54 protein-coding genes (1 of these 54 only partly in view) are annotated in these 57671 nt (G+C 33.5%); 26 read left to right on the forward strand and 28 right to left on the reverse strand.

Features of this window, described 5'->3' with window-relative positions:
• From guaA to ACGLWY_RS14610, 3 genes are all read left to right on the forward strand, one after another.
• Positions 1-982: the 3' portion of a glutamine-hydrolyzing GMP synthase gene (gene guaA / locus ACGLWY_RS14600; protein ID WP_396620409.1), read on the forward strand. It extends 554 nt beyond the left edge of the window; the window shows 982 of its 1536 coding nt (coding positions 555-1536); its start codon lies beyond the left edge, outside the window; the stop codon is at positions 980-982.
• 224 nt (positions 983-1206) lie between these two features.
• Positions 1207-3129: a LysM peptidoglycan-binding domain-containing protein gene (locus ACGLWY_RS14605; RefSeq protein ID WP_396620410.1), complete on the forward strand. Its 1923-nt coding sequence runs from the start codon at positions 1207-1209 to the stop codon at positions 3127-3129.
• A gap of 6 nt (positions 3130-3135) precedes the next feature.
• Complete coding sequence (locus ACGLWY_RS14610) at positions 3136-3363, forward strand: DUF3820 family protein (protein ID WP_396620411.1); 228 nt, start codon at positions 3136-3138, stop codon at positions 3361-3363.
• Between the two features lie 69 nt (positions 3364-3432).
• Here the strand turns inward: ACGLWY_RS14610 and ACGLWY_RS14615 are convergent, their stop codons facing one another.
• Both ACGLWY_RS14615 and ACGLWY_RS14620 read right to left on the reverse strand, forming a co-directional pair.
• Entirely contained in the window at positions 3433-3831 is a 399-nt protein-coding gene (locus tag ACGLWY_RS14615; RefSeq protein WP_396620412.1) for a response regulator, read from the reverse strand.
• Positions 3828-5315, reverse strand: a complete 1488-nt coding sequence (locus ACGLWY_RS14620) for a PAS domain S-box protein (protein WP_396620413.1) — start codon at positions 5313-5315, stop codon at positions 3828-3830. Before ACGLWY_RS14620 ends, ACGLWY_RS14615 begins: the two co-directional genes overlap by 4 nt.
• Positions 5316-5615: 300 nt before the next feature.
• On the opposite strand from ACGLWY_RS14620, the gene ACGLWY_RS14625 reads away from it, so the two are divergent.
• The 9 genes from ACGLWY_RS14625 to ACGLWY_RS14665 all read left to right on the forward strand — a co-directional run bounded on the left by ACGLWY_RS14625 (position 5616) and on the right by ACGLWY_RS14665 (position 16991).
• A complete protein-coding gene (locus tag ACGLWY_RS14625; protein ID WP_396620414.1) occupies positions 5616-7256 on the forward strand; it encodes a CTP synthase in 1641 nt (546 codons plus the stop codon).
• Positions 7257-7334: 78 nt separating this feature from the next.
• The gene (yidC, locus tag ACGLWY_RS14630; protein ID WP_396620415.1) at positions 7335-9230 is read left to right on the forward strand and encodes a membrane protein insertase YidC; all 1896 of its coding nucleotides are present in this window, start codon (positions 7335-7337) and stop codon (positions 9228-9230) included.
• Between the two features lie 254 nt (positions 9231-9484).
• On the forward strand, positions 9485-10189 hold the full coding sequence (locus tag ACGLWY_RS14635; protein ID WP_396620416.1) for a toxin-antitoxin system YwqK family antitoxin: 705 nt from the start codon (positions 9485-9487) through the stop codon (positions 10187-10189).
• A 243-nt stretch (positions 10190-10432) separates the two neighbouring features.
• The gene (mnmA, locus tag ACGLWY_RS14640) at positions 10433-11620 is read left to right on the forward strand and encodes a tRNA 2-thiouridine(34) synthase MnmA (protein ID WP_396620417.1); all 1188 of its coding nucleotides are present in this window, start codon (positions 10433-10435) and stop codon (positions 11618-11620) included.
• 26 nt (positions 11621-11646) lie between these two features.
• Positions 11647-13257 carry a S8 family serine peptidase gene (locus ACGLWY_RS14645; protein ID WP_396620418.1) on the forward strand — a complete coding sequence of 537 codons (1611 nt, stop codon included), beginning with the start codon at positions 11647-11649 and terminating at the stop codon, positions 13255-13257.
• Positions 13258-14199: an NAD(P)H-dependent flavin oxidoreductase gene (locus ACGLWY_RS14650; RefSeq protein WP_396620419.1), complete on the forward strand. Its 942-nt coding sequence runs from the start codon at positions 13258-13260 to the stop codon at positions 14197-14199.
• A gap of 475 nt (positions 14200-14674) precedes the next feature.
• On the forward strand, positions 14675-16051 hold the full coding sequence (locus tag ACGLWY_RS14655) for an MATE family efflux transporter (protein ID WP_396620420.1): 1377 nt from the start codon (positions 14675-14677) through the stop codon (positions 16049-16051).
• 108 nt (positions 16052-16159) lie between these two features.
• Positions 16160-16387, forward strand: coding sequence for a hypothetical protein (locus ACGLWY_RS14660; RefSeq protein ID WP_396620421.1), 228 nt, complete (start codon positions 16160-16162; stop codon positions 16385-16387).
• 34 nt (positions 16388-16421) lie between these two features.
• Positions 16422-16991, forward strand: coding sequence for a phosphatase PAP2 family protein (locus ACGLWY_RS14665; RefSeq protein ID WP_396620422.1), 570 nt, complete (start codon positions 16422-16424; stop codon positions 16989-16991).
• 2 nt (positions 16992-16993) lie between these two features.
• Here ACGLWY_RS14665 and ACGLWY_RS14670 read toward each other — a convergent pair whose 3' ends face one another.
• Genes ACGLWY_RS14670 through ACGLWY_RS14680 form a run of 3 tightly spaced genes read right to left on the reverse strand, consistent with a single transcriptional unit; the run spans position 16994 to position 20444 of the window.
• Positions 16994-17878, reverse strand: a complete 885-nt coding sequence (locus ACGLWY_RS14670) for a diacylglycerol/lipid kinase family protein (RefSeq protein ID WP_396620423.1) — start codon at positions 17876-17878, stop codon at positions 16994-16996.
• Positions 17875-19857: an LTA synthase family protein gene (locus tag ACGLWY_RS14675; protein ID WP_396620424.1), complete on the reverse strand. Its 1983-nt coding sequence runs from the start codon at positions 19855-19857 to the stop codon at positions 17875-17877. Before ACGLWY_RS14675 ends, ACGLWY_RS14670 begins: the two co-directional genes overlap by 4 nt.
• Positions 19858-19889: 32 nt before the next feature.
• The gene (locus ACGLWY_RS14680; RefSeq protein WP_396620425.1) at positions 19890-20444 is read right to left on the reverse strand and encodes a DUF2911 domain-containing protein; all 555 of its coding nucleotides are present in this window, start codon (positions 20442-20444) and stop codon (positions 19890-19892) included.
• Between the two features lie 164 nt (positions 20445-20608).
• Between ACGLWY_RS14680 and ACGLWY_RS14685 the strand changes: the two genes are divergently transcribed.
• From ACGLWY_RS14685 to ACGLWY_RS14695, 3 genes are read left to right on the forward strand one after another with little or no spacing between them, the layout of a single operon-like run.
• Positions 20609-21160, forward strand: coding sequence for an RNA polymerase sigma factor (locus tag ACGLWY_RS14685; RefSeq protein ID WP_396620426.1), 552 nt, complete (start codon positions 20609-20611; stop codon positions 21158-21160).
• Complete coding sequence (locus tag ACGLWY_RS14690) at positions 21144-21725, forward strand: hypothetical protein (protein ID WP_396620427.1); 582 nt, start codon at positions 21144-21146, stop codon at positions 21723-21725. Before ACGLWY_RS14685 ends, ACGLWY_RS14690 begins: the two co-directional genes overlap by 17 nt.
• 13 nt (positions 21726-21738) lie before the next feature.
• A complete protein-coding gene (locus ACGLWY_RS14695; RefSeq protein ID WP_396620428.1) occupies positions 21739-23241 on the forward strand; it encodes a hypothetical protein in 1503 nt (500 codons plus the stop codon).
• A gap of 3 nt (positions 23242-23244) precedes the next feature.
• Here ACGLWY_RS14695 and ACGLWY_RS14700 read toward each other — a convergent pair whose 3' ends face one another.
• From ACGLWY_RS14700 to ACGLWY_RS14740, 9 genes are all read right to left on the reverse strand, one after another.
• Entirely contained in the window at positions 23245-24039 is a 795-nt protein-coding gene (locus ACGLWY_RS14700) for a cation transporter (RefSeq protein ID WP_396620429.1), read from the reverse strand.
• A 2-nt stretch (positions 24040-24041) separates the two neighbouring features.
• Positions 24042-24944, reverse strand: a complete 903-nt coding sequence (gene miaA, locus ACGLWY_RS14705) for a tRNA (adenosine(37)-N6)-dimethylallyltransferase MiaA (protein ID WP_396620430.1) — start codon at positions 24942-24944, stop codon at positions 24042-24044.
• On the reverse strand, positions 24937-25788 hold the full coding sequence (locus ACGLWY_RS14710; RefSeq protein WP_396620431.1) for an ion transporter: 852 nt from the start codon (positions 25786-25788) through the stop codon (positions 24937-24939). The genes miaA and ACGLWY_RS14710 overlap by 8 nt, the downstream gene beginning before the upstream one ends.
• Before the next feature lie 25 nt (positions 25789-25813).
• Entirely contained in the window at positions 25814-27769 is a 1956-nt protein-coding gene (locus ACGLWY_RS14715; RefSeq protein WP_396620432.1) for a DUF3857 domain-containing protein, read from the reverse strand.
• Between the two features lie 101 nt (positions 27770-27870).
• The gene (locus ACGLWY_RS14720) at positions 27871-29235 is read right to left on the reverse strand and encodes an exonuclease domain-containing protein (RefSeq protein ID WP_396620500.1); all 1365 of its coding nucleotides are present in this window, start codon (positions 29233-29235) and stop codon (positions 27871-27873) included.
• 127 nt (positions 29236-29362) lie between these two features.
• Positions 29363-30028: a YggS family pyridoxal phosphate-dependent enzyme gene (locus tag ACGLWY_RS14725; RefSeq protein ID WP_396620433.1), complete on the reverse strand. Its 666-nt coding sequence runs from the start codon at positions 30026-30028 to the stop codon at positions 29363-29365.
• Between the two features lie 33 nt (positions 30029-30061).
• On the reverse strand, positions 30062-31300 hold the full coding sequence (locus tag ACGLWY_RS14730) for a DUF1015 domain-containing protein (RefSeq protein ID WP_396620434.1): 1239 nt from the start codon (positions 31298-31300) through the stop codon (positions 30062-30064).
• A gap of 61 nt (positions 31301-31361) precedes the next feature.
• Positions 31362-32252 carry a 3-hydroxybutyryl-CoA dehydrogenase gene (locus ACGLWY_RS14735; protein ID WP_396620435.1) on the reverse strand — a complete coding sequence of 297 codons (891 nt, stop codon included), beginning with the start codon at positions 32250-32252 and terminating at the stop codon, positions 31362-31364.
• A gap of 109 nt (positions 32253-32361) precedes the next feature.
• Positions 32362-33321 (reverse strand): Gfo/Idh/MocA family protein, encoded by a 960-nt coding sequence (locus ACGLWY_RS14740; protein ID WP_396620501.1) that lies wholly within the window; start codon positions 33319-33321, stop codon positions 32362-32364.
• Positions 33322-33639: 318 nt separating this feature from the next.
• Between ACGLWY_RS14740 and ACGLWY_RS14745 the strand changes: the two genes are divergently transcribed.
• The gene (locus tag ACGLWY_RS14745) at positions 33640-34281 is read left to right on the forward strand and encodes a protein-L-isoaspartate(D-aspartate) O-methyltransferase (RefSeq protein WP_396620436.1); all 642 of its coding nucleotides are present in this window, start codon (positions 33640-33642) and stop codon (positions 34279-34281) included.
• A gap of 111 nt (positions 34282-34392) precedes the next feature.
• On the opposite strand, the gene ACGLWY_RS14750 is transcribed toward ACGLWY_RS14745, so the two are convergent.
• Positions 34393-34932 (reverse strand): hypothetical protein, encoded by a 540-nt coding sequence (locus ACGLWY_RS14750; protein WP_396620437.1) that lies wholly within the window; start codon positions 34930-34932, stop codon positions 34393-34395.
• Positions 34933-35026: 94 nt separating this feature from the next.
• The gene (gene smpB / locus ACGLWY_RS14755; RefSeq protein ID WP_396620438.1) at positions 35027-35485 is read right to left on the reverse strand and encodes an SsrA-binding protein SmpB; all 459 of its coding nucleotides are present in this window, start codon (positions 35483-35485) and stop codon (positions 35027-35029) included.
• A 345-nt stretch (positions 35486-35830) separates the two neighbouring features.
• On the opposite strand from smpB, the gene ACGLWY_RS14760 reads away from it, so the two are divergent.
• The 3 genes from ACGLWY_RS14760 to ACGLWY_RS14770 all read left to right on the forward strand — a co-directional run bounded on the left by ACGLWY_RS14760 (position 35831) and on the right by ACGLWY_RS14770 (position 40195).
• The gene (locus ACGLWY_RS14760) at positions 35831-37423 is read left to right on the forward strand and encodes a S41 family peptidase (protein WP_396620439.1); all 1593 of its coding nucleotides are present in this window, start codon (positions 35831-35833) and stop codon (positions 37421-37423) included.
• Between the two features lie 159 nt (positions 37424-37582).
• On the forward strand, positions 37583-38983 hold the full coding sequence (lpdA, locus tag ACGLWY_RS14765) for a dihydrolipoyl dehydrogenase (protein WP_396620440.1): 1401 nt from the start codon (positions 37583-37585) through the stop codon (positions 38981-38983).
• A 219-nt stretch (positions 38984-39202) separates the two neighbouring features.
• Positions 39203-40195 carry a hypothetical protein gene (locus ACGLWY_RS14770; RefSeq protein WP_396620441.1) on the forward strand — a complete coding sequence of 331 codons (993 nt, stop codon included), beginning with the start codon at positions 39203-39205 and terminating at the stop codon, positions 40193-40195.
• Between the two features lie 61 nt (positions 40196-40256).
• On the opposite strand, the gene ACGLWY_RS14775 is transcribed toward ACGLWY_RS14770, so the two are convergent.
• A complete protein-coding gene (locus ACGLWY_RS14775; RefSeq protein WP_396620442.1) occupies positions 40257-40973 on the reverse strand; it encodes a LytR/AlgR family response regulator transcription factor in 717 nt (238 codons plus the stop codon).
• Positions 40974-42077, reverse strand: coding sequence for a sensor histidine kinase (locus ACGLWY_RS14780; protein WP_396620443.1), 1104 nt, complete (start codon positions 42075-42077; stop codon positions 40974-40976). It lies immediately after the preceding gene.
• 233 nt (positions 42078-42310) lie between these two features.
• Here ACGLWY_RS14780 and ACGLWY_RS14785 point away from each other — a divergent pair, with 233 nt between their 5' ends.
• Complete coding sequence (locus ACGLWY_RS14785; protein WP_396620444.1) at positions 42311-42715, forward strand: MotA/TolQ/ExbB proton channel family protein; 405 nt, start codon at positions 42311-42313, stop codon at positions 42713-42715.
• 17 nt (positions 42716-42732) lie between these two features.
• Here ACGLWY_RS14785 and ACGLWY_RS14790 read toward each other — a convergent pair whose 3' ends face one another.
• The 5 genes from ACGLWY_RS14790 to ACGLWY_RS14810 form a co-directional block, all read right to left on the reverse strand.
• On the reverse strand, positions 42733-43218 hold the full coding sequence (locus tag ACGLWY_RS14790) for a threonine/serine exporter family protein (RefSeq protein WP_396620445.1): 486 nt from the start codon (positions 43216-43218) through the stop codon (positions 42733-42735).
• A gap of 4 nt (positions 43219-43222) precedes the next feature.
• Complete coding sequence (locus ACGLWY_RS14795) at positions 43223-43990, reverse strand: threonine/serine exporter ThrE family protein (RefSeq protein ID WP_396620446.1); 768 nt, start codon at positions 43988-43990, stop codon at positions 43223-43225.
• Positions 43991-44293: 303 nt separating this feature from the next.
• Positions 44294-44947 carry a PrsW family intramembrane metalloprotease gene (locus ACGLWY_RS14800; RefSeq protein WP_396620447.1) on the reverse strand — a complete coding sequence of 218 codons (654 nt, stop codon included), beginning with the start codon at positions 44945-44947 and terminating at the stop codon, positions 44294-44296.
• The gene (locus ACGLWY_RS14805; protein WP_396620448.1) at positions 44944-45507 is read right to left on the reverse strand and encodes an NUDIX domain-containing protein; all 564 of its coding nucleotides are present in this window, start codon (positions 45505-45507) and stop codon (positions 44944-44946) included. The genes ACGLWY_RS14800 and ACGLWY_RS14805 overlap by 4 nt, the downstream gene beginning before the upstream one ends.
• Positions 45508-45675: 168 nt before the next feature.
• Positions 45676-46764 (reverse strand): M42 family metallopeptidase, encoded by a 1089-nt coding sequence (locus ACGLWY_RS14810; protein WP_396620502.1) that lies wholly within the window; start codon positions 46762-46764, stop codon positions 45676-45678.
• A gap of 98 nt (positions 46765-46862) precedes the next feature.
• Here ACGLWY_RS14810 and ACGLWY_RS14815 point away from each other — a divergent pair, with 98 nt between their 5' ends.
• From ACGLWY_RS14815 to ACGLWY_RS14825, 3 genes are all read left to right on the forward strand, one after another.
• On the forward strand, positions 46863-47543 hold the full coding sequence (locus ACGLWY_RS14815; RefSeq protein WP_396620449.1) for a DUF4294 domain-containing protein: 681 nt from the start codon (positions 46863-46865) through the stop codon (positions 47541-47543).
• A 1-nt stretch (position 47544) separates the two neighbouring features.
• Positions 47545-48177, forward strand: coding sequence for a hemolysin III family protein (locus ACGLWY_RS14820; RefSeq protein WP_396620450.1), 633 nt, complete (start codon positions 47545-47547; stop codon positions 48175-48177).
• A gap of 128 nt (positions 48178-48305) precedes the next feature.
• Positions 48306-48815, forward strand: coding sequence for a GNAT family N-acetyltransferase (locus tag ACGLWY_RS14825; protein ID WP_396620451.1), 510 nt, complete (start codon positions 48306-48308; stop codon positions 48813-48815).
• Positions 48816-48877: 62 nt separating this feature from the next.
• On the opposite strand, the gene ACGLWY_RS14830 is transcribed toward ACGLWY_RS14825, so the two are convergent.
• From ACGLWY_RS14830 to ACGLWY_RS14840, 3 genes are all read right to left on the reverse strand, one after another.
• Complete coding sequence (locus ACGLWY_RS14830; protein ID WP_396620452.1) at positions 48878-49306, reverse strand: DUF4268 domain-containing protein; 429 nt, start codon at positions 49304-49306, stop codon at positions 48878-48880.
• Positions 49307-49436: 130 nt separating this feature from the next.
• Positions 49437-50111, reverse strand: coding sequence for a ZIP family metal transporter (locus tag ACGLWY_RS14835; protein WP_396620453.1), 675 nt, complete (start codon positions 50109-50111; stop codon positions 49437-49439).
• Between the two features lie 197 nt (positions 50112-50308).
• Positions 50309-51040 (reverse strand): class I SAM-dependent methyltransferase, encoded by a 732-nt coding sequence (locus ACGLWY_RS14840; protein ID WP_396620454.1) that lies wholly within the window; start codon positions 51038-51040, stop codon positions 50309-50311.
• A gap of 263 nt (positions 51041-51303) precedes the next feature.
• Between ACGLWY_RS14840 and ACGLWY_RS14845 the strand changes: the two genes are divergently transcribed.
• Positions 51304-52461, forward strand: a complete 1158-nt coding sequence (locus ACGLWY_RS14845; protein ID WP_396620455.1) for a class I SAM-dependent RNA methyltransferase — start codon at positions 51304-51306, stop codon at positions 52459-52461.
• A 321-nt stretch (positions 52462-52782) separates the two neighbouring features.
• On the opposite strand, the gene ACGLWY_RS14850 is transcribed toward ACGLWY_RS14845, so the two are convergent.
• Positions 52783-53331, reverse strand: a complete 549-nt coding sequence (locus tag ACGLWY_RS14850) for a hypothetical protein (protein WP_396620456.1) — start codon at positions 53329-53331, stop codon at positions 52783-52785.
• Between the two features lie 614 nt (positions 53332-53945).
• Positions 53946-54566, reverse strand: a complete 621-nt coding sequence (locus ACGLWY_RS14855) for a hypothetical protein (RefSeq protein WP_396620457.1) — start codon at positions 54564-54566, stop codon at positions 53946-53948.
• Positions 54567-55057: 491 nt separating this feature from the next.
• On the opposite strand from ACGLWY_RS14855, the gene ACGLWY_RS14860 reads away from it, so the two are divergent.
• Both ACGLWY_RS14860 and ACGLWY_RS14865 read left to right on the forward strand, forming a co-directional pair.
• Positions 55058-56326 (forward strand): BNR repeat-containing protein, encoded by a 1269-nt coding sequence (locus ACGLWY_RS14860; RefSeq protein ID WP_396620458.1) that lies wholly within the window; start codon positions 55058-55060, stop codon positions 56324-56326.
• 123 nt (positions 56327-56449) lie between these two features.
• Entirely contained in the window at positions 56450-57598 is a 1149-nt protein-coding gene (locus ACGLWY_RS14865; protein ID WP_396620459.1) for a glycoside hydrolase family 88 protein, read from the forward strand.
• Positions 57599-57671: the final 73 nt, after the last annotated feature.

Consider the following 57671-nt stretch of genomic DNA (forward strand, 5'->3'; position numbering starts at 1 on the left):
GGTGGGTATTGCAGGTTTAAATCAAGATTGGACACCCGATTCTTTTGTTGAAGAAACTGTTGCAGCTATACAAGAAAAAGTAGGAAATGATAAAGTGGTTTTAGGTTTATCGGGAGGTGTAGATTCTACCGTAGCAGCGGTATTGATGAATAAAGCCATTGGCAAAAATTTATATTGTATTTTCGTTAATAACGGATTGCTTCGTAAAAACGAATTCGAAAATGTTTTGAATCAATATAAGGGTATGGGGCTTAATGTTAAAGGTGTAGATGCCTCTCAACGTTTTTTAGATGCCCTGGCAGGAATAGAAGACCCTGAGAAAAAACGTAAAGCCATTGGTAATTCGTTTATAGAGGTTTTTGATGATGAAGCTCATAAATTAACTGATGTAAAATGGTTAGCACAAGGCACTATCTATCCTGATGTTATTGAAAGTGTTTCAGCAACCGGTGGTCCTTCAGCAACTATAAAAAGTCATCACAACGTGGGTGGGTTGCCTGATTTTATGAAGCTTAAAATAGTAGAGCCTTTACGGGCTATTTTTAAAGATGAGGTTCGACGCGTAGGAGCTACTTTAGGTATCGACCCTGAACTTTTAGGACGTCATCCATTTCCAGGCCCAGGATTGGGAATTCGTATTTTAGGCGATATTACTGCCGAAAAAGTACGCATTCTACAAGAAGTTGATGCTATTTTTATTAACGGATTAAAAGAATGGGGACTGTACGATAAAGTGTGGCAAGCGGGTGCTATGTTATTACCTGTAAATAGTGTAGGAGTAATGGGCGATGAGCGTACATACGAAAAATGTGTGGCACTTCGTGCGGTAGAAAGTACCGATGGTATGACTGCAGATTGGGTAAATTTACCATACGAATTCCTTCAAAAAACATCAAACGATATTATAAATAAAGTAAAAGGTGTTAATAGGGTTGTTTACGATATTAGTTCGAAACCACCTGCAACTATTGAGTGGGAGTAACATTCCTGTCTTCACAGGAATCTATTGAATTTTAAAAACCATTTGGCGTTGCAATTTTTATAATTTAAATTTAGTACATCAAATGGCTCATTTATGTATTTTGTACGTATATAATAAAGTTGGAATTAAATGTCTGTTGGCTATGCGCTTTATTTTTGGCATGCTATATGTATATAGAAAAACACCATTTTGTTTTTAACGCAATTAAAAAAAAATAGATTTACATGATTAAATTCTTTTCCGTTGTATGTTTCGTATTCATATTCGGCATAAATGCTGTAACAGCCCAAAATTTCAGTACGCATCAAGTTAAAAAAGGAGAAACTATTCACGGTATTGCAGCGCGTTATGGTGTGGCGATTTCCGATATTTATGCCTTAAATCCGGATGCTAAAAAAGAATTAAAACCCAATACTATTTTAATAATTCCTATTTCTAAAGCTAAAAAGACTCCTGTTACTACTACAAAAGAATTACAAGGGTTTAAAGTACATAGAACTAGTAAAAAAGAAACCCTATATAGTATAGCGAAGCGCTACAATGTTACCGAAGATGAGATAAAAAAACACAACACTTTTTTATATGCCAATACTTTGCAAAAGGGCGATAAGCTTCAAATACCTGTTTTTAAAATAACTAAAGAAGTACCTAAAGCAGCCACCAAACCATATCTGGTGAAAGCCAAAGAAGGGAAGTGGCGCATAGCTTATAAATTTGGTATTACAGTACAAGAACTTGAAGATTTAAACCCGGGCATGGGCGAAACACTACAGGAAGGGCAACAAATTTATGTGCCTAATATGGATGGGGATGTTGTTAAAGATGTTGATGAAAAATACAGTTATTATAATGTCTTACCAAAAGAAGGATTTTACCGTTTAAAACTTAAATTAGGGTTAGACCAAGAAGCATTGGAAGCTTTGAATCCGGAGTTGAAAGGCACCGGTTTAAAAGAAGGTATGGTTTTGAAAATTCCGTATTCCAATAAAATAACCGATAGCGGTGAAACAGCCACTAAAAAAACACAATTAGAAAGCAGAATTACCAATTTCGATACCAAACACATTGCGGTTATGTTACCTTTTAGGTTGAATCGTGTCGATTTCGATTCTATTTTAGGTATAAAAGGCAGTATAAAAAAGGATCCTTATTTAGATGCCTCTCTCGATTTTTATACCGGCGTTTTGTCTGCATTAGATTCCTTAAAATCATTAGGTATATCACTTAAAGTAGATGTTTACGATACCAAATATCAAGTAAGTGAAGTGTTAAGAATAATTAATGAAAACAATTTTAAAGATGTTGATGCGGTTATTGGGCCGTTAACATCTGAAACCTTCGATAAAGCCGCTTCCGAATTACGCACCTATAATGTACCTATAGTATCTCCAATAGGCACTAATTTAACATTGTATGACAATGTGTTTCAATCACGACCATCAGACGATTTGTTAAAAGATAGAATGGTAAATTTTGTAAAAGCAGATTCGTTGGCAAAAAACATTGTTATTGTTTCGGATAAAAAAAATGAAGGGGTAGCCAACAGTCTTAAAAGCGAATTTAATTATGCGAAATTGATCTATTCCCGAAAAAATAAAGAAGGTAAGGATGAAAATTTCTTGTATGTAGAAGATATAAAAAGCGCCTTGAAACCCGGAAGGAATATCGTGTTTTTAGAAACACAGAGCGAAGGTTTTGCCTCTAATGTTACTAGTATTTTGGGGGCTTTAACGCAACGAATTGAAGATAATTCCAATGCTATTGAAATCGTACTGGTAACAACTAATTTTAATGCCGCTTTTGAAGGTGACCAAGTATCTAACGAGCACTTGTCTAAACTTCAGTTTCATTTTGCAACAGCTTCAAAATCATATAGAGACACAGAAAACAATTCGTTTGTTAAACGCTATACAAAAAACTATAACATAACACCAAGTAAGCGTGCCGTTAAAGGTTTCGATTTAACCATGGATGTCGTGTTGCGTTTAGCGACTGCTGAAGATTTGTACCTATCTGTAAATGATGCACCTCTTACAGAGTATGTTGAAAACAAATTTGCCTACAAAAAGAAATTGTTGGCCGGTTATTATAATGATGCCACTTATATAGTAAAGTATAAAGATTTAGAAATTGTTGAAGTAAAATAAGGGCAAGTGCTACCAGACAAACAATTCTTAATAGACTTAGCACACACCAAAATGCCTTTTGGCAAATACAAAGACCGTTATTTAATAGACTTACCCGAATATTATGTAGTTTGGTACAACCAAAAAGGTTTTCCCAAAGGAAAATTGGGCGATATGCTTAAACAAGTGTACGAACTAAAATTAAACGGCCTGGAAGCACTGATACGGAATATCAAAAGGCAGTATCCGAGGTAGTTTTTTTGGTTCTCGTTTAATATTTGGTAAGTGTTGCTATACCCAATGTTTTGTTGGAATCCTTCTTTTCTATAGCTTTTTTATCAAATCTATTAATTTGTCTTTAGTAATAGGTTTAATGATATAATCTGAAACCTCGTTAATTGCTTTTGCTCGTGTAATGTCGTCATGGGAAATAGATGAAGAGCATATGTAAATGGTGATTTTTTTTCCTATTGTAGGATTGAGTTTTGCATATTCTTCAAGAAACTGCCAGCCATTCATAATGGGCATACTAAGGTCCAAAAGGATAATCTCGGGTAAAACATCAACATTGTGTTTGTTTTCTTTTAAAAAATTTAAAGCATCTAAGCCATTTTCGAAAACCTTTATTAGATCAACAAGTTTAGTTTGTTCAATCGCCTTTTTTGTTAAGAAAACAAAAATGTCATCGTCATCGATGAGTGTAAGGGTTCTTATTGGGGTCATATATTTTGGGTTTTAAATTCTATAAAAAAAGTACTGCCCTTGCTGGGTTGGCTTTCAGCCCAAATTTTTCCATTCATAGCTTCCACTTGGGTTTTTGTCATAAACAAGCCAAACCCTTTTGCATCAGGATGTTTGTGAAATGTTTTCCGAATTTTAAAAATTTGATCTTTATGTAATGCTAAATCGATTCCCAATCCGTTATCAGCTACCGATAATACGACGGTATCGTTTGCTTCTTTTTTAGTTTTTATTGTAATTAGAGGTCGCCTGTTTGGGTATCTATACTTAAGTGCATTACTTATTAAATTTGATAAAATACTTTCCATGTATTTTTGAGGAAAATAGATTGTAGAGGCTTGATTTAATTCGAGGTGAATGTCAGCATCATATTCTTGAATTTGAGTTTCAAAACCTTTTAAAACCTTCTTTATACAATCCTTCAAAATTATCTTGTCCACTTTAATTTCAGTGTCTTGTTTTACTTGAATCGATTCTACCAATTCATTAAAAACATCCATTAAATGGTTCACAACAGGTTTTATTTTTACAAGCACTTCCCTACGCTCCACCTCATCTTGGCTTTGTTCAAGATAATCAACCAACATGGATATATTTATCAACGGTGCTCTTAAATTATGGGAAACAATATTGCAGAAATCAATAAGTTGTGTGTTTTTCAATTCCAATATTTGGGCGTGTTCAATAGCTTTTGCATTATTTGCTCTAATTTGTTCTTCGCCTTCTTTTCTTTCTGTAATGTCGGAACGAATAGCAACATATTGATAGGGTTTGCCGTCGTGGTTTAAAAAAGGCACAATAGTAGTGTCTACCCAATAAGTGGAACCGTCTTTCGCTTTGTTTTTTAATTCTCCCTTCCACACTTTGCCATTTGCTATGGTTTTCCAGAGTTCTTTAATGAATTCTTTGGAATGGTACCCTGAGTTTATAATGCGATGATCTTGTCCAATTAATTCTTTGGTAGAATATTTTGATATTTTGCAAAAGTTGCCATTAACATGGGTAATGACTCCTTTTTGGTCGGTAATGGCAACAATAGCCGATTCATCGAGTGCATACTTATAATCAGAAATTTCTTTTAATATCTTTTTAAGTTCTTCTTCTCCTTTTTTTCTGTCTGTTATATCGGAACGAATGGCGACATACTGGTAAGGTTTATTATCCGCATTTAAAAAAGGTACAATAGTGGTGTCAACCCAATAGATAGTTCCATCTTTTGCTTTGTTTTTCAGTTCCCCTTTCCATACGTTACCATTGGCAATAGTTGTCCAAAGGTTTTTAATAAATTCCTTTGAATGATAGCCGGAATTTATAATCCGATGGTCTTGCCCAATGAGTTCTTCAGCTGTATATTTCGAAATGTTACAGAAATTCTCATTTACATAGTTGATGATTCCTTTTTGGTCGGTAATGGCAATAATTGATGATTCATCGAGAGCATACTTATAGTCTGTTATTTTCTCCATAATCATATAAAACTTAGTGTAGATTAATTAATTTACGAAAAAGCAAAAATGTTTGAGATATTGCTTTAGTTTTTAAGTTTTAGGGGAATGTGTTACATTTTTTAAAATAAGGTCAGTTTTTATTGACCATAATCAGCTATTATTACGAAGTTAGTTGATTTTTTTTACAAAGACAAATTTTGAATAAAAAAATAGTTTTCTTACTAAAGCATTGTTAATAAACGCTCATTAAATAACTAAAAACTTATTCGGTAATAACTATTTTAATTTTGTAAATTTGCCTGCGTTTATAAGCGCAACATGACAACTACAGCAAAATACATTTTTGTAACCGGAGGGGTTACATCATCATTAGGAAAGGGCATTATAGCAGCATCACTTGCTAAGCTATTACAAGCACAGGGTTACAGAGTAACTATTCAAAAATTAGATCCATACATAAACGTTGATCCAGGGACATTAAATCCTTACGAACATGGCGAATGCTATGTTACCGAAGATGGGGCGGAAACCGATTTAGATCTAGGTCATTATGAGCGTTTTTTAAACGTACCAACCAGTCAAGCAAACAATGTTACTACGGGACGCATTTACCAAAGTGTGATACAAAAAGAGCGTCGTGGTGAGTTTTTAGGTAAAACAGTACAGGTTGTGCCTCATATAACCGATGAAATAAAAGAGCGTATTCAACTTTTAGGAAAATCGGGTGATTACGATATTATTATCACTGAAATTGGTGGAACGGTTGGCGATATTGAATCGTTGCCATACATAGAAGCGGTGCGTCAATTACGTTGGGATTTGGGTGAAGCTAACGGTATTGTGATCCACTTAACTTTGGTGCCTTATTTAGCTGCTGCAGGTGAGTTAAAAACCAAACCTACACAACATAGTGTTAAAACATTGATGGAAAGCGGTGTGCAAGCAGATATTTTGGTTTGTAGAACCGAGCATGATTTACCATACGATTTACGTAGAAAATTAGCTCTATTCTGTAACGTTAGGGAAGAGGCGGTTATTCAATCTATTGATGCTTCTACCATTTACGATGTGCCAAACTTAATGTTGGAAGAAGGTTTGGATAAGGTGGTACTTAAAAAACTGGGTTTAGAAAGTTCTGCTCCCGATATCACCAAATGGAACCAATTTTTAACACGTCATAAAAATCCAAAAACCGAAATCACTATTGGCTTAATTGGAAAATATGTTGAATTACAAGATTCATACAAGTCTATTTTAGAAGCTTTCATTCATGCAGGTGCAGAAAACGAAGTAAAAGTTAATATAGAGTCTGTTCATTCCGAATATTTAAACGAAGATAACATTAAACTTAAACTAGCTCATTTAGATGGGGTTTTAGTAGCACCAGGTTTTGGAGAACGTGGTATTGAAGGTAAAATTGATGCGGTTCGATTTGTACGTGAAAATAATATACCCTTTTTCGGTATTTGTTTAGGCATGCAAATGGCGGTCATAGAATTTGCTAGAAATGTGTTAGGTATTAAAGACGCCGATTCTACCGAAATGAGCCCCGATACCAGCAACCCCGTTATCGCTTTAATGGAAGATCAAAAAACGATTACCGACAAAGGAGGTACTATGCGTTTAGGCGCTTGGGATTGTGAATTGAAAATGGGAAGTGCGGTACGTGATATTTATAAAGCAGAAAACATTAAAGAACGTCACAGACACCGTTACGAATTTAATGGTAAATATAAGGAACAAATGGAAGCTGCAGGTTTGATAGCTACTGGTTTGAACCCTGAAACTGGATTGGTGGAAATTGTTGAATTACCAAGCCACCCGTGGTTTATTGGGGTGCAGTACCATCCAGAATATAAGAGTACAGTTGCCAATCCACACCCATTATTTGTGGCATTTGTAAAAGCAGCTTTAAATTATAAAAAGAAAAAGTCAAGTGTCAGAATGGCACAAAATTAATTTTGGATAGTTTATTGATATAGGGTAGTGCGTTTTATATACAACGTCAATCTTTTTTACTAGATACATAGAGAATACATGGAAGAAAAAAAATTAGATATTAATTCGATTATAGGTTTTTTACTTATTTTCGGAATATTAATGTACATGCTTTGGAAAAATCAACCAACGCCAGAAGAACTTGAAGCTCAGGAAAAAGCAAAGCAAGAACAGGTTGAAGCCGAAAGCAAAGCTAAAACACAGCAAGAAGCCAAAGTAACTACCGCTGAAGATTTTACAGTTGGTACAACCGATTCTCTCCAATTAGTGAAATTAAAAAGCAAATTAGGGGCGTTTGCTTATTCTGCTGCAACGGCATCAAAAGAAGAAACCGTTGTAGAAAGCGATTTGTTAGCTTTGAAATTCAACAATAAAGGCGGTTATCTTTCAGAAGTAAAACTTAAAAAACACACCGATTTTAGGGATGAGCCAATCTATATAATTAAAGATAATAACGCATCTTTTAATATAAATTTCGGAACTACAGATAGTAGAATTCTAAACACCAAAGATTTATATTTTCAGCCTACGGTAACTAAAAATGGTAACACGACTGTAGTTTCCATGAAACTAAAAGTGTCTGAAGCTAAGTTTTTGGAATACCGATACGAGCTAAAGGATGGCGATTATATGATGGATTTTACCATTCGTTCGCAAGGGTTAAGCGATGTTATAAATGGCTCGCAACCTATTAATTTAGATTGGAATTTAAAAACCTACCGTCATGCTAAAAGTATTTCTTATGAAAACAGGTATACCGAGGTGGTGTTTGAATATGAAGATGGTAAAGACGATTATTTAGGACAGGGTGAGTTATCTGAAGATACGGCAGAAGATATAACCTATGTAGCCTTCAAGCAACACTTTTTTACATCCATTCTATTGACAGATACCCCATTTAAAACAGGAACTTTCGAGTCTAGAAATCTTGTTAAAAACGAAGATGTGGATACTCTATATAATAAAGCATTTTCGGTAAAACTCCCTTTAGAACTTACAGGTGGAGAAATTAATAAATCTATGGATTGGTATTATGGTCCAAGTGATTTTAAAATTTTAAATAAATACGATAGAAATTTAGATGAGATTGTACCTTTAGGTTGGGGTATTTTTGGTTGGATAAATAAATACCTTTTCATTCCACTTTTTGCATTTTTGGGAGACTTCATGCCTTATGGAATTGCTATTATTGTAATGACCATTTTAATCAAATTATTATTGTCGTTTGTTCAATACAAACAATTTTTGTCGCAGGCGAAAATGAAGATTCTAAAACCGGAATTAGATGCGATTCGCGCAAAGCATAAAGACAATAAAATGAAAGCGCAACAAGAAACATTGGCGCTACAAAATAAGGCAGGAGCTAGCCCTATGGCTGGATGCTTACCAGCATTGGTACAATTACCAGTGTTTTATGCCCTGTTCCAGTTTTTTCCATCGGCATTCGATTTAAGACAGAAGAGCTTTCTTTGGGTAAAAGATTTATCATCTTACGATACTATTGCAGAGTTGCCTTTTAAAATCCCGTTTTATGGCGATCACGTTAGTTTGTTCCCCATATTAGCTTCTATTGCTATTTTCTTCTATATGCGTTTAACTACGGGCGACCAAATGGCGTCGCAACCAACACAAGAAGGGATGCCGGATATGGCAAAAATGATGAAGTATATGATGTACTTCTCGCCAATTATGATGTTGTTTTTCTTTAATAATTATGCATCTGGATTAAGTTTGTATTATTTCATTTCAAACGTAATTAGTATAGGTATCATTTTAGTGATCAAAAATTACATTCTTGATGAAGATAAAATTCATGCTCAAATTCAAGAGAATAAAAAGAAACCTAAAAAGGAAAGTCGTTTCCAACAAAAAATGAAGGAAATGATGGAGCAGGCAGAAAAGCAAAAACAAGTGCAACAAAAACGCAAAAAATAATTTATAAGCTGCCTTAATTGGCAGCTTTTTTGTTGAACTCATTTAAACTTTTTTGATTGAAGTGAAAAAAGTTTAAAGGAGTTCTATATATACAATTTGATACAAATAGTTTCGTTTAAAGATTATTCAGAAATAAAAAGAATTCATTTTGAAGTTTGTTCTATGAAATCGCCGTAACCGTAGAATTTGTTTGCAAAGACCGATGAAAATTGAGCGATTACATATAACCTTTAAAAGACAATAAATATTTATATATGAAAACAGCTTTTACAACCTTATTTATATTTATTAGTTTGCTCCTTACAGCACAAGAAATCAATCAATTTGATGCTAATGGCAAACATCATGGTATTTGGAAAAAGAATTTTGATGGCACCAATGTACTCAGGTATGAAGGCGCGTTTTTACACGGAAAAGAAATAGGTGTCTTTAAGTTTTATAAAAACATCAAGAAAAAAGCGGTACTAACAGCTACCAAAGAGTTTAATGAATCTGATAATAAAGCTTATGTGAAATTTTTTGCTTCAACTGGAAAAGTTATTAGTGAAGGACGTATGGATGGTAAAAAGTATATAGGCGAATGGAAATATTATCAAAAAACAAACAATGAGTTGTTAACCTTAGAACATTACAATGATTTGGGGAATTTAAATGGTGAACGTATGGTGTATTATGCCAACGGACAGATAGCAGAAAAAAAGACTTATAAAAATGGGAAGCTAGATGGTGTCTCTGTAGTGTATTCTGATAAAAATGTACTATTAAGTGAACTAATATATGTTAATGGCGAATTACATGGGTATGCAAAATATTATTCACCTAAAGCCGAATTAGTGGCAGAAGGCTTGTATAAAAACGATAAGAAGGTTGGTGTTTGGAAGTATTATGAAGATGGAAAATTAACCGAAGAGAAAAATTTTAGTGAAGTGCCTAAGTATCCAATTTTGATTAACGATTAACGATTAACGATTAACGATTAATGATTAATGATTAACGATTTTTGATTTACGATTAACCTCATAACCTCATAACCTCATAACCATATAACCTCATAACCATATAACCTTTAGTAGTATATAATTTATATCTTTGCATAATAATTTTTTAATAAATGAAACATCCATGTTAAAAATACTTTTAACACACAGGAGCATGATTATGGATGTAACATTTGACCGATAAAAAACAATAGATATAAACAAATGAAACGGGTAATTATTGGGCTTTCAGGTGGTGTAGATTCTAGCGTAGCAGCTTATTTGTTAAAGCAGCAAGGCTATGAAGTGATTGGTTTGTTTATGAAAAACTGGCATGATGATTCTGTAACTATTTCTAACGAATGCCCTTGGTTGGATGATAGTAATGATGCGATGTTGGTTGCCGAAAAATTGGGTATTCCTTTTCAAACGGTCGATTTGAGCGAGCAGTATAAAGAACGTATCGTCGATTACATGTTCCATGAGTACGAAAAAGGAAGAACACCAAACCCAGATGTGCTTTGTAATAGGGAAATAAAGTTTGATGTTTTTATGAACATAGCCTTAGAACTTGGCGCCGATTATGTTGCCACAGGGCATTACTGTAGAAAAGGCACTATTGAAAAAGATGGTAAAGAAATTTATCAATTATTGACTGGTGTAGATGATAATAAAGACCAATCATACTTTTTGTGTCAGTTATCACAAGAACAATTATCAAAATCCTTATTTCCTATTGGCGAATTAACGAAGCCTCAGGTGAGGGAAATAGCCATGGAACTCGATTTAGTAACTGCTGAAAAGAAGGACTCACAAGGACTTTGTTTTATTGGTAAAGTAAAGTTGCCCGATTTTCTTCAGCAGCAATTAAAGCCTAAAGAAGGTATTATTGTTGAGATACCCAAAGAGCAACCTATTTTTAGCGAAGTTGAACCGGAATTCGATTCTGAAGAAGAAAAATTAAAATACCTGTCACGAAAAATCGATTATAGAGTCGATCAAGGTAAAGTAGTCGGTAAGCATCAGGGAGCACATTATTTTACAAAAGGCCAACGTAAAGGCTTGGCTGTTGGAGGTACTTTAGAGCCACTATTTGTAATTGACACAAATGTAGAAGATAATATCATTTATACAGGTCAAGGTAAAGAGCATCCTGGATTACTGAAAAAGGCGCTATTTGTAACCAATGAAGAATTGCATTGGATACGTGAAGATTTAGCTTTACAAGTAGATGAAACCATGCAAGTGCAAGCAAGAATCCGATATAGACAACCACTACAAAAAGCCATTTTGCACAAAGTAGACAGTGGTATGTATGTTGAATTTGAAGCATTTCAGTCGGCAATAACCGAAGGACAATTTGTAGCGTGGTATTTAAATGACGAATTAGTAGGTTCGGGAGTTATTTCATAACTTGCTGTAAATTAAATATATTTGCAATGGAAAAAAAGCTACTTTTTTTAATGCTGTTGTATACCCCCTTTATTCTTTTAGCGCAGCAAGACGCTTGGGTGTATTTAAAGGACAAACAAGATGTAGCGAATTTAGTAGCAAATCCTACAACTATTTTAACTCAGAAGGCTATTGATAGAAAAAATAGGCACTCTATTGTTATTGATGCCCGCGACGTCCCAGTAAACGAAACATATATTTTGCAACTTAAAGCAGCTACAGGTATTACAGTTATGGCAAAATCTAAATGGTTTAATGCTGTTCATGTGAGAGGTAGTGAAATCGACATTAATAATTTGCTAACCAGCTTTTCTTTTGTGGACCATATTGAATTTGCCGACAAAAGTTTGAATGTTTCAAAAAAAATTCAGCAAAAACAGCAGTCGAAATTTGAGGAAACGTTAACCACTTTTAATTATGGTTCTTCTGCCCCTCAAATCCAAATGATTAAAGGGGATCAATTGCATTTGGCAAATTATACAGGCACAGGAATGACGGTAGCTGTTTTGGATGGTGGCTTCAAAAATGTCAATACCATGCTTGGTTTTCAACGATTACATGATGCGGGAAATGTTTTAGGTGATTACGATTTTGTAAAGAGGGATGATGATATTTATACTAATGCCACTGATAATCACGGAACATGGGTATTAAGCACTATGGCGGGTTACTTACAAGATCAATATGTAGGTATAGCTCCAGACGCATCTTATTATTTGTTTGTTACTGAAGATGATCCTACTGAAAATCCTGTTGAAGAAAGTTATTGGGTGGAAGCTGCCGAACGTGCCGATAGTTTAGGAGTAGATGTAATAAATACGTCATTAGGTTACTCTACCTATGATAATCCTAATTACAGTTATACGACTGCCGATATGAATGGGAATACCGCTTTTATTACCAAGGGTGCCAATATTGCTTTTGAAAAGGGCATGCTAATTGTTACCTCGGCAGGAAATTCAGGAAATGCTGGGGTTGGTGCTCCAGCAGATTCGCCAAATGTATTAACGGTAGGAGCTGTAGATCCTTCAGGTAATTATGCGTTCTTTAGTTCGGTAGGAAGCCCGATTCAACCTACACAAAAACCAGATGTTGTTGCGCAGGGCAAATCCTGTGCTGTAATTACAGATAATGATGTTGTTATAACAACTGCCGATGGAACGTCTTTTAGTTCGCCCATTATGGCTGGAGGCATCGCCTGTTTGTGGCAAGCCTTACCGAATAAAACAAATGCTGAAATTATGCAGTTGGTTCGAGAATCAGCGTCACAATATAGTGCACCCGATTATTTATTAGGTTATGGTATTCCTGACTTGCAATTAGCATTAAATTCAGCACTATCTGTTGATAATAATGCTGGGAATAATACTATAAATGTGTTTCCAAATCCAGTAAAAGACGTTGTTTATTTTAAACTGCCTACAAATGAAAATTATGTTGATGTTAACATTTTCAATATACTAGGGAAGCATCTTTCCCATGCATTCATTACCCCTACTAATAATCAAATAGATGTGTCATCATTATCAAATGGAATGTATCTTATCAAACTAGAATCTGTAAATACATCTAAAAACATAAAAGTAATTAAGCATTAAATGACCAACAGAATTACTCAATTATTTCAAATAAAACACCCAATAATTCAAGCAGGTATGATTTGGAATAGCGGTTGGCGGTTGGCGTCGGCGGCAAGTAATTCGGGTATTTTGGGACTTATAGGAGCGGGCTCTATGTATCCTGAGGTTTTACGGGAACACATTCAAAAATGTAAAAAAGCAACTAATAAACCTTTTGGGGTTAATGTGCCTATGTTGTACCCAAATATTCAAGAAGTCATGAATATTATAGTGGAAGAAGGTGTGAAAATAGTATTTACCTCTGCTGGAAATCCTAAAACATGGACTACTTGGTTAAAAGAACGCGGCATAACAGTCGTACATGTGGTTAGCAGTGTAAAGTTTGCCTTAAAAGCACAAGAGGCAGGTGTAGATGCTGTCGTAGCCGAAGGTTTTGAAGCAGGTGGTCATAATGGAAGAGATGAAACCACAACCTTGACACTCATTCCAATGGTTAAGGAACAACTTCAAATCCCATTAATAGCGGCAGGTGGTATTGCCACAGGTCGCGCTATGTTAGCAGCAATGGTTTTAGGAGCCGATGGGGTACAGGTTGGAAGTCGGTTTGTTGCCAGTAAGGAAAGTTCGGCACACAGCGCTTTTAAACAGCTTGTAGTAAATGCCAAAGAAGGCGATACCCAATTAACATTAAAAGAATTAGCACCAGTACGTTTAATAAAAAACAAATTTTATAACGATGTACAGGAGCTTTACAAAAAAGCACCAACTGTTGAGGAACTTAAAACATTACTAGGTAGGGCACGTGCCAAAAAGGGCATGTTTGAAGGCGATTTAGAAGAAGGAGAACTTGAAATAGGTCAAATTTCCGGGTTAATACATGATATAAAACCTGTAGCTCAAATAGTTGAAGATATGTTGCTTGAATTTAATTTAGCTAAAGAGCAAGTAGCACATTTATAGAATAAAAAAGGGAAAAATTATTTTTTCCCTTTTTTTGGATACCGAAACGATAAGCCCTAATATTTTAAATCCCCATAAAACAAAAGCCTAGTTGTTTCTAAAAGTGCTATAAATTCTTAGATAGAATGTATTTAAACTTCGCTAAGTTATAAAAATCTGTCAGTTCAAGCCTTCAATTTTATCATAAGTTATTAACATTTAAAAACTTTTACAATTCACTGCAAACACAGTGATTATGGCTTTTTAAAGAGATTACTAATTTGTGGCCTTGCTGTTTGTAATAATTAGTTACTTAGCAATTATCAGAACAGAAATGCAAATAGGTATTTGAATATCAATTTGTCATCATTTTGTCTATATTCTATTTGCTTTTAGCGAAGCCTTGAATTTTTAATCGGACACTCATGAATTTATTTGCCTAAAATGATTTTTTGAAAAATTGGTCTATGCTATTCCTAAAGCCTATTTTTGCAAAATGCAATTAAAAAACTATACCAAAGAATTTACATATAACTGGCAATTAGCGGCACCCGTTATGTTGGGTATGTTGGGACACACGTTTGTTAGTTTTGTAGACAATATTATGGTTGGTCAATTAGGAACTGCCGAACTTGCAGCAGTGTCTTTAGGTAATAGTTTTATGTTTATAGCCATGTCTTTGGGCATTGGTTTTTCTACAGCCATAACGCCTTTAATTGCCGAAGCCGATGCAGAGAAAAATTTTGAAAAGGGAAAATCTACATTCAAGCACGGGTTATTTCTATGCACGTTTATTGGGATGGCACTTTTTCTTTTAGTGCTATTAGCTAAACCGCTTATGCATTTAATGAAACAGCCTGTAGAGGTTGTTGAGTTAGCAATTCCATATTTAGATTTGGTAGCCTTTTCATTAATCCCTTTAATCATTTTTCAAGGATTTAAACAGTTTAGCGATGGCTTGTCTATGACGCGTTATCCCATGTATGCCACTATTGTAGCGAATATTTTAAATGTGGTTTTTAATTATTTGTTAATCTTCGGAAAATTTGGTTTTCCAGAAATGGGTATTGTTGGAGCTGCTTATGGTACATTAATATCTAGAATAATCATGGTTTGTCATATATGGTTTTTACTTAAACGAAAAGAAAAGTCGAAAGCATTTGTAACCCACATAAAGTTTTTTGTATTAAATAAATTAATGCTTAGGAGAATTTTAGATTTAGGTTCGCCCAGTGCCATGCAAATGTTTTTTGAGGTAGGGATTTTTACGGCAGCTGTTTGGTTAAGTGGATTGTTGGGCAAAAACCCGCAAGCAGCAAACCAAATTGCATTAAACTTAAGTTCCATGACATTTATGGTAGCTACGGGGTTAAGTGTAGCAGCTATGATACGTATAGGAAACCAAAAAGGCTTGAAAAATTACACCTATTTACGTCAAATCGCTTTTTCAATATTTTTATTGGGTATTATTTTAGCGTTTTGTTTTGCTGCCATGTTCTTTTTGCTGAACAACCAATTGCCAAGATTATATGTAGATTTTGATGATGCAAAAAACTTAGTAGATAATACGGAAGTAATAAAAACAGCCTCCAAATTATTAATAGCTGCTGCCATTTTTCAAATAAGTGATAGTATTCAAGTCATTGTTTTAGGAGCGTTACGTGGTTTGCAAGACGTTAAGATACCAACTATTATTACGTTTATTTCGTATTGGCTTATTGGGTTTCCTATTAGTTGGTTTTTAGGTAAAGAAACTGCTTTTGGAAGTTTTGGAATATGGTTGGGGCTACTTGCGGGATTAACGACAGCAGCTATTTTATTGTATATTCGATTTAATTATTTGACTAAAAAACTTATCAATACCAATGAATAAATATGATTAATATTGTTGACTGTTTTTACTTCAATAGCTAATAAATTATAACTTTGATTAATTAATTAACTTAAGTGCATTTTTGGCACTTGCAACTTATAACTTAAAATGAACCTTCCAAAATTTATACTTGGCGATAACACCGATTATCCGAACGCTATTTATGTGATTCATACCGAATTTCCTAGATTTATTATTAACCTTGAAGATGATGAGATTGAATGGTTTGAAGATTTTGATGACGAAGATGAAAAGGAATTACTGGTCGAAACCGAAAACATGATTAAACTGGCTACCGAGTTTTACGATAATGAAATTTTAAAATACGAAGAGTAATTGCGTACGAAAGTAAAACTCCAAAAGCATTAAAATGATTGAAAAACTTTTAGAATACGATACCAAGGTATTTTTATTTTTAAATAATTTAGGTTCGACAACTTGGGACGATTTATGGCTAAGTATAACACATGAAGTCACTTTTGTGCCTTTGTACGCTATTTTGTTGTTTTTATTATATAAAAAGTTTGGACTTAAAGCATTATTGGTTTTTATAGTTCTTGTAGCTTTAATGATAACGTTTACAGACCAGATTACCAATGTATTTAAGCGTGGTTTTCAAAGACCAAGACCTTGTGGTGAAGCAAATTTAATTGACCAGATGCGTTTTATTGCTGTGCGTTGTGGTAAGTATGGGTTCTTTTCAGGGCATGCATCAAACTCTATGGCAGCAGCCGTTTTTGCAGGCTTGATGTTGCGACCGTATTATAAAAACCTGATATTTATTTTACTTTTTTGGAGTGCTATTGTCGCGTATAGCAGAATTTATGTAGGGGTGCATTATCCGTTAGATATTGTTTGCGGTTTAACCTTTGGCGCCATAATCGGATTTTTATTTTATAAATTAGCGAAGTATCTTTTAAAAAGATTTGTTTCTGCCTAATTCTATAACCCTATGACATTTAAAGCTTTGTCGAGTACAGAAATCTCTAGGGTGTTATTTTTTATCATTAAGAATTCACCATCAATTTGGGTTTGAAATAAGCATCGTTTTTTTCGGATAATTTTAATACTTTTTGTTTGATGGATTTCAACTTCTTTTAAAATATGATGTTTTTTTATAAGCATGAGTAGCGTAAACAAAGCTATTTTAAAAACGCTTAACTTAGGAACAATAAGCACATCTAATTTGCCGTCATCCAACGACGCTTTGGGGGTTAGGCTTACGTTATAGCCCATTTGATTAGAGTTTGAAATGAAAATAAGAAACGGTTTTTGTTTTACAATTTCACCATTTAAGGTCGTTTCAACTTCAATAAGTTTATTCGATTTTCTTAATGATTTCAGGGTTGCTTTGACATAGCTGCTTAAGGTTCTTTTATTAGCGGTTTCATAATGTTTTATTACTTGTGCATCAAAACCAATGCCCGTGTTGCTAAAAAAGTAATGGCTGTTTAACTGGCCTACATCAATTTTTTTTACTGTTTGTTTTTTAATCAGAGCAAGTGCCTTATCCAAGTTTTTTGGAATGTTTAGATTAGAAGCTAAACCATTTCCAGAACCAATAGGAATAATACCTAAAATAATAGAGGAATTAACTAAGCAAGAGGCTACTTCGTTTATAGTGCCGTCGCCTCCACAAGCAACAATAACATTGGCATTTTCGGCTATGGAGTCCTGTGTTAATTTAATAGCATGCTTTTTATAACTCGTAGGCTTTACAACGATGGTAAAGTCCTTTGGGTTAAAATGTTTGTTAAGAAGTGCAAAATCTAGATTGTTATTGCCGCTTCCAGCTATAGGGTTTAGAATAAAATGGATATGTCTCACAAACTATCTTTTAATTTGAGACCGTCATTCCGATACAGATAATCTGCTGCTTGATAAAACGAAATGGTTTCTTCCAACAGATTTGTATTAATAGCTTTAGGTATCAAATTATCGTTGTCAGTTTCCCATTCATAATAATTAACAATATGTTGATCGCTTAAAATCATTAGTTGTTGGTCTTTTAAAAGCCCTAAATTTCGGTAGTTGCCTATAAAGGCACGCTCATCTTCCTTCTTCATTTTCATAATATCCAATCCGAATAAATTAGAAGTATAATCCCAGTTTAAAAGTGCAAATAGAGTAGGGAACATATCTATTTGTGAGCTTAATTTTTCTATTCTTAGAGGAGCTACATTTTCGAGGTTGAATATCATAGCAGGAATACGGTACTTGTCTATATTTAAACTCCAACGCCCGGCACTACTGGCACAGTGGTCAGCCATAATTACAAATACAGTATTATTGAACCAAGGTTTTGTTTTAGCTTGTTTTAAAAAATTGCCAATGGCATAATCGGTATATTTTATGGCGCCTTCCCTGCTTGTTCCAGAAGGAATATCGATTTTGCCTTCCGGGTAGGTAAAAGGTCGGTGGTTTGAGGTGGTCATTACAAAATTAAAGAAAGGTGTTTCAGTAAGATGTGCTTCATCGGCTTCTTTTAAAACTTTACTATATATATCTTCATCGCAAACCCCCCAAGCATTTTCAAAAGTTACTTCATCATCATCTATATTAGTTCGTTTTGTTTTGATGTTGGAATCTAACAAAAAACCTCTTCCTCTGTCGATAATGTTAAATCCGTTACCACCAAAAAAAGTGTTCATATTATCAAAATACCCATCGCCACCATAAAAGAAATTACGCTCGTAGCCCTGTTTTTTAAACACGTCTCCAATAGTAAATAAATCTTGGTTTTTATCGCGTTTCACAATGCTTCTGCCCGGTGTTGGTGGAATAGACAAGGTAATGGCTTCCATACCTCTTACAGTGCGTGTGCCCGTTGCATATAGGTTGGTAAAAAACAAACTTTTGTTTGATAGAGAATCGAGTGTTGGCGTTATTTTTAACTCGCTTCCTAATGAATTTAGATAAGAAGCACTTAAACTTTCAATACAGATAAAAATAACATTGGGTTTTTGTGCTGGATGTAAGCTATCGGCATGTGTTATAGTTCTATAAATCTGCTTTTCTTTTGGTTGCAAAAATTTGCTGTTTGGCGCGTTTAATTCCTGCTTTACATTGGCGAAAGCTTTATCTTCATCAATGGTGACATAAAACTCGGTATACGATAATTCGTTGCTTCTAAAGGCAGCAAAAAAAGAATAGATGCCTGTTTTTGCTAATTCGTTGTTGTATCTATTCTTAAACTGTTCGGCATCTTCATTTTTAATAAACAAGGCAAATATGGCAGCTATAGTAAAAATGACTATTGAAGGCATTAATTTTTCTTTAAATGCGGTATCGTTATTAAATGTTTTTTTGAATACACTTGTTTTTTTAGTAATGAACATTATTACAACCAGTACGCTTAAAATAGCACCTAATAATATAGGAATGGGGTACGATTCATTAATGTTTTTAACAACTTCATAGGTGTAAATCAAATAATCTACCGCAATGAAGTTAAAACGACGCTCAAATTCTTCCCAAAAAGTAATTTCAGCAAAAAAGGAGAAAAGGAAAACAAGAAGTGCAATCGCATAGGCTATATAGGTAACTATGCAATCAAAAATAGAACCATATAGTTTTTTGGGAATAATTAATAAATAAATAATGTACGGTAAGGCAAAAAAAGAGACCGTACCTAGATCGAATATAAAACCAATGAAAAAGGTTTTAAGCAAAATAAGTAAAGAAGCATCTATTTGTGAGTAATACCAAAACGTCAAACAAAACCTTAATAAAAAGGCAAGTAGCATAAATATTACTATAAATACTTTAAGTAATTCGAAACGTTTTGGGAAAATTTTATTCCACATATTTTTTTTATTGAAGAATAAATTCAAATAGCTTATTTAAGAGGAACAGCAATTTTTGTATCGTCCCAAGCCATAGTTAAAGCTAAACTATCGGTAGAATTATCAAAAGATATGGTAAATTGTTCTACTGGAGAATCTAATTTATTAACAGGTACTTCAATGTCTACAACATCATAGTTGGGATCCCACATGGGTTGCATTTCAGAATTTACACCCCATGAGTATTGTTTAGAATTAAAAAGTACTGTCCAGGTGCTGTCTCTAGGGACTGTCCATAATGTATATTTTCCGGCAGGTAAGGGGATGCCTTTTATTTCCAGATCTTTATTGGTTTCAAAGGTAGTTGCCTCATTGGCACCTGTTCTCCAAACCTGATTAAAAGGCACTAAGGCACCAAAAATCTCCCTTCCTTTTTTATAAGGTCTATTATAAAATACTTTGAGTTTTAAATCGTTTAGTTCAAACTTTACAGTGTCTTTTGGACTCAAACGTTTTTCAAAAATATTTTCAATAAAAGTAGAATATAAGAATAAGCCTAGGGCAACAATGGTTAATAGTATTAAAATGCGTTTTAAAAAGGTGTTCATAAATTGGCAATTATTTGGTAAATATACTTTAAAAAGTAAAGATTTCTAAAATGCAAACGTAGAATTCTTTAGTTTTGTTTCATTCGTTAAAAATATTTTTTGCAACATTCCACTTTTTTTGTCGTCTTTAAAATGAACTAACTAAAACCAAAAGTAAAATTAGCATGTTTCAGGTTGACATTATAGAACAATGTAAACAAAACAATCGGAAAGCACAACTGCAGTTATACAACCAGTACTGCGATGGTATGTATAGTGTTGCCAAACGATTTTTGAAAGATGCCGATGATGCCGAAGATGTGGTGCAAGAGGCTTTTATTAAAGCATTCTCTAAGCTAAATCAATACAAAGCAGAAGTTACTTTTGGTGCTTGGTTAAAACGTATTGTCGTAAATAAAAGTATCGATTTCTTAAAATCTAAAAAACAACAGCTTGTTGAATTAGATGAGGTGCACCTAAAAGTTGTAGATACTTCAGAAGACGACAAATGGTCGGTAGAAGACGCCATTACATTAAGCGATGTAAAAAAGGCAATTAATAACTTACCCGAAAAGTATCAGTATGTGGTCATGCTCTATCTTATTGATGGTTATGACCACCAAGAGATTTCAGAAATCCTAAATATTTCTGAAGTGGCATCGCGTACACAACTATCTCGAGGTAAAATAAAGTTACAAGAACTGTTAACACTTAAAAAAAATGGCACAAGATATTAGAGAGTTATTTAAAGAAGATGCAGCACAAACGCACGAAGAAATGCCAATAAATCATCAGAACAGGTTTCTTAAAAAGTTAGATGATGCATTTCCAATAGAAAATAAATCTAAATTTAATTGGGTAAAAATAGCGGCTAGTATTGTAGTGTTTTTGGGCTTGAGTTTTGGTGCGTACAATTTTTTAAAACAAGAAGTACCAATACCAAATAATACAATCGTAAATACAAATACTATTGAAACCAAAACATTGGGCGATGTGTCGCCAGGATTAAAAAAGGTTGAAGACTACTATTTAGCAAGTATAAATTTGGAGTTATCTAAAATAGAATACACACCAGAAACTAAAGATCTTTTTGATGGCTATGTTGTTCAATTAGAAGAACTTGATAAGGAATACAAACGTTTGTCGGTTGAATTGACCCAATCTGGTCCCAGTGAATTAACAGTCAATGCATTAATTGATAATTTGAAATTTCGTTTAAATCTATTGTACCGTCTAAGAGCACAATTAAAAGAATTAAACACTTCCGAAACCAGGGTTGACGAAGTAAAACAATCCATCTAAAAAAAATCAAAAAATGAACAGATCAATGATAAAAACAACGCTTTTTGTTTTAAGCTTTTTTGTTGTAGGTTTTTTGTTTTCTCAACAAAAACTAACAAAGACAGTACAATCTATTGATGTAAACAAAGATGTTAGCATCAATTTAAACACAAGTTATACAAACATTGTTTTTGATACTTGGAATAAAAACACCGTTGAGATAGAAGCTTATATCGAGGGCGAAAAACTAAGTGGTGATGCGCTAAAAAAAGCATTAAAAGACTGGCAGATTACCGTTGATGCTTCAAAAAGTGTCGTTTCTATTTCAACTAAAGGAGGTGATTCCAATCCATGGTTCCATAGTATTAATGGCCATGCTAACGATGCGGTACATGCCGTTTTAAAAGAATTAAAATTTGAGTTGGCAGATTTACCCGAATTGCCTGAACTGCCACCAATACCCGAACTACCCAGGATACCCGAAATGCCTGAATTACCAAATTTACCAGAAGGGATAAGTAACATGCAGTTTGATTATGACGCTTATCAAAAAGATGGTGAGAAATATTTAAAAGAGTATTCAAAGACGTTTGAATCTAAGTATGGTAAAGATTATGCCAAAAACATGGAAAAATGGGGTGAGAAATTCGGAAAGGAATGGGGCGAAAAGTATGGTAAGGAAATGGAAGCATGGGCTAAAAAGTTTGAAGGTAAATGGGGAGAAGAATACGGAAAACAAATGGAAGCTTGGGGCGAACAGTTTGCTAAGCGTATGGAACAGCAAGCGGAAAGACTTGAGAAGCAGCAAGAACGTTTGGCCATCGAGCAGGAAAAACATGAACAAATACGAGAAAAGCACATGCAAGAACGAGAAAAGCACATGCAAGAACGAGAAAAACTTGCAGACGAAAGACGTGTTTTAATTGAAAAAATGGTAAGTGAAAAATCGAATACAAATGTTAAAAAGACTATTAAAATAAAAATGCCAAAAGACGCTAAATTAAAAGTAAATGTAAAGTATGGTGAAATAGAATTTGCTGCTAATATAGATAACTTGAAAGCAGATTTGGCATATACCAAGTTTACGGCGCAAAGCATTAATGGAAGTTCTACTTCCGTTAATGCTTCGTACTCACCGATACATGTGGCCTATTGGAATTTAGGAGAATTAAACCTTAATTATTCTGAAAATGTAAAATTGAGTAACGTAAAACAATTGGTTTTAAATTCTAATTCTTCAAATATTACCATAAACAATTTGTTAGGAAATGCTATTATTAATGGAAATATTGGGGATTTAAAAATTTTAAAAATAGACGATGCGTTTACTAATTTAAATATTATTCTTGAAAATAGTAACGCTATCATTTCACTTCCTAAAATAGATTATAGTTTACAGTACAAAGGAAATCATAGCCGTTTTAGTCACCCTAAAAAATCTTCAAAAGAGACTTCAACAACTTTTTCTACAGGGAGTTTAAGCAGTGGAAAAAGTATTGTTGTAAATGCTAAATACAGCAATCTTACTTTCCAATAAGAACTATTTGCTAAGCTTTAGAATCCTAAAAGCACCTTGTATTACCAAAACAAAGACAACAGATCCAATGATTAAATCTGGCTTGTTGGAATTTAATAGATTTACCATAATACCCGCAGCTATAACCCCGAGGTTGATAATAACATCGTTTGAGGTGAAAATCATACTTGCTTTCATGTGGGCTTCGTCTTTGCTTTTTGACTTTTGTAGCAGATATAGGCAAATACCGTTTGCTATAAGGGCAAAAACTGAAACAACAATCATTGTTGTAAAATCCGGTAATTTTTCGTTTCCAAAAAAGCGTCTTAAAACTTCAACAAATCCTATAAAAGCCAGTGTTATTTGAAAATAGCCAGCAAGTTTTGCAATGTTCTTCTTTTTAATTAAGGAGCCACCAACAGCGATGAGGCTAAGCCCATAAACAAAACTATCTGCTAGCATATCTAAACTATCAGCAATCAATCCCATCGATTTTGAAATGATGCCCGTAGTTATTTCAATTAAAAAGAAACCAAAATTTATTAAAAGGACTGTGTAAAGTAGCTTTTTCTGATTTGTAATATCGCTAAATTCGGTTTGGTTACTTTGTTCGGATAAAAGTTTTTTGCATCCCAGATTTAGCTCCCTAATGGATTGCTCTATGTCATCAACGCCTCCCCAATGAAAAACGGTTAGTTTTCGGTTTGGAATATCGAATTCGAGGTGTTTTATGTTTGATATGCCATTTAATTTCATTCTTATTAAGTTTTCTTCAGATGGACAATCCATTTTAGTAATTTCAAAAATTGTTTTTTCCATTCTTAAATCGCTTCATTAATTTGTTTAATAATTTCTGAAACATCGGTCAAATAATCAAACCACAAGGTGTTTTCATCCCTTTTAAACCAAGTAAGTTGGCGTTTGGCAAAGCGTCTGGAATTCTTTTTTATTTCTGAAATAGCAAAATCGAGTTCCCATTCACCTTCCAAATAATTAAATAATTCTTTATAGCCTACAGTATTTAAAGCGTTTAATTCTTTAAAGGAAAGTAGGTTTTTGACTTCGTCTAGCAAGCCTTGTTCCATCATGATATCTACACGTTGATTAATACGGTTGTAGATGGTCTCTCTTTTTGCAGTTAAACCAATAGTTATGGTTTTAAAATGACGATTTACCTGTTTCTTCTTTAAAAACGAAGAATAAGGTTTCCCTGTGCCGATGCAAATTTCTAAGGCACGAATAACCCGATGTGGATTATCGATAGCGATTGTATTATAAGCAACGGGATCTAATTCTTTAAGTTGGTTTTGAAGATAGGGGAGTCCTTTGGTTTCTAAATGGGTATTTAGGGTTTGCCTGATGCTGTTATCAACTTCGGGAAAATAGTCCAAGCCTTTGGTTACGGCATCCACATATAAACCAGAGCCTCCAACCATAATGACGACATCGCGGGTTTTAAAAAGCTTGTCTAAACAGTTAAGGGTTTCTTTTTCAAAAGTGCCAACGCTGTAGTTGTCTTGAATGGATTTATGGTGAATGAAATGGTGTTTGGCAGCGGCTAATTCTTCTTTTGAAGGCGCTGCAGTACCAATGCTCATTTCTTTAAAAAACTGTCGGGAGTCTGCCGAAACAATTTCAGTATTAAAATAATTTGCCAATTTAATACTTAAAACTGTTTTGCCAATGGCAGTAGGCCCAACTATTGAGATTAGGTATTTAGACATCGTGTAATTTATGGCCACATTTATAGCAAAACTTGGCGTTATCTTTATGTTTTTCGGCGGAACAATTAGGGCATGATTGCGTATTAAGGTGTAATTCGGTTTTTTTAGGTTTTTGTTTTGTTTTGTTTTGTGCGGTATATTCAGCGGATACAATACCTGTTGGTACTGCTATAATACCATAACCTAAAACCATAATTAAAGAAGCTATAAATTGCCCCAATGGTGTTTGGGGGGCAATATCGCCAAAACCAACCGTAGTGAGCGTTACGATACACCAATAAACACTTTTTGGAATGTTTGTAAAGCCATTTTCTTCACCTTCAACCAAATACATGATAGTGCCTGAAATAACTGCGGCTATTACCACAGCAAACAGAAACACCAATATTTTAGCGCGACTTGCTTTTAAGGCTCTTACTAAATTGTTGGAAGCTCCTAAATAACGCACTAGTTTTAATATTCTAAAAACCCTTAATAAACGTAATGCACGTAATGTAGCCAAGGCATGCACACCTCCAAAAATTATTGAAATGTATTTAGGTATAGTAGAAAGTAAATCTACAATACCATAAAAACTAAAAATATATCGATAAGGCCTTTTTACCGTTATAATTCTGGCAATATATTCTATTGTAAATAAGATGGTTATTAGCCATTCTGAGATATTTAGTAGATCATGGTACTTGGCATCAATACTTTTGACACTTTCTAGCATTACAAGTAAAATACTGGCAATAATGGCAATTAATAAAACGATATCAAACAACTTACCAGCAGGTGTATCTGCTTCATAAATTATTTCATGTAGTTTTGTTTTCCAGTTTTTTTTTTGCTGCATGCCCATGACTTCAAAAGTAATAAATCTTTTATTACTTCTTTTTTATTAAGATAAAATTGGTTTGAACGTCTACGATTTTATTAAAGAATTCTTTTAAATAGGGATAATATTCTGGCTCGAAAACAGTTTCATTAAACTTAATTCTAAGCAGGAGACTTATTGAATTATCAGTTAAATTACTTGATAAAATTATTTGCCCTTTGCTATCTGGTAAATTTAAGGCAAGCTCTTCAGGTTTCTCTAAAATGGTATACGCTTCGTCAAAGTTGAGTTTAAAGGCATAGTAATAGGTGTCTTTATATCCAAAATCTATAGGATAAGTTCTTTCTTGAAGTTTAAAAGGATTTTCGTTAAAAAACTTCATTATAAATGGATTTAAATAAATATGGTCTCCCGTTACATGGTCTTCATATTCAATATCATAAGATTCGATAAATTCTGGACTTGTTTTGCCTTCACTTAATACCTTGTGATTGGAAATTTCAATATATGGATACTTATCATGAATTTTATTAATATACACATCCTTATTTGGATAATATGCTTTCCTTGAGTTTAATGCATGATAGCCTGTTTTTTTTCCATAAACATGGCCAGACATGTTTTCGTTGGCATCTAAATTTAATTCAATTTTATATTGTACGGTAGATGGTTTTTCAGGCTCAATATCAATCCAATCACTTCCTTTTTTAAAATCTAAAATACGCCCATAACCATTTAAGCATTTAAAAGGAATATCTCCAAAATTTAAGTATTTATCAGTAGCATCCAGTAAATAAGTTTTGTCATTAATTGTGACTTGTACTATTAAATAATTAAATTCTGAAATGACAGGGAATATTTTTGTAGCAAACCCATTGTTTCTGGTTGATAGTAAAATGGGTTTCACATCTATACCTGCACTTTCTAATAAATTGTGAAGTAAAATGTTTATGGACGAAATATTTCCGGATTTATTTTTAATAAGGTCTTTAACAGAAACCTCATGGAATATGCTATATTCATCATTCCAAGTATAGTTTTCTTGCACATAATTATAAATGCTTTGTGCTTTTTTTAAAGCATCGGTTTCATTTAGTATGTCATTACTTAATAAGTTTTCAGTATCAACGGATTTTGTGAGTTGTTTGCCAATATTAGCATCTCTTCTTAGTTCGCCATCAACCGTTTCCCAAGTTTTTGTATAGTTGTCTATAACGCCATTAAAACCTCTAAATATTTTTAACTCATACTCAATTCTTGCTAAATAGTTTGATTTACTTGTCATGTAATCTTCTTCAATAAAAGCAGGGATATTTTCCATCGCGTACACAAACTTACCGCAATGGGCAACACCTCCATTAAAGGCTCGTAAGCATTCTTTTTCTACCGAAGTGGTATTGGTTTTTAGTTTTCTGCCACCAACTAACTTGATATTATATTCATAATTACCAGGGATACTGGCTCGGTATTCGCTGTATAATTTAGGGATATCTTCTTGAAAACTCCAGCCCTTATAATTAAACATAAACGGCGAACTCAGGGTATAACTATAAGCTATTACTGAGCCTTCTTTAATATTGGGTAACGTAAATTTTACTAATGTATGGTTCTCATCATATTTTTCCTCAAAAATATCTTTTTTATCAATTTTGGTTGAAACGATAGTATTGCCGACAAGATTATAAGTAGTCGCCATGATGTTCTTAACAGATTGTGAAGCTTTACTGCTGTTATATAAATGAATGGCAATGGTGGCTTTGTCAAAACCTTCTCTATTTAAAATTTTAACCTTGCGTTTTATGTCGGTTTTAAGTTCAAAGTCGTCTGGATCAACATAACTATTTCCAAAATCGTATATAACTAAAGCGTTGGCAGTACTATCTCTTATAAAGGTTGAAGATTTAATATCGTTAAACTTTACATTATAGCTTTCTGGAAAGTAGTCTTCTTGTGAAAAACTTAATAAACTAAAAAGAATGAATAGGAAAGTGAGATTTTTTTTCATGGTTTTGTTGGCGTTTATCTTGAGCTTGTCTTGTCTTTTTCGCTTCAATCAAAAAAGTCAAGATGGGTCATTAGAATCTGTCCTAAATTTCTTAAAATTTATTAATCAAACAAAATTATTTTTACTCTATTGTTTTTTCGTAGATAACTTTGAATAATATGTTGGGTGTCTCTATTATTTTTCATGGGTGTAATAATAGATTCCAAAACCTCAATATTGTTTATTTGATAGTTTAAATTAAAAAAACCTAAACCTTTAAAAACCCCATTTTCAATTAAAATGGCACTATGTTCATCGATATCCCTTCCTTTATCAATAATCACCATGTTTTTGTTTTTATAGCTGTTTTTATTGATTAGCGCTTCAACGCGTTTGTTATAAGATTCGGCAGACTCTTTTTCAATACAGGCACCTTCACAAGCTTTAATATCGTAGTTAAAACAACTGGTTTTGGTTTTGTATAAGCCGGTTAGTTTTTGGCATAATTTATAATCTTCAACAGCTTTTGTTATAAAGCTTTTGCCACTTTGTCTGTTACTAAACGTTGTTATGGGGTTTTTACGGCCATCAACCACATCAATTTTTAGATTTATGTAATTGTTGTCATCTACAAAACTGTACAGGGCATGGGTAAAAACGGTACGCCTCAATGCCCTGTTATATATGGGTTTAACGCGTTTAATTTCTTCACTTTCCTTTAAAAGGGCAACAAGTTCACTACCGGTTGCTTCATAGGTTACAGCGGTAACATGTGCTTGTATTCTTTTTGATTTTTGATTGGTATTTGTAAAATGTTGGTTGATGCGTTTTTTTATATTACTGCTTTTTCCAATATAGATGATTTCTCCATCAGACTTATGAATGTAATACACGCCTGTAATAGAAGGCAGCTCATTAATAATATCCAAATGCCTAGGTTCAAGTTGAAGCTTTGGGTTCAATCGGATAGATTGTTGAATGATGCTTTTAGCAGTGTCTTTGTCTAAAAGCATTTGGAATAATTTAACTGTAGCTAAAGCATCGCCAGATGCCCGATGTCTATCTGAAACAGGAATTCCAAGTGAGCGCACTAATTTTCCTAAGCTGTATGATGGTTGGTCTGGTATTAAATCTTTGGCAAGTTCAACGGTACAAAGTGACGGACGCATATACTCAAAACCTAAACGACCAAACTCTGTACATAAAATACGGTAATCGAATTGTGCATTGTGGGCTACTAAAATGCAGTTTTCTGTAATTTCAACAATGCGTTTTGCTACCTCATAAAATTTAGGCGCATGGCGTAACATGTTGTTGTTAATCCCAGTAAGATTCACCACAAAGGGTTGTATGTCGCGTTCAGGATTAACAAGACTTATAAATTGATCTACAACTTGGTGACCATCAAATTTATAGATAGCAATTTCGGTTATGCCTTCTTCATTGTACTTACCACCAGTGGTTTCTATGTCTAATATTGCGTAAATTTGTTAAAAGTTAAAAGTTAAAAGTTAAAAGTTAAAAGTTAAAAGTTAAAAAGTTTAAATTTGCCTACAGCCTACAGCCTACAGCCTACAGCCTACAGCCTACAGCCTACAGCCTACAGCCTACAGCCTAATAATTCCGTTCTCCAAATATACTACTTCCAACGCGAATCATGGTACTTCCACAATCAATGGCTAAGGCATAATCACCACTCATTCCCATACTAATGGTTTCAGGCTTAAAGTTAAAAGATTCATGAGATTTTAAAGCATCAAAAGTGGTTTTTAACAACGAGAATTCTTTTTTAATTTGATTTTCATCATCGGTAAACGTTGCCATTCCCATAACACCAGTAACTTGTATGTTTTTTAATCTTGAAAATGAATCAGATTTTAATATGTCGGTAGCTTCCAAAGCTGTCATTCCAAATTTAGAATCTTCTGAAGCTATTTTAATTTGAAGCAAACAGTTAATAATTCGATTGTGTTTTTTGGCATGTTTGTTTATTTCTTCCAGCAATTTAAAATTATCAACCCCATGAATTAACTTGACAAACGAAGCCATGTACTTTACTTTGTTACTCTGTACATGCCCAATCATGTGCCATTCAATATCTTTTGGCATGACTTCATATTTTTCAACCATTTCCTGAATTTTATTTTCACCAAAAATACGTTGACCCGCATTATAGGCTTCCATTAAATCACTCACAGGTTTGGTTTTTGAGACAGCGACCAAAGTGACATGTTTTGGTAAAATGGATTTTATATGATTAAGGTTGTCTTGTATATACATTGCTATTTGTAAAGTTGTTTATTGCTTAGTTTTTTAGAATTCATAAATAGTAACTCCACTACGTAATTTTGGTTCTATAAACGTGCTTTTTGGTGGCATGGTTAAGTGGTTGTTGGCAATGGCTTTTAGTTCATCAACCGTAATGGGCACTAAACCAAAACCAACAGCAAATTCACCCGAATCGACTTTGCTTTTTATGGTTACTAAATCGTTTTTACCATATGAATAACTTATACGGGTATTATTGCGCACATCGGTAATGCCTAAAATAGGTTCTAAAACAGTTTTGTGTAAAATTTGAGTATCTAAAGCATCTAGGACTGTGTTGAATTGGTGATTGGTTTTCCGTAAAAACAACGAATAAAAATCACCATCCAGATACATGCTAAAATGATGTTTATGAGTAGGTTTGTATAATTCTTCTCCTCGTTTTTCAATACGAAAAATGGCATCGAGTTGAATTAAAAAGGCCTCTTTTGTTAGACCATTTAAATCTTTTACCAGTCGGTTAAATTCATGAATTTTTAATTCAGATTCAGGAATTAAATAACTCATAAAATAATTATAAGCTTCGGTCCCAGTGTGTTGGTCATTTTCAGATTTTAAATCTTCGGAAAGTAAGCAGGAAGAGGCGGAACGGTGATGGCCATCGGCAATATAAATAGTGCTTATCTTTTCAAACTCATGCCTTATTTTATCAATCAATTTGGCGTCTTTAAGTAGCCATAAGTAATGGGTGTCTCTAAAATGTGTTGTAAACTCATACTCGGCACGTTCTTTTTGCACTTCAGAAATGACAGTTTTAATAGTTGTATTATCAGGATAGGTAAGGAGTACAGGCTCTGCATTAAAACCAACGGTTTTTAAATAATCTTTAAAAATATTTTCACGATACTCAATAGTGTCTTCGTGTTTTTTTATAACATCGTTTTTATAATCTTCGGTGCTTGCGGCGGCAATAATGCCAGAAAAGGAATTACCATCGCGGTTAACAATTTTATAAATATAATAGCAAGGGTCCTTATCTTGAATAAAAATGGCATCTTCTTTAAACTCTAAATAGCGGTTTTTTACCAAATTAAAGCGTTCTTTTCCATGAATATTTTTATCGTACTTATAGCCTGGATTTACAATATGTAAGAATGAAAACGGATTGTATTCCAATCGTGCTTTTAGTTCCGCTTTTGAATAGCTTTGGTACGAGCGCGATGCTACAAGCCCAACTTTATCTCGGGTAGGTCTTACTGCTTTAAAAGGAATTATTTTTGCCATTTTTTGCTAGGTTTCAGTCTCAGCTATCAGTTTCAGTTCTGAAAACTGCGACTGTGACTGTTCATTTCAAAAACTGTCTAGAAATTCTTTCTGCTTTTTTGCTTTCGGAATAATCATAAAAACCTTCACCGGATTTTATGCCTAATTTACCAGCACGAACCATATTTACCAGTAATGGGCATGGAGCATATTTGGGGTTTTTGAAGCCGTCGTACATCACATGTAGTATGGATAGACAAACGTCCAAACCAATAAAATCGGCTAATTGTAATGGTCCCATGGGGTGTGCCATACCTAATTTCATAACAGTATCAATTTCATGCACACCGGCAACACCATTGTATAAGGTTTCAATGGATTCGTTAATCATGGGCATTAAAATGCGGTTGGCAACAAATCCTGGGTAATCATTCACTTCAACAGGGGTTTTACCAAGTGTTTTAGATAAATCCATAATGGTATGCGTTACAATATCACTGGTATTGTATCCACGAATAATTTCAACCAATTGCATGATAGGTACCGGATTCATAAAATGCATCCCAATGACCTTATCTGGTCTTGAGGTTACCGCTGCTATATGTGTTATTGAAATAGAGGAGGTGTTTGTAGCTAAAATACAGTCTTTAGCACAAGCCTCATCCAGTTGTTTGAAAATATTCAGTTTTAAATCCACGTTTTCGGTTGCCGCTTCAACAACCAAACTCACATTTTTAACACCTTCAGAAATACTAGTAAACGTGTTAATATTTTTAAGCGTGTCTTCTTTTTGAACCTCGGTAATGGTTTCTTTGGCAACCATTCTATCTAGGTTTCGAGTAATGGTAGCCATACCATTTTTAAGTGATGTTTCACTTATGTCAATTAAGTTAACCTCAAATCCACTTTGAGCAAAGGTATGTGCAATACCATTTCCCATAGTACCCGCACCAATTACTGCTATATTCTTCATTGAATAAGTTGTTTTGTTGTCCCTTTGAAGTAGGGAGTCTTATTATGTTTTTCGCTACTAAAGCACTAATATTTTAACAAATAATCATTCGTGAATTCGTGGCTGTTTTTTAAAAACAATTAATAATTTGAGTAGCAACACGCAAAGCCTCCGTACCATCATGAAGTGTGACTACAGGTGATGAATTTGTATTAATAGCATCGGCAAAAGCCTCTAATTCATCAAGAATGGAGTTGTTATTTTCAATATGCGGATTGTCAAAATATATTTGTTTTTTCTCACCTTCAGCATTTTGAAGCACCATATCAAAATCACCCGGATTTTCTGGGGCGTCTTTCATTTTAACCACTTCACATTTTTTTTCTAAAAAATCAACCGATATGTAGGCATCTTTTTGAAAGAAGCGTGCCTTACGCATTCTTTTAAGCGAAATTCTACTAGCAGTTAAGTTGGCTACACAACCATTTTCAAATTCAATACGCGCATTGGCAATATCGGGCGAGCTGCTAATTACCGCTACACCACTGGCACTAATGTTTTTGACTTTCGATTTTACAACGCTTAAAATAATATCGATATCATGAATCATTAAATCCAATACCACAGGTACGTCGGTACCACGTGGATTAAACTCTGCCAAACGATGTGTTTCAATAAACATAGGTGATTTGATATCATCCTTTACCGCTAAATATGCTGGGTTGAACCGTTCTACATGACCCACTTGTCCTCTAAGGTTATTTTTGGCAAGAAGTTCCCTGATATGCTCGGCCTCTTCAACGGTGTTCGTAATTGGCTTTTCAATAAAAATATGCTTTCCTTTCGAGATGGCTTTTTTAGCACAATCGTAATGCGATAGTGTGGGCGTTACAATATCCACCATATCTACGGCATCAATAAGTGCATCAATAGAATTGAAAAATTTATATCCAAATTCAGTTTCTACTTTTTTGCCATTGGTTTCATCGGCGTCATAAAAACCAACAAGCTCGTATTTATCAGATTGTTTAAGAAGTCTTAAATGAATTTTTCCAAGGTGGCCGGCACCAAGTACTCCAGCTTTTAACATCATATTTAACGTTTTCAACAAAAATATGATATTTAACACACGAATTTTAGTATTACATACGAAAATTTAGTTAAAAATAATTATTTAGGAGTTACCATAAGGGTCGAGCTTTCCATTTCATATATGTAGGATTCATGATTTCTTGATTTTCTATTTTCTTTCAGTAAAGTAGTCTTAAATCTTCAATCAGACACTAATGAAAAAGTATCTAATACAATTTGTAATCAGCACATTAAAAACAACATAAAATTAATTCCAATTTAAGCTTTATAACCTAAAAATGTTTGTTTAATTTTAACCTTATAAACTATACCAATCTTGAAAGACACTTTTAAACATAAAGGATTACGACAACAACTAGTTAATGTGTTAAAAAACAAAGGAATAATAAACGAATCCGTATTAGGAGCTATTGGCAAAGTGCCAAGACATTTGTTTATGGATTCTGGTTTTTTAGATTATGCGTACAAGGATATGGCTTTTCCTATTGCTGCAGACCAAACCATTTCGCAACCTTATACCGTGGCATTTCAAACCGAATTATTACAAGTAAAAAAAGAAGATAAAATTCTAGAAATTGGAACAGGAAGCGGTTACCAAACGGCCGTTTTATGTGAACTGGGTGCTAAAGTCTATAGTATAGAGCGCCAACAAGAGCTTTTTAAAAAAACAAGTAACTTTTTACCAAAATTAGGTTATCGAGCCAAGAAACTTATTTTTGGTGATGGTTATAAAGGCCTACAAGAAGAAGCTCCTTTTGATAGTATTATTGTGACTGCCGGTGCGCCTTTTGTGCCTAACCCGTTATTGAGTCAATTAAAAATAGGAGGCAGGTTAGTAATTCCTGTGGGCGGTGATGTACAAATCATGACTCTTTTTATTAGAAAAGACATCAAAGAATTTGAACAACACGAGTTCGGGGAATTTAGGTTTGTGCCTTTGTTAGAAGATAAGAATTAGGTGGTGGTTTTTGGTTGCTGGGTTCTGGGTTCTGGGTTTCCTTCAAAAAAATAAAAATAATACGAATCAGTTAGTTTTGCCTAATACCTAACACCCAGCACCTAACAACACCTACTTTGGTAAATAATTTCTAGGTATCGGGTTTATTCGGTTTTCGTTATCCCAAAAAACATTAATTATCCACCAGCGATTTCCGTCGTTAAGTAGTTGAATACTGTTAATACCTCGCATAAAAGGTTCGTCGTCAGTTTTATTGTGAAATGCTTCGAAAGTACTAAATACATGGGCTATATTACCAAAAGCATCAACGGTTCTGTGAATTTCTTTTTCAAAGAACCCTTTTTCAAGCATCCATTTACCCGAGCTTTTAATATAATCGTCTGGATTCATGTAGCGGATTTGAAATTTCCTTTCATTGTTTCTTCCCGAAGTAATTAATTTACCATCTGGGTGAAATAAAAACTTAAATAGTGCCCAATCTCTTTTTTTTTCTTTTTCACCAGAAATTACTTGATATAAAGAATTGACGGTGCTATCTATGGTTAGCACGTTTTCAGTATAATCCTTTGGAGCTTCTTTACCTTTTTCTTGAGATTGTATGGTTGTAGATATAAAAGAAATTAAAACCAGAAGTAGCAGTTTTTTTATCATTTTAAACAGATTATTTACCTAATAAGTATGTTTATAATTAATTTTATGAAGTGGTTAAGACTTTTTCGTTTCAATTAAAAAGCTTAAACCATTTCTATTTGAAATTTTTCTTTATACGATCCAAATCGCGTTTATTATCGCGGTCTTTTAACGTTTCGCGTTTATCATAAAGTTTCTTACCTTTTGCTAAGGCAATCTCCATTTTAGCATAGCCTTTTTCATTAATAAACAAGCGTAACGGGATAATGGTAAGTCCCGAACTTTGAACTTCTTTATGCAATTTTTTAAGTTCCCGTTTATTTAAAAGCAATTTTCGTTCCGCTTTTGGACGGTGGTTGTAATAATTTCCAAATGCGTATTCTTCAATAGTAGCATTAATTACAAAAAGTTCGCCTTTTTCGTTAAACTCACAAAAACTTTCAGCAATAGAAGCTTTACTGCTTCTAATCGATTTTATTTCGGTACCCGTTAGCACAATGCCAGCAGTGTACTTATCTAAAATGTCATATAGAAAGCGTGCTTTTTTATTTTGTATGTTTATATTTTTTTGCATCGACCACAAAGCTACATAAATTTATTTTTAGGGACTGCCTAAGTTTTGTTTTTGGAATATTTTATAGAGTATTTTTTTGTCAGACAGGGCCGAGCGTATAAAAAAGGTATGGGGGAGACCTTTTTAGCGAAGGAGCCAGACTGTCGCGAGGGTGAGGTACATAGCCACGAACCGAAAAATAGCTGAAGTATGGTGGAAAAAGGCACATAAAAGAGCAAAGGGTAAAACTTAAGCAGTCTCTTAGGCCCACATACCATTTTATTGAAACGTTAAATAAAAAGAAAACCTTTTTCAATTGATCAAAATACAAGTAATTTACATAAGCTTAAAATTGTAAGGCAGCGTATGAAAAAACAATTCCTATTTTATGTCGTTTTAATAGTTTTGGTTTCCTGCGGAAGCATTAAAAAGCATAATGAGCAAATTACAAAGCCTCAGCCAGTTGAAGATTTAAGGCATGATGTCGATAAGGTTTACAATCAATTAAAAAAGCACCATCCCAAATTATATCAATATACCTCTAAAGAGGTTTTGGATTTTAAGTTCGATAGTTTAAAAACGTCTATAACAACTCCAATAACGTCGCGCGAGTTTTATAAAAAATTAGCACCAGTAGTAGCTCAAATAAAACAAGGACATATTTCTGTTGGTTCGGTAAGTAAACGTTATACAAAGAAAGAGCGGAAAGCATTAAAGAAACGAAAATTCGAATTTTACGATTTGGAATTTGAATATTTGGATAACAAACTTTGGGTGGTCGGAACCAGAGGAAAAGACTCCACATTTATAGGAAGCGAAGTACTTAAAATTGAGGATGACATTGCAACAAACTTAGTGGAACAATATAAAACCCGATTTACATCCGATGGTTATAACCAAACCCTATACAACAGAGCGGTAAGCAACCATTTTTCTACGTTATATTATAAAGACAAAGGCTTTTTGGATAGTTTGAAAATTGAATTCAAACAAAAAGACTCTGTCTTTACAAAAACTTTTAGACGTATCTTAAGAGATGAAAAAACGAACAAAAACGATTCTTTAGCAAAGGGAGCCCCTGAAAAATTAACCAAAAAAGAAAAGCAGCAAAATCGTATGGCTGCGAAAAGGAAACGTAAGGAAAACCGAAAACGCGGTTTTATAACTGCAACAAAAGAATATACCCGAAATTTTAATTTTATTGGAAAGGATAGCACGGTTGCTTACATGAAAATCCGGGGATTTAGCAATGGTAATTACAGGAAATTTTATAAAGAAAGTTTTAAGAAAATAGACGCACTAAAAACCGAGCATCTTATTTTGGATTTACGGGATAACGGCGGCGGAAGAATTACCGAAGTAGATTATCTTTATTCATTTTTAACTAACAAAAAATATAAATTGGTTGAAGGCAGTGAAGTAAACAGCCGTTTGCCTTATTTTAAATATTTAATGAGCAACACCACATCCATTGTGGTTAAAGCATCAACCATTGTTCTTTCTCCTATAATCATTGCCCAAAATTTAATTAAAACGAAGAAGAAAGACGGTAGGATTTATTATAATTTCAGGTTTTCAAAAGAAAAAGAACCCCATCCTTTAAATTACAAAGGCCAGTTGTATGTTATAATCAATGGAAACTCTTTTTCGGCATCGTCACTACTATCCACCCATTTAAAAGCCAATAAAAGAGCTGTTTTTATAGGCGAGGAAACGGGTGGTGCCTACAATGGCTGTGTTGCAGGTATTTATAAAATTCACGAAATGCCAAACTCTAAACTAAAAATAAGAATGGGATTAATGCAAATTGAATCATCCTATAAACAAACGCCCGATGGTTATGGTATAATGCCCGATGTTGAAATTGTTCCTACCATTGAAGACCGAAACCAGCATAAAGACCCCGAATTGGATTGGATATTAAATGCTATAAAAACAGATGAAAAATTGTTGGAATAAAACGAGTTGGTTTAAAAGATTCTTATCTATAACGGGTTTTATTTTCAATGTAATAGAAATGACAATTACAACTATTTAAGATTTCTTTTTTATTGTCTTACCATAAAACATTTGTATTTTTGTTTTCGATTTTTAATAAACGAACTTCAATAATATAATATGAATTCATACGATGTAGCCGTTATTGGCTCGGGTCCTGGAGGCTATGTGGCAGCCATTCGTTGCGCACAATTGGGCATGAAAACTGCCATTATAGAAAAGTACAATACACTTGGTGGCACTTGCTTAAACGTGGGCTGTATTCCAAGTAAAGCGCTTTTGGATTCTTCTCATCATTACGAAGATGCCATCAAGCATTTTGAAGAACACGGTATTGAAATTCCTGGCGATATTAAAGTAAATCTTGAAAAAATGATTGCCCGTAAACAAGCTGTGGTAGATCAAACAACAGGTGGTATTGATTTTTTAATGAAGAAGAACAATATTGATGTGTATCAAGGCTTAGGAAGCTTTAAAGATGCCACCCATATTACCGTTTCAGGTGATGAAACTCTTGAAATTGAAGCCAAAAACACCATTATAGCTACAGGAAGCAAGCCTTCAAGTTTACCGTTTATCAATATTGATAAAGAGCGTATTATAACATCTACTGAAGCTTTAAAACTTAAGGAAATACCAAAACATTTAATCGTTATTGGAGGTGGTGTTATTGGTTTGGAGTTGGGTCAGGTTTACAAACGTTTGGGTGCTGAGGTATCGGTTATTGAGTTTATGGATCGTATCATTCCAACGATGGATGCTGGTCTTTCAAAAGAACTTAATAAAGTATTGAAGAAACAAAAATTCAATATTAATATATCCCATAAAGTAAAATCTGTAGAGCGTGTTGGCAATGAAATTATTGTAAAGGCAGATAATAAAAAAGGGGAAGAAATTGAATTTAGAGGTGATTACTGCTTAGTATCTGTAGGACGTCGTCCGTATACAGACGGATTGAATGCTGAAGCTGCTGGTGTAAAATTAACAGATAGAGGTCAAATAGAAGTAAACGACCATCTACAAACAAGTGCTTCCAACATTTACGCTATTGGAGATGTGGTAAAAGGGGCGATGTTAGCACATAAAGCTGAAGAAGAAGGTGTATTTGTTGCCGAAACGTTGGCAGGACAAAAACCACATATCGATTATAACTTAATTCCGGGTGTTGTTTATACATGGCCAGAAGTTGCTGCGGTTGGTAAAACCGAAGAGCAATTAAAAGAAGCTGGTGTTGAATACAAAACGGGGTCTTTTCCAATGCGTGCTTTAGGTAGAAGTAGAGCCAGTATGGATTTAGATGGTTTTGTTAAGATTTTAGCAGATAAGAAAACCGATGAAATTTTAGGCGTACACATGATTGGTGCCCGTGCTGCCGACATGATTGCTGAAGCAGTTGTTGCTATGGAATTCAGAGCATCAGCTGAAGATGTATCCCGTATGAGCCATGCACACCCAACATTTACCGAAGCTATCAAAGAAGCAGCTTTAGCGGCTACTGACGATAGAGCATTGCATATATAGTATTCCTGCGATCCCGATAGCTATCGGGAAGGAATCTTTTGATAATAAAAGAGGCTGTCTAAAAAGTCTAGTTCTATGTTCATATTGAGCTTGTCGAAATATTTTAACTTACTGATAACCAATATCGGTTTCGACAAGCTCAACCTGACAAATTAAATTTAAAGAACTTTTTAGACAGCCTCTTTTATTTTTTAAATATAAAATAAATTAGCTCGTTGTATGTGGGGTATAAATAAAATCAAATTCATTTTTATTAGCTGTGTTATAACAAAATTAATTACCTCTTGTGATGCTAATTCAGATAAGCCACAATTTATATTTACAGATCCTTGTGAAATGCTTATGCCCACACCAGACAGTTTAAAATATTTGCCTGTATATGATAAACCCCTAATAAGTTCGCCATCTAATCCTAATTCTCCTATATTTTTTTCTAATGAAATAGTTGAAATTAAATGGGATTTACCTATAGACTTATGGAATAGTGAACTACAAATTATTGAGCTTGATAAACCATATGATTGTTTTGATTACCAGAAATTTCATTTGTTAAATAATATACCAACTGCTGGTTATGGTAATCAATTTGTTCACTATTATCAATTAAGTCCGTACAATGGTGTAATCACAGATTCTGTTTTTGTGGCATACAGAATAAGAACTACAGATATTAGTTATCCGCAAAAATATAGTTTATGGACCGATGTGAGAACATTTACTATTGTACCACTCGCTAACCTTAAAAAAGACGTCATTACAGTTTCCTATGATTTTAATTTTACTACTGAAGAGACAGGGGAATATTATTATTCAGGAGTTTTAAAAAAAGATAATTATAAGTTGGTTGATATAGCGATAGATAATAATTTAAATTTAGATAAAATTCGACTCATAAGGCCTATAGAGTTTACAACTAATTTTGTAACAAAGAATGAAAATAATAGCAATCCTTTTACGAGAATAATGCTTGGTTTTAATGAAGATTTTGAGATTAATAAAGAGTTCTATCCTTTTGAAGTGTTTGCAGATGTTTATCCTGGATCCTATGAGGAAAGTCCAGTATTAGGAAGATTATACAATACTAATTCTGGAAATTTTATTTCTGAAATAAATGATTATGATTTAAAAGTTGCATATAAATTAGAAACTGTACCAGAAAAACAACATGAAATAATTATCAATTTAACATACGAAGTTTATAGCGATTATTAAAATAAATTTGGCTAATCTTTTTTACCTATTTCCGTTTATTGTAGTTTTTTATCGCCTTGATTTAATACCGTTCCAACCGTTCCAAAACCTCTTTTTTGTAACTTCTACTAATCGTTAAGGCTTTATGGTTAATGACCACATGTTCGTTAGTAAAGGAGTTGATATATGCAATTGAAATGATATAGGAGCGATGGATTCTTAAAAATTGATTGTTTGGAAGTTTAGCCTCAATGGCACTAATCGTTTCCCGTGTAACTATAATTTCGTTTTTTAAGTGAATTTTAATGTAATCACTAAAACTTTCAATATAAATAATAGTTTCAAAATCTATTTTAATCATGCGTCTGTCTGAACGGACAAACATAAAACTATTAGATTCTAAAGGTTTTTCATTAGTTGTTTTAGGTTGGTGATATACTTCAAAATAGGTATTTATGCTTTGTAACAAGCGTTCAAAAGAAATGGGTTTTAATAAATAATCAACTGCCTGAAGCTCAAAACCCTCCACGGCATAATCGCGATAGGCCGTTGTGAATATGATTTTAATGTTTTTATTAATAGACCTAGCCAATGAAATTCCCGAAATCTCGGGCATATTAATGTCTAAAAAAAGCAAATCAATAGTATGGGTACGAATGATATTGAAAGCTTCCATGGCATTGCTACAACTTTTTACAATGGTAACATTTTCAATCTTTGAAATATGGGTTGCTATAACGTCCCTTGCGATAGCTTCATCATCAACAATTAAGCAGGATATGTTTTTTTGGTTTTGCAATTAGCTATGTTTTAGTATCAGGGTTACTTTAAAAAGATCTTCTTTGTTGTCAACTTTTAGAATGTAATGGTCTTTGTATAGAAGGTCAAGCCGTTTTTGAATATTTTGCAATCCGATGCCTTTATTTGGTATTTCACTTTTTGAACTTGTGTTTTCTATTGAAAAATGTATGTTTTCCTTAGTACAGGAGATATCAATTTTAATGGTTAAAATACTGTTTTTTAATCTACCATGCTTAAAACTATTTTCCACAAATGTTAGTAGTAACATGGGGGCAATTTTTACTCGATAATCGAGATTTGAATGCTCCGAGGTTTGCTTCGAATTTTCAATGTTCTTCTTATAAATGCCTCGTGGGTTTTCCTTGAGATCGTTGACGGATTCAATACCATTATTACAATTAAAACTAACAAAAAGGGTATTGTTGAATCGCATTTTTTCTAATTCAATATAGTCTTTAATATGATTTATTTCATCTGTTAAAAGCACAAAGGGTTTATCAATTTGATAGAGTAAATAATCCAGTAAATTAGATAGTTTTAATATCATTTCAGGAGTTTCATCAGCTTTTTTTAAAGCAAAGCCATATAGCGTATTTAGGGTATTAAATAAAAAATGGGGATGAATTTGCATTTTCAGATAATTCAATTCCTGCTCTTTTAGTTTTAATTGGGCTTCTAGAATTTTGGTTTCTAACTTTTTGGTTTTTTCAGCGTGATTTAAATTTAGTTTTAATAATTTAAAGGCACTAACAATAATAACTACTAGGTATACGGCAGTGCCAACAAACAATAAGTTTCTGCTGATGGGTGCCATATTTGCATATTGAAAGTTGGATAGATAAATCAATCCATAAAAAACAGAAATTACAATAAGGTAGGCAGAAATTATAAAGGTATATATGCTGTATAATCCAAAACGAAAATACCGTTTTGTTATAAGGTATTCGGGGATTATTTTATAAATTAAAACATAGGTCGTTGTAATGGTAATGGGCATTAAAAATAAGGAGAATGATAAGATATAATTAAAGTTGGTACTATTAAAACCAAAAAAGTAAGTGTAAAATAACAAAACACCACACCAAAATAATATATGTAGCAATAGCTGACCTATTTTTTTTATAATGAATTGTCTTTTTAACATCTTTACCAAATATCAATACAATGATAGCATATTTTTATAGCTATTTTGTTTTTTGTAGACGAATAACCAATTAAGCAATTGTTTTAACATATTGTTATTTAAATCACTAAATTGGTCATCTATCGCATTTTAATTTGAGTCAAACATTTACATTTTAAGTTTGTAGCATGTTTAATTTAAATCAAATAATTATGAATATGTTAGTAATCAGTACTCAGAATCCTTCAATTGGTGGTGAATTAGCCAAAAGGTTTAACGAAGGTGGTCCATTTTTTATGTCCCTTATTTTAATTTCCTTATTGCTGTCCATTTTCTTTTTAATTAAGGCAGCTCTACGTTTAAATAAAGATGGGGCGACGTTTAAAAAAATGATTTCTTTGGTATCAGACATGAGTCTGTTAGGATTGGTGCTAGGAATTTTAGCATCCATAATGGGTATGATAGAGGCCTTTGATACCCTTGAAGGTACGGGTGATATTTCTAAGATGGGAGGCGGGTTAAAAGTCACCTTTTTAACGATGCTGTTTGGTACGTTTACGTTTATTATTTCTAGAATTGGAATTGTTATATTGAAAGGGCTTCAGAAAAGTTCATAGTGTTTGTGTTTTTCAGGCTAACCCTCAATCTTCTTAACCGTACTTTTTCTTAATAAAAGCAAGGGTAACGAAATGCCGGCAGTTATCGAAATCAATATAAAAAACATGGTAAATCCGTTAGAGAAAATAGAATCTATAAGCGCTATTCTTTTAACAGTATCTTTTTCTATAAAAATAAAATTCATAACAGATAAAACGGTTTCATAAGCAAAATAACCAGGAATCATAGGTATTACTGGTGGAACACAAAAAACCACTGGTGGGTGGTGTATTTTATGCGCGGTTGGGATACTAATAATAGCAACAAAAAATACCGCAATAAAAGTGGACAATACAATGTGTATGTCAAATTTTAAGAGTGTAAATTTTATTAAACCAGCGAAAAAGCCTAAAACAAAAACAGTCACAATAGTTCCTTTTGGAATGTTGAAAAGTATTCCGAACCCTAATGCTGCCACTCCAGACCAAACAGCAACTTCTAATAATTTTATTATAATGTCCATCATATTAGTTTAATTGAAAAATGAGCATAGTTATAAATAAGCCTAGTGCAATAGCCAAAACCGTCATAAGTCCTGTTGTAAAGCGTACCATGCCATTTATTATATTATTGTCTAATAAATCGGTGAATGAATTAATTAAAGCGACACCGGGCACCAAGTACAAAATAGAGGTAGCTAAAGCTGTTTGGGGGTTTGCACCAATATTGTAAACAATACCAACACTTGCGCATAAAGAGGCTATAAATGAGCCAAAAAATATCCGAATATATACATTGAACTTTTCTTTATGGGTCAACTGAAAAACAAGTAAACCAATAAATGTGCTTATAAAAGCCACAAGCATATTCAAATAATCACCTTTAAAAATATTGCAAAACCCAGCACCGGCCAAACTCACAGCTATAAGGACCGTTAGTTTCGAATATCTTTTTTGGGTTTTTATTTTTTCAATGTCATTGGAAATTTGTTCGAGTGTCCAGTTTTCGTTTACTGCGCTCCAACTGGCTTTACTAATAGCAGAAATTATAGAAAAATTGATGGCATACGGTGGAATATTCTTTACTCTCGTACAACTTTGGGTTGAATCTTCCTCATATAAAGTCATAATAATACTTTTATGGCTTATAAAGCAGGAGGTTTTAAAATTTAAACCAGCAGCAAATCTATTAATGCTCAAATTGACTCGTATCGTATTAGCTCCAGAAACCATAAGGAGTGATGCTATCTCTAAAAGTAAGTTTGTGGTTTTTATTAATTCTTTTGAAGTATTCATTTTTTATAAGATTTATTTTAGTGCATGACAAAAATTAAAGAGTGTTACATTGAGGTATTATTTTTATTCTAAAAAAAAGCAATATAAATTGATGTTTAGTTTATCAGACTAAGCACTTCTACAAGCTCAGCACAGGCTTTGTCGAAGTCCTAATTACCTAACATTATTGTTTATTTGTTGATTCGTTGATTTGACTATTTACTAGTGGCTATTTTGTATTGTTAATCATTAATCATTAATTGATATTTGGATTTTTGTCATGTACTAAAAATATTTATGAACATTAAACTTTAAAATTAGAATTCAATTGATGTTTTTAATGGCTTTTCTAGACAAAATAATCCCTATAAGTAGCGATATAAAGGCACCTATCCAAACCCCTGGAATAAAGTCTATAAACAAGAAAAAGTTATAGGCTCCATGAAAAATAATGGCAAGTAACAATCCAACTAAATTCAAGACTGTTTTATTTTTAGAAAATTTTGCTTTTCCCATAAAGTAGCCCATTAAAATACCAAACGTGGCATGTGCTGGCACTGTGGTAAAGGCTCTTAAAACAGCTGTAGGCATACCACTTTCCAGCGCATAGAAAATGTTTTCGGTAGCGGCAAAACCCATCGATACCATAACCGCATATACAATTCCATCAAAAGGTTCATCAAATTCTTTATGAGTCTGCGCGTAATAACGAACAATAAGGTATTTGCTCAATTCTTCAGTAAAGCCAACTACAAAAAAAGCTTTTATAAATTGTTGTAAAACACTGGTTTGGTTTGTAAGAGGCAAGAGTATACTAAACCCGTAATACATAACGGTTGTTATGAGAATACTCACTATGGCTCCTAATAAAAAATTATACAGCAATAAACGTTTGGGTTCTTTCTTGTATTTATCTTTTAAATAGATGTAGAGTACAATAATAAGCGTGGGAGCAATGGCAAAAAGGAGCAAGTTCATGAGGTGGATTTAGACAGTTTTTCCATAATAGATTGCCATACCAATTGGTAATACGGTTTATTTGAAGGTACAAAGTGATTGTCTTCACCAATATTTTCTATAAGTTTTTTAAAGGCATCGAGCGTAACAAATTTTAAAGCCTCAACCTCTTCTTCTTGAATTGTTAATTTTGAAAGCGGTACGGTGATTTCGACAATAAAGGTATTATGAAATTCATTGTCTATCATCCCATTTTCATACGATTGAAAACATTTAAAAACACCAATAGGTTGTAAATCACTTTCTGAAACTACGATGCCAATTTCTTCTTCAGCTTCTCTAATAGCACTTTGTTTTGGAGTCTCGCCTGCATCAATATGTCCTGCAACCGATACGTCCCACATAAGCGGACAAATACTTTTTTTTGCTGAACGTTGCGATAATAGTACCTCGCCATCCTTGGTGTAAAACCAAACGTGCGCCGTATGGTGGAAATAACCTTTTTGATGAATTACTGATTTCAATTCCGATTTTCCCGTAGGGTTTCCGTGTTCATCAACAATGTCTATGTATTCGTCCATGAAATAAATTCATTTAAAAAGGAGGCTATCTTCTAAAAAGTCCTTTAAATTTAATTTGTCAGGTTGAGCTTGTTGAAACCGATATTGATTACCCGTAAGTTAAAATATTTCGACAAGCTCAATAGGATGACATAGAACTAGACTTTTTTGACAGCTTCACAAATAATATTATTTGAAATAACTAAAAGTCTCCCCTTCTTTAATATTAAGCAAGCTTTCGTATATAAGTTTTATAACGTTTTCGACATCTTCTCTGTGTACCATTTCAACCGTGGTGTGCATGTAGCGTAATGGCAATGAAATGAGGGCAGAAGCAACACCTCCATTACTGTATGCAAAAGCATCGGTGTCGGTACCTGTGGCACGCGATAAAGCGTTACGCTGAAATGGTATTTTTTTAGCATCGGCAGTATCTGTAATTAAGTCGCGAAGCTTTTGTTGTACCGCAGGGGCATAGGCTATTACCGGGCCTTTACCCATTTCTAAATCACCCTGTGTTTTCTTTTCAATCATAGGCGTGGTGGTATCGTGCGTTACGTCCGTAACAATCGCCACATTTGGTTTGATGGTTTGTGTAATCATTTCGGCACCACGTAAACCAATTTCTTCTTGTACGGCATTTACAATGTACAATCCGAACGGTAAGGTTTTTTTGTTTTCTTTTAATAAACGTGCTACTTCGGCAATCATAAAACCACCCATGCGGTTATCTAGTGCACGACACACAAATTTATCACCGTTTAAAATATGGAACTCGTCTGGATAAGTGATAACGCAACCCACATGAACCCCCAATTTTTCTACATCTTCTTTGGTTTTGCAACCACAATCAATAAAAATGTTATCTGGCTTTGGGGCTTCTTCTTTAGATTTATCACGGGTATGGATTGCTGGCCATCCAAAAACACCTTTTACAATACCATTTTTCGTATGAATATTTACAACCTTACTAGGCGCTATTTGGTGGTCGCTTCCACCATTTCTAATCACATATATCAATCCATTATCTGAAATGTAATTTACGTACCAAGAAATTTCATCGGCATGCCCCTCAATAACTACTTTGTATTTAGCTTTTGGGTTTATTACGCCCACAGCGGTTCCGTAGGTATCGGTAATAAACTCATCTACATAAGGTTTTAAATAATCCATCCACAGTTTTTGCCCTGTCCATTCGTAACCTGTAGGCGCTGCATTGTTCAAATATGATTCTAAAAAGTCCATAGACTTTTTGTTTAAAATGCTTTTCATCGTAATGTGTTAAAATTTTGCACTAAATTAATAATATAAATACAAAAAAATGTTTTAAACATTGTAATTTGTTAATTTTGGAAGATTATAGCTCCAAAAGTTTTATGAAGAATTTTATAATATTTATATTTTTACTATACCCTGTTTTTTTCTTTGCTCAAATTAAGGATGAGGAAGAGGATACGTTGGAATATGAATATATGTTTATTGAAGGCGATTCTGTACCACAAACCGTCATAAATCTAAATCCTATTTACATACTTGGCGATTTAAAATTCCCTAGTAGGGAAGATCGCATCAAGTATTTAATTTTACGTAGAAAAACGCTTAAAGTATATCCTTATGCCAAATTAGCTTCCGAAAGGTTAGATTCTTTAAATTCACGATTGGAATCGATGAAAAAAGCGAGTGATAAGCGCCGTTATACTAAAATGATTCAAAAATATATTGAAGGTGAGTTTTCAGATGAATTAAAAAAGCTAACACGTACCGAAGGGCAAATATTGGTAAAATTAATACACAGACAAACAGGAAAAACGACCTTTGGGTTGGTCAAGGAACTCCGTAGTGGATGGCGTGCCTTTTGGTACAATACTACCGCAAGTATGTTTGATATTTCACTAAAAAAACCTTTCGATCCCAAAAATGTTTATGAAGATTACCTTATTGAAGATATTCTCCAACGAAGTTTTAAAAGCGGGTTGCTGGTTCGACAAAAAGCAGCAGAAGAGTATAACTTTTATGATTTAACAGATATCTGGCTGGATAAGCAGAAAAAAAAGTAAGTTGTCAGTTTATAAACAAACACCACTACAGGAACGATTAAATGCCATTTCACATGCCATTGGTGCTGTTTTTGGTATTTTAGGATTGGTTATACTCATTATCTTTAACAGCAATAAAACAGGTTGGAGCCTTTTTAGTGTTATTGTTTACGGGATTTCTATTATTACTTTGTTTACGGCGTCAACATTATACCATTCGGTAAAAGATGAGGTTAAAAAACATTATTTCCGAATTATAGACCATATTAGTATTTACTTTCTTATTGCTGGCACTTACACGCCTGTATTACTCATCACATTGCACCAAAGTTTAGGATGGATCTTATTTTATACCGTTTGGGGAATCGCTGCTTTTGGAATTGTTTTAAAACTATTTTTTACGGGTAGGTTTGAAATATTCTCTACCTTGTTGTATTTGGTAATGGGTTGGCTTATTGTGTTCGATTTTACTAATCTTTCAAAGTTAATGGATAGCAATGGTGTGCTGCTTTTATTTTTTGGCGGGTTGGCATATACCGTTGGTATCATTTTTTATGCCATTAAACAGATACCCTATAACCATGTTATATGGCATTTGTTTGTGCTAGCAGGCGCGGTGTTTCACTTTTTTATGATATTCTTTTATGTCATTTAATCTAAAGAATTCCTTGGGCTTCCGTTTCTACCTCGCCTTGAAGCGAGGGCAAAACTGTCAGGCACTTTTTTGCAAGACATCCATCATTAATTATTCATTATTCATTATTAATTATTCATCACTAATGTATGATAAAAATTATTCCAGCAACCAAGAGCATTGATTTTGATTGTATTTCAAAGTTAGCCCATATTATTTGGTATGAGCATTACATATCTATAATTAGTTTGAAACAGATTGAATATATGCTCAATAAATATAATTCTGTTCAGGCTTTGGAAGATCAAGTTAATCAAGGTTTTTTGTTTTTTTATATCACTTATAATGAGAGTCCAGTTGGTTATATTGGTGTTAAAAAAGAACGCGATTATTTATTCCTGAGCAAACTTTATGTTTTAAGTAATTATCGCGGAAAAAAAATAGGAAAAGCGGCGATGCAACATGTTATTGAATTAGCACATTCTTTTAAATTAAAAAAAGTAAAACTAAATGTAAATAAGTATAATACGAATTCGATTCTTGCTTATGAAAAAATGGGTTTTATCAAAACCAAAGAAATGGTTACGGATATTGGTAATGGCTTTATAATGGACGATTATGAAATGGAGATGACAATTGAATTAAGAATTATGAATTAAGGATTATGAATTATGAATTAAGAATTAACGATTCATCCGACTCAAGACCTAAGACCCAAGACCTAACCCTCAATCACCTCTCTATATTCCTCAAAAAAGGCTTCAAATAAGTGCATTTTTTCATTGAAAAACACCATCACATCACGCCAGGTATTTTTATTGTGAATGGATACTTTTTGTTCTAAAGGCACATAAATTCTAGAAATTTCTTTTTCGTTGTCAAGTATATATACCTCTTCAAAAATAGCTTCAGGTAAAAAATCATCTAAAAGAATCGATTTTAAAGCCTCCAGTTTCTCCCAGTATTTAATGCGAAATTCCAAATCATCTTCCAAATCAAGAGCTACTAACGCTATTTTCGTATCAAAATGAAACTTAAAACTAAACCCTTTTAATTTTGTATCATACAAAATCCATTTCCGTGGGAACGATTTCCCGAAGCTCGTCCAAAATTCCTGCCGTAATAATCTAGATTCTTCTTTACTAAACACTGTTTTTGAAGTTAAAAAGTTATAAGGTTAAAAAGTTATAAGTTTAGAGTTCAGAGTTATGAGTTCAAAGTTCAGAGTTATGTGTTAAAATGTGAATTTTGCCTACAGCCTACAGCCTACAGCCTACAGCCTAAACCAAAAAAGCCACCCCAACACCTACAACAATAGATATAAACTTCGATAAATTAAATTTATGTCCGTCACCACTTTCAAATAAAATGGTGGTAGAAATATGAAAAAATATACCAATAACAAAGGCATTAATTATCTGTGAATAAACGGCAAGAGCTTCCCACGTATTGCCTATAAAAGTGCCTAAAGGGGTCATAAAAGCAAAAACCAGTAAAAACCCAGCAATTTGTGTTTTGCTATAATGCGATTGTATTAAAAACATTGAAATCAGTGCAGCAATGGGGATTTTATGTACCAAAACACCATAAACCATATCGTTGTGGTCGTGTATAGAAAAACCTTCTAAAAAGCTATGTATGCACAAGCTAATGAACAACGACCACGGAAATGCGGTGTCGTGTTTGTGAATGTGTACATGCCCATGTTCGGCACCTTTAGAGAACAACTCCAATATAATTTGAAGCATGATACCGCACATGATAAACAACCCAGAACGTTTGGCGTCTAAGTGTTCATATACTTCAGGGAGCAGTTCAAAAAGTGTTAATGCTAATAAAAACGAACCACTAAAAGAAAGTAGTAGCTTGGTATTCCACGATTTTTGATTTTTGGTAATGGCAGCTAAAATAAAGCCTAAAATTACAGCCAGTATAGGAAAAAGAAATTTATTCATTTAAAAACAACCTACTTAAAATTTAATTAATTCGATGAAGTGGTTTAAACTTTTTTCAATTGGCTAAAAAAATGCCCTTTTTGTCCCATTCTTTGTCTTTTTTTTTACTTCGTAGCACTGCTATGCATTTCAAAAAAGCCTTCATATGGAACAAAAATCATCATTTTTCGCTTCAATCAAAAAAGTTTAAATCACTTCTATTTAAAAATCATCACCAAACGTTCCGATGTTTTCGCGTTAAACTTACGCAATTTATGGTCACCAAAAACATCTAATAAATAAACACCGGCCTGTTCAAAAAGAGCTTCAAAATCGGCTAAAGTAAATGCTCTAACACGTTCCTGAAAATTATAATCCTCGCCATTGGTAGTAAAACTAATATCTTTTACAATATGACCGTCTTCCATATAGCGTTTTAGGTTAAAATCAATCCCATCAACCGTTTTTACTTCTTCGGGCACTAAATTATCAATAACAAATTCACTATTCATAAAATCAATCACCCCAAAACCAACAGCGTTTAAATCGGCTTTAATCGCTTTTATGGTGTTTAAATTGTCTTCATCTTTATCAAAATACCCAAAACTGGTAAACAGATTAAAAATAGCATCAAAAGGTTTATTGAAAGGTTTGCACATATCGTGAACCTCAAAATGCAAGGTGTCGTTTTCAAACTGTTTGGCGTAATTAATGCTGTTTTCGCTCAAATCGGCGCCCGTAACATCAAACCCCAAAGAGTTTAAGTACACCGCATGTCGCCCGCGGCCACAAGCCAAATCCAGTATTTTTCCACCCTCCGGAATATTCAAATATCCCGTAAGCGTATCCATAAAATGTTGCGCCTCGGTATCGTCTCTATCTTTATATAAAATATGATAAAATGGTGTATCAAACCAAGAGGTAAACCATGTGCTTGTGTCTTTATTCATAGGTACTTCCTGCGAAGGCAGGAATCTTTTAGTCTTTTTTGGAGGTTACCCCAAAAAGGGGGTCAGGCTTTTCGCTGTATCTTTCTGCGAAGCAGTCCCTAACTTGTTTCGGGATCTTACTATCCATATACGTTCGGTTCAATAAAAGTGTATTGTTCCTACGTTTCGCAAAAGGATGCCGCTACAATCCTTAACCTAAATTTCAATAAACATCGTGTTTGCCACAAAATTACATTATTTTTGCAATCTATTCGAGATAAAAAATGGAAGAAAATTTTAATATGTTGGCCAAAACGTTATTTGGTTTTGAAGATTTATTGGCAAACGAACTGACGCAACTAGGTGCGCAAGATGTTAAAACAGGGGTACGGAGTGTGTCTTTTTCAGGCGATAAAGGGTTTATGTACAAAGCCAATTTAGGGTTGCGTACCGCTATAAAAATATTAAAACCCATTCATACATTTACCGTAAATAACGAACAGGACTTATATAACAAACTCTACCAAATGCCTTGGGAACAGTATGTAAAACCCACAGGGACTATTGCTGTAGATGCGACTATTCACTCCGAATTATTTACAAACTCATTATACATTGCACAAAAAACCAAAGACGCCATAGTAGATAAGTTTCGCGATACTACAGGCGAACGCCCTAATGTCGATTTAAAATTTCCCGACCTAAAAGTCAATGTACACGTAGACAGACACCAATGTACCATTTCGTTAGATTCATCGGGCGATTCCCTACATAAACGTGGTTATAAATTAGCGACCAATATAGCTCCCATAAACGAAGTATTGGCAGCAGGATTGATTATGTTATCGGGTTGGGACGGTCAAACCGATTTTATGGATCCCATGTGTGGATCGGGTACCATGCTTATTGAAGCAGCCATGATAGCTTGTAACATCCCCCCAAACCTGATGCGTAAAGAATTTGCTTTTGAACGCTGGAACGATTGGGATGTCGATTTATTTGAAAAAATTGAAGCATCGTTACTTGGTAAAACCCGCGATTTTCATCATAAAATAGTAGGTTATGATAAAGCACCAAGTGCGGTAGCCAAAGCCATTGAAAACGTAAAAAATGCCCAATTGGATGATTTTATAGAAGTAAAGCATGAAGACTTCTTTAAAACCCAAAAAGGAGGCGATGCCAAATTACACATGGTATTTAACCCACCGTATGGCGAGCGTTTAAATATAGATATGCAGGAGTTTTACAAAAGTATAGGCGATACCCTAAAGCAGAATTACCCGAATACCGATGCTTGGTTTATAACCAGCAACCTCGATGCATTAAAACATGTGGGGTTAAGGCCTTCACGTAAAATACATTTGTTTAATGCCAAACTGGAAGCACGTTTGGTTAAATACGAAATGTATGCGGGTAGTAAAAAGGGGAAGTATATGAAGTAGGTTTTATTTCAGTCGGTTTTTAATATCCATCCTTTGATGGAGAATTCTAACGATTTCAACAATTTCATTTTCGATTTTTCTGTAAAAAAATAAGGTGCATTTTTTCGAGTTTGTTCTACAGATTTTCTTAGTCCATTGCTTATGCGAAGTTTAAAACTTTGCATGATATCATAACACAAAATAAAAAGCTGTAATTAGCTTTGTTTAATACAGCTTGTATTTATCTTATTGAAATTGTTAAGTAAAGGAAGGTTGGTTATTGGCTCGAAGTCACAGACTTCGAAAAGCTGGTGGAGCCGTCTACTCGACTAGGCATTGGCTTTATTCGATTTCAAATTTCAAATTTATAATATTTACTAATTCCATTCCATCAGTTGTGCTTATCTCAAATTTAAATTCATAAACCTCATTTATGAATTCCATTCTATTTACAAACTCTTCATTAAATCTTACCGAAATACCACCAAATCCAAAGTCATAATCAAGGCCTTCTATATCAGTCAAATTTGAACCTTGCTCAATTAGAATACCATCATAAATAAAATCTTTATTTGTACTGATTTTTAAAGTACTACCATCTAAATCATTTTCATAATTTTCTCCACAGCTAGTTGCATATGCGGATTGTATAAAACTCAAATTAAAGTCAGTTCCAGTTGCTATCGATATCTCATGATTTACATCTATTCTAAAACCTCCAATTATAGTGCCTATTATATCTTCTGTAAAAGTTTCGCCTGATTCAGAATCATATGCCGTAATGCTTCCATTTCCTATTATCTGATAATTTGTTTTACAGCAAGCACTAGTGATTACAGATAGAAAAAGAAATATTAAATAAATGTATAAAGCTCTTTTTATTTTTTTCATTTTATGCCTAACAACCATATAACCACAATAAAAAACAATTCAATTGCAATTACATCATTTATATCTTTACGAATATAATAAAAATCCACCTACAAAAAACAAAAGGCATTTTAAAATGTAGGTATTAAAGCAGTCTTATTTCAGGTTTGTTCGCCCTTTGTTCGGACAAACGTTGCTATGTTAAACTTCGCATTATATCATAACACAAAATAAAAGGCTGTGATTAGCTTTATTTAATACAGCTTGTGTTTATTTTATTAAAATTGCTTTTAGTATTTACTATGCTTCGAAGTCACAGACTTCGAAGAGCTGGTTTTTAAATTTTGAATAGTTTTTAAGTTTAATTTTTTTGGTTTTAGAGAACTATTAAAAATCTTGTAGGATAATAAGTTAACAAAAAACAAATGCTAAAGATACATACATTAATCAGTTCTCGACTAATCCATGTTTTCTTTGAAAAATTATGTTTATAAAATTTGGTTATCAAAACGGCTAATCCCACCATTGCTTTTTATCATATAATCTTTAGTTTTATATCCTTCAATGTTTGTACATTTTTTGCAAAACTTTAAATGTTCTTCCCTCGTCATAATTATATAATTAGCTTTAAAAAGTTATTCTACTTTCACTTTAATGGAATTAAAAGACTCAGATTTAACACCAATTAATCCATAAACAGTTTCACCTTTAGATATAGACTTACCATTAATATTATATTCCAGCATTTCATTATTGAATTTTTTATTGGCAGAACCAGCAGCTATCATGTTTCCAGCAGCTAAACCAGGTCCTAATATTAAACCAATAGGCGTAGAGCTTGTTTGTTCTTGCATGCCGTATCCATTTGTTTTAGTGGTATATAAATTCACGGGCGTTAAAAGTAAATAGAACAAATGCGTTGCTGGACTTTGTTTAAGCATTTTAAATGTGGATTGATTATCCATGATATAAATTTCACTTCCATTTTCGTAAGTTAGTTTGATGTCTTTTCCAAAAATTAAATCTCTATCAGTATTATTGGTGACTTTTATTGCAACTAACTTGACATCTTTTTTATCTTCTTTTTTTGCATATTTTTTGTCTAATAAATCATATTTATATTCCAGTAAAACATCATCAGATTTATTGCTTGAAAGATAATTTAAGCTTTTAGGGTTGATCATTTTATAAGGCGATGCACAGCTATTTAATAAAACAGTTCCAATAAGTAAAAGGGTAATTTTTGATAATTTCATTCTATTTAATTATTTATTTAATTAGGTGCTAAAATTAAATTAAAAAAGTAAGAAAGGATGGGTTTTTCAGTAAGAAAAGGCAATTAAAATATAGTTTATTTTCATTCAAAATAAGTAGTGATTTCTTGTATTGCTATTATTAAAGTTGAAGTATATTTATTTTACAGTAAATTCAAATAATAACCGACTTAACAACCAACAATATCAAATTGTGTAATGTTTTAACACATAAATTATTAGTGTAGTTTTATATTTAAAAAGATGAACATTTTATACCCCCTTTTTTGCTGAATTGGTTACGCTAAAAATTAATAATATGCCGATATTTGAACAATTAATTTTAAAAATGTAATTTTAACACTTATTACGTGTAAGTATCAACAAAAGCCCACCAAGCGCTCATTAAAAATGGACTTTTATTAATAAAGAAAAATAAATTGATTTTATCTTTAAAAAATTATTTGCTATTAGCTTTGTGCAGCATGTGTTTGATGGCGTGTACCAAAAATATAGCATACACATCTGTCGGGAATGGGTGGGGTAGTAATTCCGTAAACACAGTAAAGTTTAGAAAAAATGCACTTACCACTTATAAAGACTTTCAATTTACAGCGTATTACAATCAAGAAGGCTCTTTGATTTTAGGAAAGCGGCACATTAAATCCTCCAACTGGACTACATTAAAAACCCCTTATAAAGGAAATATAAAAGACGCTCATAATAGTATAAGTATCGCTGTTGATGGTTCGGGGTATTTACATGTAAGTTGGGACCACCATAACACCAAACTTAGATACGCTATAAGTAAAGCGCCTTTGGGATTAGAACTCGGTAAAGAAGTCCTCATGACGGGCTTTCAGGAAGATAAAGTAACTTATCCTGAATTTTATAATCTGCCAAACGGAAATTTAGTTTTTTTCTATAGGTCAGGAGAATCTGGAAGAGGCAATTTGGTTATTAATTCCTATAATATTAGCACTAAAAAGTGGTCGCAATTACAAAGCAATCTTATTGACGGTGAAGATAAACGAAGCGCTTATTGGCAAGTATGTATAGATGCCTATGGCGTTATCCATATATCTTGGGTTTGGAGAGAAACGTGGGGTGTAGAAACCAATCATGATTTATGCTATGCGCGCTCTAAAGATGGCGGTAAAACTTGGGAAAAATCTACGGGGGAAGTCTATAAATTACCAATCACGCTAGCCACAGCTGAAATGGCTTGGAAAATCCCTCAAAACAGCAATCTCATCAACCAAACAGCAATGAGCACCGATAGCAATGGTAATCCATATATCGTTACCTACTTCAACGAAGCAACGATTCCGCAATACCAAATGGTTTATTTAAAAAATAATAACTGGAAGAAGGTAAGTACGGGTTTTAGAAAAATGCCCTTTTCATTAGGTGGTGGCGGTACCAAAAAGATCCCTATCGCACGTCCGGATATTTTAATTGAGGATACTAAAAAGCAAACATTGATTTCTATACTTTTTAGAGATGAAGAAAGAGGCAATAAAGTGTCTTTGGCTTATTCTTTTTTAAATGAAGAATTACCATGGAAGGTAGTTGATTTAAATGAGCAGGGCGTAGGGCAATGGGAACCAAATTACGATATCGCCCTATGGAAAGACAAAAAAGAACTCCATATTTTTTTACAAAACGTCATTCAAATAGATGGAGAAGGTGTGGCTGAAAAGAAAGCTTCAGAAATAAAGATTTTAACGGTGAAAAACCTCAAAAGATTCATTGATTATTAGCCATAATAAAATTTAATACCAATCATAAGCCAATAGAAAAACTATGAAATCGTTATAATTCAGAAACATAAATGCCAATGAAGATTAAAGCGATACCATACGACCTTTAAAAAATAATTACATATGAATTTAAAAATGCTACTTTTCTCAAACGCCATACTAGCAACACTACTTTTTACTAGCTGTGGTAGTGCTGTAAGAGAAAAAACAATGAACCAATCAAAGAAAGAAGTCATATCAATAATTCATAAAGTCAATACATATTGGCAGGAAAACCATCCAGATCTTGGCAATGCTTTTTGGCATGTTGCGGCATACCATACAGGAAATATGGAGGCTTATAAAGTAACTAAGAACATAGACTATCTTAATTATTCGTTAACTTGGGCAGCTAAAAATGAATGGATGGGTGCCAAGTCCCAAAATAAATCCGAATGGAAATATGATTATGGTGAAACAGAAAAGCATGTACTCTTTGGAGATTGGCAAATTTGTTTTCAAACGTATATTGACCTTTATAATATCACGGGAAAAAATGATCCTTCTAAAATTGCTCGTGCACGGGAGGTTATGGCATATGAAATGAGTACCCCACAAACCGATTATTGGTGGTGGGCAGATGGTTTGTATATGGTGATGCCCGTTATGACCAAGATGTATAACGTTACAGGTAATGAACTTTACTTGGAAAAATTAAATGAGTATTTATCTTATGCCGATAGTATTATGTATGATGAAGACGCAAAACTCTATTATCGTGATGCTAAATATGTATATCCAAAACATAAAAGCGCCCATGGTAAAAAAGATTTTTGGGCACGTGGCGATGGTTGGGTTTTTGCAGGATATGCTAAAATAATTCAAGACATGCCAAATACTGCTAAATATAAACAAGACTATATCAACCGATTTAAGGATATGGCAAAAGCCTTAGCTAAAGCACAACAACAGGAAGGTTACTGGACACGTAGTATTTTAGACACAGAACACGCGCCTGGACCAGAAACTAGCGGTACAGCCTTTTTTACGTATGGGTTTTTATGGGGCATAAATCAGGGCATTTTAGATAAAGAAACTTATTTGCCAGTGGTCAAAAAAGCATGGGATTATTTAAAAAATACAGCTTTACAGGAAAATGGCGCCGTAGGTTATGTACAACCCATTGGTGAAAAAGCGATACCCGGTCAGGTAGTGGATATTAATTCCACAGCCGATTTTGGTGTGGGAGCTTTTTTATTGGCAGCCTCAGAAATGTATCGGTTTTTAGATTGAGGGCATGTTATAGCCAAGTAGTCAGTAGCTAGTAGTCAGTAGTCAATAGTTAGTTGTTAATAACCGAATTAAA

This window comes from Mariniflexile sp. HMF6888, from assembly GCF_044335535.1.
Lineage (GTDB): Bacteria > Bacteroidota > Bacteroidia > Flavobacteriales > Flavobacteriaceae > Mariniflexile.

Excerpts from the sequence above, each read along its gene's own strand:
- ACGLWY_RS14655 (WP_396620420.1), top strand. The coding sequence starts at position 14,675 with ATGCAATTAAAAAACTATACCAAAGAATTTACATATAACTGGCAATTA.
- ACGLWY_RS14730 (WP_396620434.1), bottom strand. The coding sequence starts at position 31,300 with ATGGCAAAAATAATTCCTTTTAAAGCAGTAAGACCTACCCGAGATAAA.
- lpdA (WP_396620440.1), top strand. The coding sequence starts at position 37,583 with ATGAATTCATACGATGTAGCCGTTATTGGCTCGGGTCCTGGAGGCTAT.
- ACGLWY_RS14685 (WP_396620426.1), top strand. The coding sequence starts at position 20,609 with ATGTTTCAGGTTGACATTATAGAACAATGTAAACAAAACAATCGGAAA.
- ACGLWY_RS14790 (WP_396620445.1), bottom strand. The coding sequence starts at position 43,218 with ATGGACATTATAATAAAATTATTAGAAGTTGCTGTTTGGTCTGGAGTG.
- ACGLWY_RS14690 (WP_396620427.1), top strand. The coding sequence starts at position 21,144 with ATGGCACAAGATATTAGAGAGTTATTTAAAGAAGATGCAGCACAAACG.
- ACGLWY_RS14800 (WP_396620447.1), bottom strand. The coding sequence starts at position 44,947 with ATGAACTTGCTCCTTTTTGCCATTGCTCCCACGCTTATTATTGTACTC.
- ACGLWY_RS14845 (WP_396620455.1), top strand. The coding sequence starts at position 51,304 with ATGGAAGAAAATTTTAATATGTTGGCCAAAACGTTATTTGGTTTTGAA.
- ACGLWY_RS14620 (WP_396620413.1), bottom strand. The coding sequence starts at position 5,315 with ATGGAGAAAATAACAGACTATAAGTATGCTCTCGATGAATCATCAATT.
- ACGLWY_RS14865 (WP_396620459.1), top strand. The coding sequence starts at position 56,450 with ATGAATTTAAAAATGCTACTTTTCTCAAACGCCATACTAGCAACACTA.
- ACGLWY_RS14710 (WP_396620431.1), bottom strand. The coding sequence starts at position 25,788 with ATGGGCATGCAGCAAAAAAAAAACTGGAAAACAAAACTACATGAAATA.
- ACGLWY_RS14740 (WP_396620501.1), bottom strand. The coding sequence starts at position 33,321 with ATGTTAAAAGCTGGAGTACTTGGTGCCGGCCACCTTGGAAAAATTCAT.
- yidC (WP_396620415.1), top strand. The coding sequence starts at position 7,335 with ATGGAAGAAAAAAAATTAGATATTAATTCGATTATAGGTTTTTTACTT.
- ACGLWY_RS14660 (WP_396620421.1), top strand. The coding sequence starts at position 16,160 with ATGAACCTTCCAAAATTTATACTTGGCGATAACACCGATTATCCGAAC.
- ACGLWY_RS14605 (WP_396620410.1), top strand. The coding sequence starts at position 1,207 with ATGATTAAATTCTTTTCCGTTGTATGTTTCGTATTCATATTCGGCATA.
- ACGLWY_RS14825 (WP_396620451.1), top strand. The coding sequence starts at position 48,306 with ATGATAAAAATTATTCCAGCAACCAAGAGCATTGATTTTGATTGTATT.
- ACGLWY_RS14835 (WP_396620453.1), bottom strand. The coding sequence starts at position 50,111 with ATGAATAAATTTCTTTTTCCTATACTGGCTGTAATTTTAGGCTTTATT.
- ACGLWY_RS14625 (WP_396620414.1), top strand. The coding sequence starts at position 5,616 with ATGACAACTACAGCAAAATACATTTTTGTAACCGGAGGGGTTACATCA.
- ACGLWY_RS14750 (WP_396620437.1), bottom strand. The coding sequence starts at position 34,932 with ATGATAAAAAAACTGCTACTTCTGGTTTTAATTTCTTTTATATCTACA.
- ACGLWY_RS14850 (WP_396620456.1), bottom strand. The coding sequence starts at position 53,331 with ATGAAAAAAATAAAAAGAGCTTTATACATTTATTTAATATTTCTTTTT.
- ACGLWY_RS14805 (WP_396620448.1), bottom strand. The coding sequence starts at position 45,507 with ATGGACGAATACATAGACATTGTTGATGAACACGGAAACCCTACGGGA.
- miaA (WP_396620430.1), bottom strand. The coding sequence starts at position 24,944 with ATGTCTAAATACCTAATCTCAATAGTTGGGCCTACTGCCATTGGCAAA.
- ACGLWY_RS14665 (WP_396620422.1), top strand. The coding sequence starts at position 16,422 with ATGATTGAAAAACTTTTAGAATACGATACCAAGGTATTTTTATTTTTA.
- ACGLWY_RS14700 (WP_396620429.1), bottom strand. The coding sequence starts at position 24,039 with ATGGAAAAAACAATTTTTGAAATTACTAAAATGGATTGTCCATCTGAA.
- ACGLWY_RS14635 (WP_396620416.1), top strand. The coding sequence starts at position 9,485 with ATGAAAACAGCTTTTACAACCTTATTTATATTTATTAGTTTGCTCCTT.
- ACGLWY_RS14815 (WP_396620449.1), top strand. The coding sequence starts at position 46,863 with ATGAAGAATTTTATAATATTTATATTTTTACTATACCCTGTTTTTTTC.
- ACGLWY_RS14680 (WP_396620425.1), bottom strand. The coding sequence starts at position 20,444 with ATGAACACCTTTTTAAAACGCATTTTAATACTATTAACCATTGTTGCC.
- ACGLWY_RS14860 (WP_396620458.1), top strand. The coding sequence starts at position 55,058 with ATGGCGTGTACCAAAAATATAGCATACACATCTGTCGGGAATGGGTGG.
- ACGLWY_RS14615 (WP_396620412.1), bottom strand. The coding sequence starts at position 3,831 with ATGACCCCAATAAGAACCCTTACACTCATCGATGACGATGACATTTTT.
- ACGLWY_RS14695 (WP_396620428.1), top strand. The coding sequence starts at position 21,739 with ATGAACAGATCAATGATAAAAACAACGCTTTTTGTTTTAAGCTTTTTT.
- smpB (WP_396620438.1), bottom strand. The coding sequence starts at position 35,485 with ATGCAAAAAAATATAAACATACAAAATAAAAAAGCACGCTTTCTATAT.
- ACGLWY_RS14840 (WP_396620454.1), bottom strand. The coding sequence starts at position 51,040 with ATGAATAAAGACACAAGCACATGGTTTACCTCTTGGTTTGATACACCA.
- ACGLWY_RS14650 (WP_396620419.1), top strand. The coding sequence starts at position 13,258 with ATGACCAACAGAATTACTCAATTATTTCAAATAAAACACCCAATAATT.
- ACGLWY_RS14855 (WP_396620457.1), bottom strand. The coding sequence starts at position 54,566 with ATGAAATTATCAAAAATTACCCTTTTACTTATTGGAACTGTTTTATTA.
- ACGLWY_RS14770 (WP_396620441.1), top strand. The coding sequence starts at position 39,203 with ATGTGGGGTATAAATAAAATCAAATTCATTTTTATTAGCTGTGTTATA.
- ACGLWY_RS14675 (WP_396620424.1), bottom strand. The coding sequence starts at position 19,857 with ATGTGGAATAAAATTTTCCCAAAACGTTTCGAATTACTTAAAGTATTT.
- ACGLWY_RS14795 (WP_396620446.1), bottom strand. The coding sequence starts at position 43,990 with ATGAATACTTCAAAAGAATTAATAAAAACCACAAACTTACTTTTAGAG.
- ACGLWY_RS14735 (WP_396620435.1), bottom strand. The coding sequence starts at position 32,252 with ATGAAGAATATAGCAGTAATTGGTGCGGGTACTATGGGAAATGGTATT.
- mnmA (WP_396620417.1), top strand. The coding sequence starts at position 10,433 with ATGAAACGGGTAATTATTGGGCTTTCAGGTGGTGTAGATTCTAGCGTA.
- ACGLWY_RS14760 (WP_396620439.1), top strand. The coding sequence starts at position 35,831 with ATGAAAAAACAATTCCTATTTTATGTCGTTTTAATAGTTTTGGTTTCC.
- ACGLWY_RS14645 (WP_396620418.1), top strand. The coding sequence starts at position 11,647 with ATGGAAAAAAAGCTACTTTTTTTAATGCTGTTGTATACCCCCTTTATT.
- ACGLWY_RS14715 (WP_396620432.1), bottom strand. The coding sequence starts at position 27,769 with ATGAAAAAAAATCTCACTTTCCTATTCATTCTTTTTAGTTTATTAAGT.
- ACGLWY_RS14785 (WP_396620444.1), top strand. The coding sequence starts at position 42,311 with ATGAATATGTTAGTAATCAGTACTCAGAATCCTTCAATTGGTGGTGAA.
- ACGLWY_RS14725 (WP_396620433.1), bottom strand. The coding sequence starts at position 30,028 with ATGTATATACAAGACAACCTTAATCATATAAAATCCATTTTACCAAAA.